This window comes from Hydrogenophaga sp. (genome assembly GCF_050182545.1).
In the GTDB taxonomy this organism is placed as follows: domain Bacteria; phylum Pseudomonadota; class Gammaproteobacteria; order Burkholderiales; family Burkholderiaceae_C; genus Hydrogenophaga.
Genome location: NZ_JBFXCD010000003.1, coordinates 111766 through 167894, shown reverse-complemented (window position 1 = coordinate 167894; position 56129 = coordinate 111766). Strand labels below are relative to the sequence as shown.

At 66.1% G+C, this 56129-nt stretch carries 54 protein-coding genes and 2 tRNA genes (2 of these 56 only partly in view); 21 read left to right on the top strand and 35 right to left on the bottom strand.

The window, feature by feature from the left end; translation table 11 throughout:
- The 3 genes in view from AB7P10_RS04670 to AB7P10_RS04660 are tightly spaced (at most 50 nt apart) and all read left to right on the top strand, a layout consistent with a single transcriptional unit that may run on beyond the window.
- Positions 1-413 carry the 3' portion of a cupredoxin domain-containing protein gene (locus AB7P10_RS04670; RefSeq protein ID WP_086122172.1) on the top strand. The gene continues 79 nt to the left of window position 1, outside the view, so the window shows 413 of its 492 coding nt (coding positions 80-492); its start codon lies beyond the left edge, outside the window; its stop codon occupies positions 411-413.
- A gap of 39 nt (positions 414-452) precedes the next feature.
- On the top strand, positions 453-815 hold the full coding sequence (locus AB7P10_RS04665; RefSeq protein ID WP_086122171.1) for a copper-binding protein: 363 nt from the start codon (positions 453-455) through the stop codon (positions 813-815).
- Between the two features lie 50 nt (positions 816-865).
- Positions 866-1408: a DUF305 domain-containing protein gene (locus AB7P10_RS04660; RefSeq protein ID WP_428292675.1), complete on the top strand. Its 543-nt coding sequence runs from the start codon at positions 866-868 to the stop codon at positions 1406-1408.
- Positions 1409-1417: 9 nt separating this feature from the next.
- On the opposite strand, the gene AB7P10_RS04655 is transcribed toward AB7P10_RS04660, so the two are convergent.
- A protein-coding gene (locus AB7P10_RS04655; protein ID WP_428292674.1) for an IS3 family transposase occupies positions 1418-2553 on the bottom strand; the annotation gives its coding sequence in 2 pieces (ribosomal slippage) (positions 1418-2301 and positions 2301-2553; 1137 coding nt in all).
- A 180-nt stretch (positions 2554-2733) separates the two neighbouring features.
- Positions 2734-3168 carry an Hg(II)-responsive transcriptional regulator gene (gene merR / locus AB7P10_RS04650; RefSeq protein WP_428292673.1) on the bottom strand — a complete coding sequence of 145 codons (435 nt, stop codon included), beginning with the start codon at positions 3166-3168 and terminating at the stop codon, positions 2734-2736.
- A gap of 42 nt (positions 3169-3210) precedes the next feature.
- On the opposite strand from merR, the gene merT reads away from it, so the two are divergent.
- The 4 genes from merT (at position 3211) to AB7P10_RS04630 (ending at position 4530) form a co-directional block, all read left to right on the top strand.
- Positions 3211-3600, top strand: coding sequence for a mercuric ion transporter MerT (merT, locus tag AB7P10_RS04645; RefSeq protein ID WP_425724191.1), 390 nt, complete (start codon positions 3211-3213; stop codon positions 3598-3600).
- Positions 3600-3896: a mercury resistance system periplasmic binding protein MerP gene (gene merP, locus AB7P10_RS04640; protein WP_425724190.1), complete on the top strand. Its 297-nt coding sequence runs from the start codon at positions 3600-3602 to the stop codon at positions 3894-3896. Before merT ends, merP begins: the two co-directional genes overlap by 1 nt.
- Positions 3893-4117, top strand: coding sequence for a GDCCVxC domain-containing (seleno)protein (locus tag AB7P10_RS04635; protein ID WP_425724189.1), 225 nt, complete (start codon positions 3893-3895; stop codon positions 4115-4117). The genes merP and AB7P10_RS04635 overlap by 4 nt, the downstream gene beginning before the upstream one ends.
- Before the next feature lie 128 nt (positions 4118-4245).
- A complete protein-coding gene (locus AB7P10_RS04630) occupies positions 4246-4530 on the top strand; it encodes a CopK family periplasmic copper-binding protein (RefSeq protein WP_428292672.1) in 285 nt (94 codons plus the stop codon).
- Between the two features lie 221 nt (positions 4531-4751).
- Here AB7P10_RS04630 and AB7P10_RS04625 read toward each other — a convergent pair whose 3' ends face one another.
- The 6 genes from AB7P10_RS04625 to AB7P10_RS04600 form a co-directional block, all read right to left on the bottom strand.
- Positions 4752-7082, bottom strand: a complete 2331-nt coding sequence (locus AB7P10_RS04625; RefSeq protein WP_428292671.1) for a heavy metal translocating P-type ATPase — start codon at positions 7080-7082, stop codon at positions 4752-4754.
- 10 nt (positions 7083-7092) lie between these two features.
- Entirely contained in the window at positions 7093-7341 is a 249-nt protein-coding gene (locus AB7P10_RS04620) for a DUF2933 domain-containing protein (protein WP_425724186.1), read from the bottom strand.
- 104 nt (positions 7342-7445) lie between these two features.
- Positions 7446-7997, bottom strand: coding sequence for a hypothetical protein (locus AB7P10_RS04615; protein WP_428292670.1), 552 nt, complete (start codon positions 7995-7997; stop codon positions 7446-7448).
- Positions 7998-8047: 50 nt separating this feature from the next.
- Positions 8048-8461 carry a hypothetical protein gene (locus AB7P10_RS04610; RefSeq protein ID WP_425724184.1) on the bottom strand — a complete coding sequence of 138 codons (414 nt, stop codon included), beginning with the start codon at positions 8459-8461 and terminating at the stop codon, positions 8048-8050.
- Positions 8462-8646: 185 nt separating this feature from the next.
- The gene (gene cueR, locus AB7P10_RS04605; RefSeq protein ID WP_428292669.1) at positions 8647-9189 is read right to left on the bottom strand and encodes a Cu(I)-responsive transcriptional regulator; all 543 of its coding nucleotides are present in this window, start codon (positions 9187-9189) and stop codon (positions 8647-8649) included.
- A 100-nt stretch (positions 9190-9289) separates the two neighbouring features.
- Positions 9290-9481: a heavy-metal-associated domain-containing protein gene (locus tag AB7P10_RS04600; RefSeq protein WP_056265276.1), complete on the bottom strand. Its 192-nt coding sequence runs from the start codon at positions 9479-9481 to the stop codon at positions 9290-9292.
- 137 nt (positions 9482-9618) lie between these two features.
- Between AB7P10_RS04600 and AB7P10_RS04595 the strand changes: the two genes are divergently transcribed.
- Positions 9619-11814, top strand: a complete 2196-nt coding sequence (locus AB7P10_RS04595; protein ID WP_428292668.1) for a heavy metal translocating P-type ATPase — start codon at positions 9619-9621, stop codon at positions 11812-11814.
- 56 nt (positions 11815-11870) lie between these two features.
- Here AB7P10_RS04595 and AB7P10_RS04590 read toward each other — a convergent pair whose 3' ends face one another.
- Entirely contained in the window at positions 11871-12479 is a 609-nt protein-coding gene (locus AB7P10_RS04590; protein WP_428292667.1) for a transmembrane anchor protein, read from the bottom strand.
- A 76-nt stretch (positions 12480-12555) separates the two neighbouring features.
- Between AB7P10_RS04590 and AB7P10_RS04585 the strand changes: the two genes are divergently transcribed.
- Positions 12556-13470, top strand: a complete 915-nt coding sequence (locus AB7P10_RS04585) for a tyrosine-type recombinase/integrase (protein ID WP_428292666.1) — start codon at positions 12556-12558, stop codon at positions 13468-13470.
- Between the two features lie 91 nt (positions 13471-13561).
- Here the strand turns inward: AB7P10_RS04585 and AB7P10_RS04580 are convergent.
- The 6 genes from AB7P10_RS04580 to AB7P10_RS04555 form a co-directional block, all read right to left on the bottom strand.
- A tRNA-His gene (locus tag AB7P10_RS04580) sits at positions 13562-13637 on the bottom strand.
- Between the two features lie 38 nt (positions 13638-13675).
- Complete coding sequence (locus AB7P10_RS04575; RefSeq protein ID WP_428292665.1) at positions 13676-15604, bottom strand: SurA N-terminal domain-containing protein; 1929 nt, start codon at positions 15602-15604, stop codon at positions 13676-13678.
- A gap of 92 nt (positions 15605-15696) precedes the next feature.
- Positions 15697-15772: transfer RNA gene (locus tag AB7P10_RS04570), tRNA-Val, on the bottom strand.
- A gap of 11 nt (positions 15773-15783) precedes the next feature.
- Entirely contained in the window at positions 15784-16056 is a 273-nt protein-coding gene (locus AB7P10_RS04565) for an HU family DNA-binding protein (protein ID WP_066158910.1), read from the bottom strand.
- A gap of 285 nt (positions 16057-16341) precedes the next feature.
- Positions 16342-17436, bottom strand: a complete 1095-nt coding sequence (locus AB7P10_RS04560) for a tartrate dehydrogenase (RefSeq protein ID WP_428292664.1) — start codon at positions 17434-17436, stop codon at positions 16342-16344.
- Complete coding sequence (locus AB7P10_RS04555; RefSeq protein WP_428292663.1) at positions 17433-18329, bottom strand: alpha/beta fold hydrolase; 897 nt, start codon at positions 18327-18329, stop codon at positions 17433-17435. The genes AB7P10_RS04560 and AB7P10_RS04555 overlap by 4 nt, the downstream gene beginning before the upstream one ends.
- A gap of 65 nt (positions 18330-18394) precedes the next feature.
- Here AB7P10_RS04555 and AB7P10_RS04550 point away from each other — a divergent pair, with 65 nt between their 5' ends.
- Positions 18395-19363, top strand: coding sequence for a LysR family transcriptional regulator (locus tag AB7P10_RS04550; RefSeq protein ID WP_428292662.1), 969 nt, complete (start codon positions 18395-18397; stop codon positions 19361-19363).
- Here AB7P10_RS04550 and AB7P10_RS04545 read toward each other — a convergent pair.
- The 3 genes from AB7P10_RS04545 to uvrC are packed head-to-tail and all read right to left on the bottom strand — an operon-like array spanning position 19320 to position 22929.
- Positions 19320-20210 (bottom strand): DMT family transporter, encoded by an 891-nt coding sequence (locus AB7P10_RS04545; protein WP_428292661.1) that lies wholly within the window; start codon positions 20208-20210, stop codon positions 19320-19322. The genes AB7P10_RS04550 and AB7P10_RS04545 overlap by 44 nt on opposite strands.
- Before the next feature lie 10 nt (positions 20211-20220).
- On the bottom strand, positions 20221-20790 hold the full coding sequence (pgsA, locus tag AB7P10_RS04540; protein ID WP_428292660.1) for a CDP-diacylglycerol--glycerol-3-phosphate 3-phosphatidyltransferase: 570 nt from the start codon (positions 20788-20790) through the stop codon (positions 20221-20223).
- Positions 20791-20838: 48 nt separating this feature from the next.
- Positions 20839-22929: an excinuclease ABC subunit UvrC gene (uvrC, locus tag AB7P10_RS04535; protein WP_428292659.1), complete on the bottom strand. Its 2091-nt coding sequence runs from the start codon at positions 22927-22929 to the stop codon at positions 20839-20841.
- 66 nt (positions 22930-22995) lie between these two features.
- Between uvrC and earP the strand changes: the two genes are divergently transcribed.
- The 4 genes from earP (at position 22996) to AB7P10_RS04515 (ending at position 26662) form a co-directional block, all read left to right on the top strand.
- Positions 22996-24093, top strand: a complete 1098-nt coding sequence (gene earP, locus AB7P10_RS04530) for an elongation factor P maturation arginine rhamnosyltransferase EarP (protein ID WP_428292658.1) — start codon at positions 22996-22998, stop codon at positions 24091-24093.
- A gap of 151 nt (positions 24094-24244) precedes the next feature.
- Positions 24245-24799, top strand: a complete 555-nt coding sequence (efp, locus tag AB7P10_RS04525) for an elongation factor P (RefSeq protein WP_428292657.1) — start codon at positions 24245-24247, stop codon at positions 24797-24799.
- A gap of 67 nt (positions 24800-24866) precedes the next feature.
- The gene (locus tag AB7P10_RS04520) at positions 24867-25745 is read left to right on the top strand and encodes an AEC family transporter (protein ID WP_428292656.1); all 879 of its coding nucleotides are present in this window, start codon (positions 24867-24869) and stop codon (positions 25743-25745) included.
- A 47-nt stretch (positions 25746-25792) separates the two neighbouring features.
- Complete coding sequence (locus AB7P10_RS04515) at positions 25793-26662, top strand: TIGR00730 family Rossman fold protein (protein ID WP_428292655.1); 870 nt, start codon at positions 25793-25795, stop codon at positions 26660-26662.
- A gap of 27 nt (positions 26663-26689) precedes the next feature.
- Here the strand turns inward: AB7P10_RS04515 and AB7P10_RS04510 are convergent, their stop codons facing one another.
- The 3 genes from AB7P10_RS04510 to AB7P10_RS04500 are packed head-to-tail and all read right to left on the bottom strand — an operon-like array spanning position 26690 to position 32630.
- Entirely contained in the window at positions 26690-28189 is a 1500-nt protein-coding gene (locus AB7P10_RS04510) for an efflux transporter outer membrane subunit (RefSeq protein WP_428292654.1), read from the bottom strand.
- A complete protein-coding gene (locus AB7P10_RS04505; protein WP_428292653.1) occupies positions 28182-31346 on the bottom strand; it encodes an efflux RND transporter permease subunit in 3165 nt (1054 codons plus the stop codon). The genes AB7P10_RS04510 and AB7P10_RS04505 overlap by 8 nt, the downstream gene beginning before the upstream one ends.
- Before the next feature lie 12 nt (positions 31347-31358).
- Positions 31359-32630, bottom strand: a complete 1272-nt coding sequence (locus tag AB7P10_RS04500) for an efflux RND transporter periplasmic adaptor subunit (protein ID WP_428292652.1) — start codon at positions 32628-32630, stop codon at positions 31359-31361.
- Between the two features lie 156 nt (positions 32631-32786).
- Here AB7P10_RS04500 and AB7P10_RS04495 point away from each other — a divergent pair, with 156 nt between their 5' ends.
- Positions 32787-33488 (top strand): TetR family transcriptional regulator, encoded by a 702-nt coding sequence (locus AB7P10_RS04495; protein ID WP_428292651.1) that lies wholly within the window; start codon positions 32787-32789, stop codon positions 33486-33488.
- On the opposite strand, the gene AB7P10_RS04490 is transcribed toward AB7P10_RS04495, so the two are convergent.
- From AB7P10_RS04490 to AB7P10_RS04430, 13 genes are all read right to left on the bottom strand, one after another.
- A complete protein-coding gene (locus AB7P10_RS04490; RefSeq protein ID WP_428292650.1) occupies positions 33403-33744 on the bottom strand; it encodes a Na+/H+ antiporter subunit G in 342 nt (113 codons plus the stop codon). The genes AB7P10_RS04495 and AB7P10_RS04490 overlap by 86 nt on opposite strands.
- 13 nt (positions 33745-33757) lie before the next feature.
- Complete coding sequence (locus AB7P10_RS04485) at positions 33758-34033, bottom strand: K+/H+ antiporter subunit F (RefSeq protein WP_428292649.1); 276 nt, start codon at positions 34031-34033, stop codon at positions 33758-33760.
- Positions 34030-34575 (bottom strand): Na+/H+ antiporter subunit E, encoded by a 546-nt coding sequence (locus AB7P10_RS04480; protein ID WP_428292648.1) that lies wholly within the window; start codon positions 34573-34575, stop codon positions 34030-34032. Before AB7P10_RS04480 ends, AB7P10_RS04485 begins: the two co-directional genes overlap by 4 nt.
- Entirely contained in the window at positions 34572-36212 is a 1641-nt protein-coding gene (locus tag AB7P10_RS04475; protein ID WP_428292647.1) for a monovalent cation/H+ antiporter subunit D, read from the bottom strand. The genes AB7P10_RS04480 and AB7P10_RS04475 overlap by 4 nt, the downstream gene beginning before the upstream one ends.
- A complete protein-coding gene (locus AB7P10_RS04470) occupies positions 36205-36591 on the bottom strand; it encodes a Na+/H+ antiporter subunit C (RefSeq protein WP_428292646.1) in 387 nt (128 codons plus the stop codon). The genes AB7P10_RS04475 and AB7P10_RS04470 overlap by 8 nt, the downstream gene beginning before the upstream one ends.
- Positions 36588-39422, bottom strand: a complete 2835-nt coding sequence (locus AB7P10_RS04465) for a monovalent cation/H+ antiporter subunit A (protein ID WP_428292645.1) — start codon at positions 39420-39422, stop codon at positions 36588-36590. Before AB7P10_RS04465 ends, AB7P10_RS04470 begins: the two co-directional genes overlap by 4 nt.
- 84 nt (positions 39423-39506) lie before the next feature.
- Entirely contained in the window at positions 39507-40688 is a 1182-nt protein-coding gene (locus AB7P10_RS04460) for an MFS transporter (RefSeq protein WP_428292644.1), read from the bottom strand.
- Positions 40685-42058 carry a DNA recombination protein RmuC gene (locus AB7P10_RS04455; RefSeq protein WP_428292643.1) on the bottom strand — a complete coding sequence of 458 codons (1374 nt, stop codon included), beginning with the start codon at positions 42056-42058 and terminating at the stop codon, positions 40685-40687. Before AB7P10_RS04455 ends, AB7P10_RS04460 begins: the two co-directional genes overlap by 4 nt.
- Positions 42058-43053 carry a 2-hydroxyacid dehydrogenase gene (locus tag AB7P10_RS04450; protein ID WP_428292642.1) on the bottom strand — a complete coding sequence of 332 codons (996 nt, stop codon included), beginning with the start codon at positions 43051-43053 and terminating at the stop codon, positions 42058-42060. The genes AB7P10_RS04455 and AB7P10_RS04450 overlap by 1 nt, the downstream gene beginning before the upstream one ends.
- Positions 43054-43058: 5 nt before the next feature.
- A complete protein-coding gene (locus AB7P10_RS04445; protein WP_428292641.1) occupies positions 43059-43406 on the bottom strand; it encodes an FKBP-type peptidyl-prolyl cis-trans isomerase in 348 nt (115 codons plus the stop codon).
- 34 nt (positions 43407-43440) lie between these two features.
- A complete protein-coding gene (locus AB7P10_RS04440) occupies positions 43441-44163 on the bottom strand; it encodes a nitroreductase (protein WP_428292640.1) in 723 nt (240 codons plus the stop codon).
- Positions 44160-44612, bottom strand: a complete 453-nt coding sequence (locus AB7P10_RS04435; RefSeq protein ID WP_428292639.1) for an acyl-CoA thioesterase — start codon at positions 44610-44612, stop codon at positions 44160-44162. Before AB7P10_RS04435 ends, AB7P10_RS04440 begins: the two co-directional genes overlap by 4 nt.
- Positions 44609-45595 (bottom strand): histone deacetylase family protein, encoded by a 987-nt coding sequence (locus AB7P10_RS04430; RefSeq protein WP_428292638.1) that lies wholly within the window; start codon positions 45593-45595, stop codon positions 44609-44611. The genes AB7P10_RS04435 and AB7P10_RS04430 overlap by 4 nt, the downstream gene beginning before the upstream one ends.
- A gap of 265 nt (positions 45596-45860) precedes the next feature.
- Between AB7P10_RS04430 and AB7P10_RS04425 the strand changes: the two genes are divergently transcribed.
- Positions 45861-46403 carry a phasin family protein gene (locus AB7P10_RS04425; RefSeq protein ID WP_428292637.1) on the top strand — a complete coding sequence of 181 codons (543 nt, stop codon included), beginning with the start codon at positions 45861-45863 and terminating at the stop codon, positions 46401-46403.
- A gap of 429 nt (positions 46404-46832) precedes the next feature.
- Positions 46833-47888 carry an extracellular solute-binding protein gene (locus AB7P10_RS04420; RefSeq protein WP_428292636.1) on the top strand — a complete coding sequence of 352 codons (1056 nt, stop codon included), beginning with the start codon at positions 46833-46835 and terminating at the stop codon, positions 47886-47888.
- 53 nt (positions 47889-47941) lie between these two features.
- Here the strand turns inward: AB7P10_RS04420 and ppk2 are convergent, their stop codons facing one another.
- Positions 47942-48850 (bottom strand): polyphosphate kinase 2, encoded by a 909-nt coding sequence (ppk2, locus tag AB7P10_RS04415; protein ID WP_428292635.1) that lies wholly within the window; start codon positions 48848-48850, stop codon positions 47942-47944.
- Between the two features lie 136 nt (positions 48851-48986).
- On the opposite strand from ppk2, the gene AB7P10_RS04410 reads away from it, so the two are divergent.
- The 4 genes from AB7P10_RS04410 to rpoD all read left to right on the top strand — a co-directional run.
- Positions 48987-49745 carry a 3-hydroxyacyl-CoA dehydrogenase gene (locus AB7P10_RS04410; RefSeq protein WP_428292634.1) on the top strand — a complete coding sequence of 253 codons (759 nt, stop codon included), beginning with the start codon at positions 48987-48989 and terminating at the stop codon, positions 49743-49745.
- 121 nt (positions 49746-49866) lie between these two features.
- Positions 49867-51660, top strand: a complete 1794-nt coding sequence (locus tag AB7P10_RS04405) for a gamma-glutamyltransferase family protein (RefSeq protein WP_428292633.1) — start codon at positions 49867-49869, stop codon at positions 51658-51660.
- Between the two features lie 41 nt (positions 51661-51701).
- Positions 51702-53663 carry a DNA primase gene (dnaG, locus tag AB7P10_RS04400; protein ID WP_428292632.1) on the top strand — a complete coding sequence of 654 codons (1962 nt, stop codon included), beginning with the start codon at positions 51702-51704 and terminating at the stop codon, positions 53661-53663.
- Positions 53664-53982: 319 nt separating this feature from the next.
- Positions 53983-56129 carry the 5' portion of an RNA polymerase sigma factor RpoD gene (rpoD, locus tag AB7P10_RS04395; RefSeq protein ID WP_428292631.1) on the top strand. 172 nt of this gene lie beyond the right edge of the window, so only the first 2147 of its 2319 coding nucleotides appear in the window; it begins with the start codon at positions 53983-53985; its stop codon lies off the right edge, out of view.

Here is a 56129-nt window from a genome sequence, read left to right as displayed (position 1 = left end):
ACGCCAAAGGAGCCACGCCTATGAAGATGGAGCAAAAAGAATGGGGCATCGGCGGCCACTCGAACGCCGTCAAACGCACCGTGGAAATCCGCATGACCGACAACATGCGCTTCACGCCCGATCTCGTTGAGGTCAAGCAAGGCGAGACGATCCGGTTCGTGCACGTCAACAACGGCAAGGTGATGCACGAGTTCGTGCTGGGCACCAAGAAAGAACTCGATGAGCACGCTGCAGCGATGAAGAAGTTCCCTGGTATGGAACACGACGAGCCGTACATGGCACACGTCGGTGCTGGCAAAAAGGGCGAGATCGTCTGGAACTTCAACAAGGTCGGTGAGTTCGACTTCGCCTGCCTGCTGCCGGGCCATTACGAAGCCGGTATGGTCGGCAAGATCAAGGTCGTTGCCAAGTAAACATCACTGCTCAGAACATCTCAACCCAGGATCAACATCATGAACAAACACACGAAAACTGTCGCGCGACTTCTCACCGCTGCCGCACTCTCCCTGTCCTTGCCTTTGATGGCACAAGCGGGTGCAGACCACAGCAAAATGGGAATGGATCACAGCAAGATGACCATGACAGCCACACCCGGCATGACCGACGGCGAAATTCGCAAGATCGACAAAGAGAACGGCAAAGTCACGATCAAGCATGGCGAGATCAAACACATGGACATGCCTCCGATGTCCATGGTGTTCAACGTCAAGGACAAAGCCATGCTGGACAAAGTCCAGGTGGGCGAGAAGATCCAGTTCATCGTCATTCAGGACGCCGGCAAGATGGTCGTCACCGACATCAAAGCGATGAAGTGATTTGACTTTGCTGACCCTCTGGGTCGGTTGGGGTGAAGGGATCGGTTGTCATGACCGATCCTTTTTTTGCATGGGTGACGCCTTTCCTGCTCTGCGAATCCGATCCGACACAGTCTCGCAACCCATGGGCAGGCGTAGGTTGGCGCACAGGCAATCCAAGCATCGTTGTCGATGATGGTGAACCTGCCTCTAGGTACTTTCTAGGAAATCACATGAACCATCAATTTACCCCCAAAAGGTTTGCCACTGTCCCTTTTAAGGCGCTGTGCGCCATCTCGCTGACTGTGCTCATGTCGCTGTCGGCGAATGCCCAGTCCACCCCAGCCGCAGGCCCGGCGACGATGCCTATGGCCGATATGCACAAAGGCGCCACAGGTGCACACGACATGAAAGGTTCCATGATGATGGGCATGGACGAAATGCAGAAGATGACGATGTCGGGTAACACCGACAAGGACTTCGCAATGATGATGAAGATTCATCACCAGCAAGCATTGAACATGGCCGAGATGCAGCTCAAGACCGGCAAGTCACCCGAGATGAAGGCCATGGCAAAACAGATTATCGTGGTGCGCTGCCCCCAGATTTCGTAGCGCTGTGATCTAGAGCCCGGGGGATTGCATCGTAGTGGATGCGGTGGTTTGCGATGTGCCGCCAGCGCGCTGGCGGCACATCGCGGCGAATACGGCCGGCGGCACGTACCCTAAGGTACTGTGTGGCCGGTGGTGGTTGTAGTCCTCGCGCCAGTTGTCGATGACGCTGCGCATGTGGCTCAGGCTGGCAAACCAGTGCTGCGACAGACACTCGTCGCGGAAGCGGCTGTTGAAGCTCTCGATGTAGGCGTTCTGTACCGGCTTGCCCGGCTGGATGAAGCGCAGCTCCACCCCGTTTCTGGCCGCCCAGGCCTGCATCGTGCGTCCCGCGAACTCCGGACCGTTGTCGGTCCGGATCACCTTGGGCAGGCCTCGCTGGGCTGCCACCTGGTCGAGCACGCGCGCAACGTACAGCGCCGGGATTGAGGTGTCCACGGCGATCTGCACGACCTCCTTGCTGCAGTCATCGACCACCGTCAGCGTCTTCACCCGTCGGCCGTTGGCCAGCTCGTCAAACACGAAGTCCATGCTCCACACCTCGTTGGGTTGCTTGGGGCGTACCAAGGGCTGCCTCTCGGGCACGGGCAGCTTCTTGCGCCGGCGCTTGCGCACCATCAGACCTTCCTCGCGGTAGATCCGGTAGGTGCGCTTGACGTTGATGGCCCAGCCGTCGAATCGCAGACGGTTGTGCAGCATGCGGTAGCCGTGGCGGCGGTGCTGGCCGGCGAGCTGCGTCAGGCGCTCGCGCAGCTCCCCATTGCCGTCGTCGCGGGGTAGGTAGCGCAGGGTGCTGGCGCTCATGCCCACCAGCCGCAGCGCTTGGCGTTCGCTTAGGCCCAGCTCCTGCAACTGCCGAACGACCTCCCGACGGGCCGCCACGGCCTTCACTTTCCCTTGAGCACCTCGCGCATCGCGTCGATCTCAAGCATCGAGTTGGCCAGCAGCTTCTTGAGCTTGGTGTTCTCGGCTTCCAACGACTTCAGCCGCTGTGCGTCCGAGACGTTCATGCCGCCGAACTTGGCCTTCCAGGCGTAGTAACTCGGTTCGCTGAAACCGTGTTTCCTGCACAGCTCCTTGACTGGCAGCCCGGCATCGGCTTCGCGCAGGAAGCCAATGATCTGTTCCTCGGTGTATCGCTTCTTCATCGGTCCGATCTCCTTCTCGGGTTGATCGGACTCTAGACCTACGCGCTACAGATATCGGGAGGCAGCGCAGTGGCGCAAAAGAAAGAGATCGCTCAGTTCGACAAGTGGCTTGCCAAGCAGAAGTGATCTGTATGGCAAGGGCACAGCGGCGGTGCTGCTGACATACGCATAGGCGCCGGCTCAGGCACTCAACGAAGCGTCATTCTTCAAGGCTGCAATCAGCGGGCATCGCACCGTGCCCCTGGATGCGCCACACTGGCTAATCAATCCCTCAAGCACTGCTTCCATCCGGCGCAGGTCCTCAAGCCTGCCCTTCACATCCGCGAGCTTGGTCTGAGCTTTGATTCGGGCTTGGACACAACTGGCGCCATCGTCGAGTTGCAGCAGCTCGGCTATCTCGTCCAAGCTGAATCCGAGGCGCTGCGCCGACTTGATGAAATGAAGGCGAGAACGGGCAGCTTCTGCGTAGCGTCGAATCCCGCCAGATGGGCGGAGCGGCTCAGGCATCAATCCCTTTCGTTGGTAGAAGCGGACGGTCTCCACATTGACGTCGGCTGCCTTGGCCAATTCGCCTATCGTCATGTTGGACTCGGAAGGTGTGTGGATATCGCTCATATCGCTTGACTCCGTACTTGGGTACGGAGCTAAGGTTATCTCATGTCAACGCACACCACCACCCAGAACTCACCCGCCTTCAGTCCCGCTACCGAGCACGGAGGCACAGCCCTGCTTGCCGGTGGTCTGGCAGCCCTCATTGCATCGGCCTGCTGCCTGGGCCCACTGGTGTTGATCCTGGTGGGCATCTCGGGCGCCTGGATCAGCCATCTCACGGCCTTGGAGCCCTATCAACCGCTGTTCATGGGTGTATCGCTGGCGGCGCTGTTCTTTGCGGCAAGAAGCATCTGGAGGCCAGCGGCTGCCTGCGAAGCAGGTCAGGTGTGCGCGATCCCCCGCATCAACCGCATCTACAAACTGCTGTTCGGTGTCGTGGTGTTGCTTCTAGCCACCGCGATGGCATTCCCGCTGATCGCACACTGGTTCTATTGATGAAAGGTCTGACTGTGAAACGCATTCTGATTGCTGCCGGATTTGTCCTGAGCCCGTTTGCATGGGCTGCGCAGCAAACTGCCACCCTCTCCGTCCCTGGCATGTCCTGCGCTACTTGCCCGATCACGGTCAAGAAGGCGCTGACGAAACTCGCCGGCGTGGTCGAAGTGAAGTCCAACTTGGATAGAAGGGAGACCACGGTTGTGTACGACGACACCCAGACTTCATTGGACGCCCTGACCCGAGCAACGAAGGACGCCGGCTTTCCGTCCACTATCACGGGAGTCAGGCCTTGACCGAGGTGCTCCTGACGTCGGTGTTGACCTGTCCGCAATGCGGGTACGCCAAATCCGAGACGATGCCCACCGATGCTTGTCAGTGGTTTTATGAGTGTGAAGAATGCCACGCGGTCATCCGACCAGAGTCGGGTGACTGCTGCGTTTTTTGCTCCTACGGAACGGTTCCTTGTCCACCGATTCAGCAAGGAAAATCGCCAGGCTGCGGCAAGCCTGCCTGACTTTTCGCTGACCGAAATGTCATGCATTCGCAAGCTGCCGGTCATGGGTGCCTCGCTACATTGAACCTGTACCTCGTACCACATTGATTCAGCCGAACAGTGTGATTTGTTCTTGAAGGAGACCCTCCATGATTCGCAAGCTCAGCATTCTCGCCCTCTCCCTGGCCGCACTGGCACCGGCCTTCGCAATGGACGCCGCAAGGTCCGAGGCCAAGGAGGTCATCGCACTCCAGAACGGTGAACTTCTCTACGTCTTCAAGGACGGCCTGATGGCAAAAGAAGGCAAGTTTGGAAGAGTGATTCACCTCCGTAAAGGCGAAGTCGTTCAAACCGCTGACGGCAAAAGCATCACGACGATGGGTAACGAAACCGCACGTTTGAATTCCCTGTTGAACAAGGGACACGGGAACTGACCTACCGGCGATTTATCCAGGCGGGGACGATCAAAAGGTCCCTGACCACGCAGCCCTCCCGCCGTGACCGGTGCGAGGGCTTTTTTTTGCGGATCAGCGATCTGGACACAAGTTGCACAACAACCCCTTCGTCTGAGAAAAACGCCACGCAATCGCTGAGGCCTTTGACCGCAGCACAAACCGGTCAAATGAAACTGGGCGCCATACGAAGAACCAACGCTTCATGTCTTGCCACGCCGTAAGCGCAGCGCGTTGCCAATCACCGAGACTGAGCTCAAGCTCATGGCCAGCGCCGCAATCAAAGGCGACAGCAGCCAGCCTGTCAGTGGATACAGCACACCGGCCGCAATAGGGATGCCCAGCGCGTTGTACAAAAAGGCGAACACCAGGTTCTGCTTCATGTTGTCCACAGTCGCTTCGGACAACGCGCGCGCAACCGCAATCCCTCGCAGGTCGCCCTTGATCAGCGTGATTTGCGCACTGTTCATCGCCACGTCGGTCCCGGTACCCATGGCCACACCCACATCGGCCTTGGCCAGTGCTGGGGCATCGTTGATACCGTCACCCGCCATGGCCACCACGCGGCCTTCCTTTTGCAGTTTTTCCACCAGAAGCAGTTTGTCGGCCGGCTTGACCTCACCGTGCACCTCGTCGATGCCCAAGCGTGCTGCAACGGCTCTGGCCGTGGTCAGTCCGTCTCCGGTCGCCATCACGATGCGCAGACCGGATGCCTTGAGCGTCGCCAGCGCTTCCGGCGTGCTGACCTTGACCGGATCGGACACCGCCAACAGGCCCATCAGCTGTCCATCAACGGCCAGATGCATCACGCTGGCGCCCTCCGAGCGCAATGCTTCGGCTTGCGGTATCAAGGCGGCCACCGAGACCCCGATCTGCGCCATCAGCGTGGTGTTTCCCAGAGCCAGCTCACGTCCGCCCACCTGCCCACGCACGCCAATGCCCGAGCTGGATTCAAAGTTCTCGGGTTTATCCAACGACATGCCGCGCTCGCGGGCGGCGCGCACGATGGTCTCAGCCAGTGGGTGTTCACTGCCCTGGTCCAGGCTGGCGGCCAGGCGCAGCACCTCATCGGCATCAAAGCCAGGCGCAGGAACGGCGCGCTCAAACGTCGGACGGCCTTCAGTGAGCGTTCCGGTCTTGTCGATGATGAGGGTGTCGATCTTGCGCATGTTCTCGATGGCTGCTGCGTCTCGGAACAGCACACCGTGTGTGGCGCCCCGACCCGTGGCGACCATGATGGACATGGGCGTGGCCAGGCCCAGCGCGCAGGGACAGGCAATGATCAGCACGGCCACCGCGTTGATCAGGCCAAACACCCAACTCGGCTCGGGACCGAACAGACCCCAGCCGAAGAGGGTCAACAAGGCAATGCCCACAACAGCGAGGACAAAGTAGCCCGCCACCACGTCGGCCATGCGTTGCATCGGCGCTTTGGAACGCTGTGCCTGGGCCACCATCTGCACGATCTGCGACAGCATGGTGGACGCGCCGACACGCTCAGATCGCATCACCAGCGCGCCACTGGTGTTCAGCGTGGCGCCAATCACCTTGTCGCCCACGCGTTTGGTGACGGGCATCGGTTCGCCCGTGAGCATGGATTCATCGATCGCGCTGCCGCCTTCCGTGACCTCGCCGTCCACCGGCACCTTTTCTCCTGGGCGCACGCGCAGCAAGTCGCCAACATGAACATGGGTCAGTGGCACGTCCTCTTCGGTGCCGTCCTCCCGGATGCGCCGGGCGGTTTTTGGCGCCAGACGCAGCAACGACTTGATGGCCGCCGAGGTCTGTGACCGGGCCTTGAGTTCAAGCACCTGCCCGAGCAGCGTGAGCGAGATGATCACGGCAGCGGCCTCGAAGTACACCGCGACACGGCCCATGGAAATGAACGAGTCCGGGAACACCTGGGGCGTGACCGTGGCCACCACGCTGTACACAAAAGCCGCCCCGGTGCCCAGACCGATCAAGGTCCACATGTTGGGACTGCGGTTGACCACAGACTGCCAGCCGCGCGAAAAGAATGGCCAGCCCGCCCACATAACAATGGGAATCGACAGCACCAGTTCGATCCAGGTCTGGGTCGTGGATTCAAACCACTGCAGCCGATGACCAAACATGGCCAAGACAGTGACTAACAAGGTCAGCGGCAGCGTCCACCAGAAGCGGCGCTGGAAATCGCCCAACTCGGGGTTGTCATCGTCCTCAAGCTCCGGCAGCAAGGGCTCGAGCGTCATGCCGCACTTGGGACAGTTCCCCGGATGGCCCTGGCGAATTTCAGGGTGCATCGGACAGGTGTAGATTGCACCGGCCACCGCTGAAGAGGTCTCTGCGGGTGGCTTGGGCGCGAGGTATTGAAGCGGGTTCGCAGCGAACTTGCCTTGGCACTTGGCACTGCAAAAATAGAAGGTGCGGTCCTCGTGGGTCAGCATGTGACCAGACTGCGCCGTGACGGTCATGCCACACACGGGATCCTTCAGGCCCGTTGGTGGGGCCGATTCGGACAGCGCACTGCTGCCGTGATGTTGGTGTGCATTCATGTTGATCCGCCTATTTCCTGTCGTTGTGGGTACGCCCGGAGTCCTGCGGATGGCTGCCATGGCCCCCATGGCCGTTCCCGTGCATCAAGTGCATCAGCGGACAAGCGAGCAGCAGCAGGTAAGGCCAGTAACCCAGAACATGGCCCCAGTGCTCTCGCAGGAGGTAAAAGCCAGCGATCAGGGCGACCGTTACCAGTGCCATTCCTGCCGGGCGGCGCCAGAACGATGGCTCGTTGGATTCATTGTTGGATAGGTTCATTGCATTGCTCCTTCAGAGTTGCCTGCGAAAGGCTTGGGAGAAGGTGCCGCTCCGAGCGATCGATGTGCAGTTCAATCGCACCCGGGTTGAGCGTCAATCGCTTGTCAGTTGCCGGTGGGAGTGGTGACTGCACCCGGCATGCGCTGCATCATCATTTCCATCATGGTCTGCATCATGTCCATGCGCATCTCCATCATCTGATGGTGCTTGGACATGTCCATGGGCATGTCCTTCATGCCCGACATGCCTGGTGTGCCCGCCTTGCCGTGCATTCCGCCCATTGCCTTCATGCTCTTCATCATCTCCATGCCTTCGTGCATGGTTTTCATGTGCTCGTCCATCAAGGCTTGCCGCTCGGCTGGTGTCTTCACATTCATCATCTTGTCGCGCATGGCCTGCATGTCCTTCATGCGGCTTTGCACGGCGGTTGGCGCTGTGGACGCTGCAGCGGCTTGATGTGCGCTGTGGTCGTCGGCTTTGGATACCGAGGTTGCGCCGGTGACTGGTGCGCTCGGATTCGCGCAAGCCGTCAGCAACAAAGCGGTGGAGATCGCAAGGATGGTGCAGGAGGTTTTCATGGTTGTGCTCTTTGAATGAAGAGGGGTACCGCTACAGGCGGCTACAAGGTGGCGGACGCCAAAATGGAAAGGGGCCATACGGGCCGGTAGAGCGCAGGAGCGCTCTTGGCGATAAGCTGCAATATGGCCTATAACGTCAACCGATGGGGTCGCTCAGCAATGGGCAAACCCAGGTGCGCAAGTCTGGTGGAATGCACCTGGACTTGAACTGCGACTGCCGAGGTGTTGGCTGGCCCCCATGACCGGTACAGCACGCCGATCAATCCTGGGTTGCCATCGACGATGGGCTGGTCCACCTTGGTGATGGCCAGCGAGGCTTCATCGCAAAACTTCAAGCATCCGGCATCGTCGGGGTCGGATTGCTCGCCGTGATGGGTTTGGGCGACGGGTACATCCTGTGACATCGCCGCGAAAGAAGAGTGACTACCGCTGTTCGGTTGGTTCAAAAGGCATGCATTGGCCACCCCTGCACCCAACGCAAACAACCACACCGCCAGGATCATCCAGGTGGCATGGCGCAGCGAGTGGCGATACAGGTGCATATCAGTCAGGTGAACAGAGGCAACGATCCAAGGCTAACCCTGGACGCTTGAGAAGCCTTGACGCAGATCAAGAAAGCAGGTCGAGACACGATCTCAAGTCGATCCAGTGTGCGACTGGGCGCTACGTCGGTCGGTTCGTCACCGAACACACCGGCTCGCTGCCATGGCAGTAACGGCTTGTCCCCTCAGTGGGCGTCATGGTGAACGTGAACGCCGCGCATCCAGGCCATGAGGTCGATGGGGCTGGAAGTGCTGGCGCTGGTCACTTCTGCCTGAACCCGGGATTTCTTGAGCTGGGGCTTTTGCTGGGGCTGATGCTGGGCAAGGCTGCCGCGCGAGAGTTTGTCCAGGATGGCGCAGTGAGGCTGGTCATTGCCGTGGCAGGCCTTCACCAGCACCGAGAGACCGTCCATCATCTGCTCGATTTCGCGGCGCTTTTCTTCAAGGTCGGCCAGGTGGCGTTGCGCTACGGCCTTGACTTCGCGGCTCGTGCGCTGTGAATCACTCCACAGGCCGATGAGCTCGGCGATTTGAGCCACCGAAAACCCGAGGTGGCGCGACTGCCGCACAAATCTCAACACCGAGACTTCTCGGTCGCCATAGAGACGGTATCCCGAATCACTGCGCTCAGCCTCAGGCAGCAAACCGATCTGTTCGTAGTGACGAATCATCTTGGCGGAGACGCCTGCGGCGGCGGCGGCTTCGCCGATGTTCATGAGGGTGTTCATGGTGCGCTCCATTGGTTGGGTGAATGCATGCGTTGAAGGATGTAGCTTGTCATGGTGGGAAGGTCAAGGCCCTCACCGAGAGAGCCCTGACGAGCGGGGATCAGAGGGTTGGGTAGCCCGCGTCAGCCAGCGCTTCGACCAAAGCATCGCGGTCTTCGCCGCTTTTCACGGTGATCAGACGCCGCGGCAGATCGACCTGTATCTCGCAGGCTGGATCAACCAGTTTTAGGGTGACGTTCACCTTGGAAGCGCAATGGCCGCAGGTCATGTCAGGGAGGTGGAATTCGTGCATGGATGACTCCGTAGAGGGTTGAGGGAAACCGCACTGTGGGCATTGCCGCGGTGGCAATGTCAAGTTGCATCTGCCGTTGCGCTTGCCACCGTGGGAAGGCCAAACATCCGCTCCACCCCCAACCACCGGAGCCTGTCATGAACACCACCACCTTGTCGCTCATCGAGCACCAGTTCCCCATCGAAGGCATGACCTGCGCCTCGTGCGTCGGCCGTGTCGAAAGAGCCTTGAAGGCCGTTGCTGGCGTGAAGGAGGTCAGCGTCAACCTGACCACCGAACGGGCCACGGTGAACGCGGCCTCTTCCACGCTGGCTGCCAGCCTGGTGGCTGCGGTGCAAAAGGCCGGTTACAGCGTAGGCGAAGAACCCAGCGCAGAGCCGGGTGCCGAGCCCGCAAAACGCAAGGGCGAACCTTGGTGGCCGGTGGCGCTGGCTGCCGCGCTGTCGCTGCCTTTGGTGCTGCCCATGTTCGCCATGCTATTGGGCAGCGATTGGACGATCAATGGCTGGTTGCAGCTGGCACTGGCCACGCCCGTTCAGTTCTGGCTGGGTGCGCGCTTCTACCGCGCAGGTTGGAAGGCGGTACGTGCGGGCGCTGGCAACATGGACCTGCTGGTGGCGTTGGGCACCAGCGCCGGCTACGGCCTGAGCGTGTATCTGCTGTTCAAACACGCCGAACACGGCATGCCGCACCTGTATTTCGAAGCATCGGCTGTGATCATCACGTTGGTGTTGCTGGGCAAATGGCTGGAGTCGCGCGCCAAACGCCAGACCACCGCCGCCATCGCCGCCCTCAACGCCCTCAAGCCCGAGGTGGCGCGGGTGCGCATGCCTTATGGCGATGTGGACGTCGCAATTTCACAGGTGAAGGTGGGTGACATCGTCGTGATCCGCCCGGGTGAGCGCATTCCGGTGGACGGTGTGGTCACCATCGGCTCCAGCCAGGTGGACGAATCGCTGATCACGGGCGAGAGCCTTCCGGTGGCCAAACACGCGGGCGACAAAGTCACCGGCGGTGCCGTCAATGCCGAGGGACTGCTGCTGGTGGAGACCACCGCCGTGGGCGCCGAGTCCACGCTCTCGCGCATCGTGCGCATGGTCGAGTCGGCGCAGGCCAAGAAAGCGCCGATACAGCGCATCGTTGACCGCGTGAGTGCCGTCTTTGTTCCGGTGGTGCTGTTTATCGCCGCACTCACCCTGCTCGGCTGGGGCCTGGCCACCGGCAACTGGGAGCAGGCCGTCCTGAACGCGGTGGCGGTGCTGGTGATCGCGTGTCCTTGTGCCCTGGGCCTGGCGACACCGACCGCCATCATGGCCGGCACCGGGGTGGCCGCTCGCCAAGGCATCCTGATCAAGGACGCCGAAGCGCTGGAAGTGGCGCACCGCATCGACACCGTGGCGTTCGACAAGACGGGCACGCTCACCGAAGGCAAGCCGACGCTGGTCGCAGCGGTGGCCGCTCCTGGTCACGACGACCAGTTGCTGTCCTGGAGTGCTGCCATCCAGGCGGGCAGCGAACACCCGCTGGCACGCGCCGTGATGAACGCCGCCGAAGAGGCCGGCATTGCGCTGCTCTCAACCGCCAAGGTGAGCGCCGTGCCGGGACGCGGGATGTCGGCCGAGGTGCAGGGTCGTGCATTGCGTCTGGGCAGTCCGCGATACATGCAGGAACTGGGCGTGGACACTTCGGCACTGGCCGAGCCTGCGCGCCAGCTTGAAAGCGATGGACGCACGGTCTCATGGCTCGCCGATGTGACGGGGGCCCCCGCGCTGGTGGGCATGCTGGCGTTTGGCGATGCCCCCAAGGCCAGCGCCATCACAGCCATTCAGAGCCTGCAGGCTTTGGGCATTCGCACCGTGATGATCACCGGCGACAACCGGGGCAGCGCGCGGTCGGTGGGGAGTGTGCTGGGCATCGACCACATCGAAGCCGAGGTGTTGCCCGCAGACAAGGCGGCCATCGTGAACCGACTCAAGGAGGGTGGTCACTCGGTTGCCATGGTGGGTGATGGAATCAACGATGCTCCGGCGCTGGCCTCGGCCGACGTGGGCATTGCCATGTCCACTGGCACCGACGTGGCCATGCACGCCGCCGGCATCACCCTGATGCGGGGCGATCCCGCGCTGGTGGCCGACGCGATCGACATCTCGCGCCGAACCTACCGCAAGATCCGCCAGAACCTGTTCTGGGCATTTGCTTACAACGTGATCGGCATCCCGCTGGCAGTGGCAGGCCTGCTCAACCCGGTGGTGGCTGGTGCGGCCATGGCGCTGAGCAGCGTTAGTGTGGTGAGCAACGCGCTGCTGCTGCGGGGTTGGAAACGCCGAGGATGAGTCCTGATGCGCGTGTGCGAGGTGGGCGCTGCGACAAAAGTTGCAGCGCCCTGCATTCACTTCATTCTCGTGATGTCTGTGTAGTCACCGCGCGTGCGCAGGATGACCTTGACGTCGGCCAGACCCCGGTTGCGCCAATACCAGCCGTGGTTGCCCGTGAACGCCGCTTCCAAAACGCCTTCATCGGCCGCAACGCCACGGCCTTTTTCGTAGCTGATCGACTTGCCTGGTGCATCGCCGTGGGTGTCGAAGTTGACCTGTCCACCTTCGACGACCCACGAATATTGCGCTTTGGCACCTTGGACCATCTTCAGCTTGATCTCCGTGCCCTCGCCGGGCGTCAAGGTGACGGGCATTTCGTCGCGCCATTCAATCTTCGGCGCGGCGGCCACTGCAACTGGAGCAGGCGCTGATGGTTGTGCAGCGTTGGCCGGTTCTGCGACTACGGCGGGCGTGCCTGCTGCCTGTGCGGGAGCCGCAGGAGCGGCAGGAGCAGCAGCAGCGTCGGCCGCAGCCTCTGCCGCCAGCTGTTGCTTGATCTCGCCCATCTCAGTCATGCGCAAGACCCGGCCGATGCCGGTGGGGTCGATGCCGTATTCGGCTGGCAGCACGACGGCCCCAAGAAGAACCACCGCTGATACGGCGGCAAGGATGGTGGAACGCACAAGCTGCTTGGACGATGGAAGCTCGGCGCGGGTAGGGGAGACAACCTACCGGTACAAGCCGATCAATGGGCCATGGGTGAATCTCGGCACGGACAAGACCGAAGCCATCCGCAGGGCGTTGGAATTGAACAACGAATCGCCCGACCGTGGCACCGTCAACCACTTGTGGAAGCTGTATCAGGACACCGCCGAATGGAAAGCGCTGTCGGACGCCAGCCGCACGGACTACACGCAGTCGTCCAAGCAGTTACTGAAGACCTTCGGCATAGCTGCCCCTGCTGACATCACGCCTCAGACCTGCGCCCGATACCTGCGGGTGGAGCGCGCGGCCGCGCCGGTCCGGGCAAACCGAGAAATGGCCCTTCTGTCCAACCTGATGAACGTGGCGGTGGAGCGCGGCGACCTGCTGACCAACCCGTGCAAGCAGGTGCGCCGGAACAAAGAGCGGCCCCGCAAGACAGCCCCGGATCCTGAAACCCTGGTCGCCTTCCTCGAATGGGCCAGAAAACGCCCAGGACAGGCCCAGGTGCTCGCAGGAATGGCCGAATTCGCCGCGCTGGCAGGTAACCGCCGGATTGAGTTCCGAACGCTCTCATGGCCCCAGGTAGGCGAAATCGAGGTGCGCCTGATGCGCGGCAAGCAGCGCGACGGGAACGCTGTCGTGGAGGTCGTGGCGATCAGCACCGCTTTGCAGTCCCTGTTTTCCCGCATGCGCGCGCTGGCAAAGGACGACCGCATGGGCTATGTGTTCCCGACCGTCGCCGGCAATGCGTACACCGACAGCGGGTTTAAAGGCATGTGGAACAAGCTCATGTCGGCCGCCATGAAGGAAAAGGCGATCACCACCCGGTTCACCTTCCACGACCTGCGGGCCTACTACGTCACCCAGTACAAGCAGCAGCGCGGAGCCCTGCCCGACCTGCACGCCAACCCGGGCACAACGGCCCGGATTTACGACCGCACGAAGACCGTCAAGCGCTCGGGTCTGTGATGCTGAATTTCCACGGGCAGGGGTCTAAATACCACGGACCTAAGCCAAAATGAAAAAAGGCCAGTTAAGGCCTTGATTCATAAGTAAATTTTGGGGTGGCTGATGGGACTCGAACCCACGACAACAGGAATCACAATCCTGGACTCTACCAACTGAGCTACAGCCACCGCGAGCCGCAGATTATAGCCCGAAGCAAGATGCTCCTTCAGCGTGACGCCGATGCAGAGACAGCGGCTGGCTCGGGCACGAGGATGCGCGCCTTGTAGCGCTCCTTGAGGGTCTCCATGTAGGCCTCGTTCTCCGCCGACGACCACCACTGGCTGTACTGCTGCACTTCCTGGGCCAGCGCCTGCGCGTCGCGCTTGTCGCGTGGCAGCACTTTCTCGACCTTCACCACCGCATACCCCTGATCGGCGAGGTCCACGCCCACCCAGCCCGGCAGTTGTTTCGGGTCGGCGCGCAGCGCGGCGTTGAGCACCGGCTGAGCCGGGCCCTGAGCGTTCTCGCGCGACACCACCACCGCACTGGCCAGACCCTGGGTGCCGGCCGCGCCGGACTTCCAGGCCTGCAACTGCTTTTCGCCTTCGGCACGCGCCAGCTCGGCCGAGCGTTGCGCCACCAAGCGCGCGCGAACCTGCTCGCGCACCTCGGTCAGCGGCAGCGTGCGGGCGGCTTCGTGCTTGACGACCCGCGCCGAGGTCAGTTGCGAGGGGCCGGTCTCGATGGCTTCCGTGTTGCGCTTCTTCTCAATCGCGTCGGGCGTGAACAGCGCGGCCAGCAGCCGCTCGTTGGCGAGAGCCCCGGTGGCACCGGGCAAGGCCTGGCGCTGCACGCCCTGGGCGGTGCGGATCGTCAGCTTGAGGCGGTCAGCGGCCGGCTTGAGGCTGTCAGCCTGTTCGTAGACCGTGTTGCTGAAGGTGTCGGCGGCCTCGGCGAACAGCTTCTGTGCCTGTTGTTTCTTCAGATCAGCCTCGATCTCCGCGCGCATGGACTCGAAGCTGCGCACGGGCGGTGCCTTGATGTCGGTGAGCTGGATGATGTGAAAGCCGAACTCGGTCTCCACCAGGTCGGAGATGGCACCCTTGTCCATGGAGAACACCACGTCCTCGAACGGTTTGACCATCGCGCCACGGCCGAAGAAGTCCAGGTCGCCGCCATTGGCGGCGGAGCTGGGGTCCTGCGACTGCGCCTTGGCCACGTCGGCAAAGCTGGCGGGCTTCTCGCGCACCTGGGCCAGCAGGGCCTGCGCCCGTGCACGCACCGCGTCCTTGTCGGCTGCTGACGCGCCGGCGGGAACAGTAAGCAGAATGTGGCGCGCGCGGCGCTCCTCGGCGCCCGACAGGCGCGACGCGTTCTGGTCGTAGTAGGTCCGCACATCGGCTTCGCTGAGCGCCACGTTGTTCTGCAGCGCGGCAGCATCGAGCACGAGGTATTCCACGTCAACCTGTTCCGGCGCCTGGAACTGCGCGGTGTTGGCGTTGTAGTGGGCCTCGATGTCGGCGTCGGTAAGCGTCACACGGCCCGCGAAGTCCTTGGCGGCAAAACGCGCCACGCGGATCTCGCGGCGCTGGAAGAATGCGTCCAGCGAAACGGAGGCCAGCGCCGTGGGCGCGAAGCCCGAAGCCAGGATGCCTTGCGAGACCTGGCGCTGCGAGAGGTCGGCGCGCACGCGCGCCTCGAACATCTCGGGCGTCATGCCCTGGCGCGCGACGAGCTGTCGGTAGGCCTCGACGTCGAGCGTGCCATCGGCCTTGCGCAGCATGGCGATGGACTCGTTCTGCTGCAGATCGCGTGCCAGCCGTGCGTCGCTGGTGTACAGGTTGAGCTTGCTCGCGGCCACCGCCAGGAGGCGCTGACGCACCAGGCGCTCGAGCGTGGCGTACCGCGCGCCCTCGCTGTCGAGCAGGCGCGCGTCGAGCGTGGGCATGGCCTCGCGCAGCCGCTGCGACTCCAGCTGGTGCGCCTGGTCCCATTCGGCCTGGGTGATGTCCTGGCCGTCCACCGTGGCCACCGCCTCGCTGCTTTCGTTGAAGCGGGTGTAGCCCTCGATGCCGAACAGCACGAACGACGGGATGATCAGGATCATCAGGAAGCCCATGAGGTACTTCTTGTGGGTGCGGATGGAATCGAACATGCCTTGAATCCTGCTACTTCATCAAAAACCGGATGACCGTGTTCCCCGGGCAAACAACAAAAAAGGCGAACCCGGGTTCGCCTTCTTTTTGGTGGTGGGTGCTGACGGGGTCGAACCGCCGACCTACGCCTTGTAAGGGCGCCGCTCTACCGACTGAGCTAAGCACCCGGTGTCTGCATTCAGTTCAGCGCATCCTTGAGTGCCTTGCCCGGGCGGAACTTCGGCACCTTGGCGGCCTTGATTTTAATCTCAGCGCCGGTGCGGGGATTGCGGCCTTTGCGAGCGGGGCGTTTGGTGACGGCGAAAGAACCGAAGCCAACCAGCGACACAGTGCCGCCCTTCTTCAGGGTGGTGCGGATGGCGGTGATAGTGGAATCCAGTGCACGCGTTGCAGCCGCCTTGGAAATGTCGGCGTGCTTGGCAATGTGTTCGACGAGTTCGGTTTTGTTCACAAAAAGCCCCTCTTGATTGAGTTGAATGTTCAGTAAGGACAGGTTCTTTCCGGAGACGGCGCGGGCCGCGGGCAAAAAACCTGAATCGTTCTAGACCGCAGGACGATGCCAACACCGTGGCAAACGCTGGGTGATTAGACCCACTGGGCACAACCCCTGTCAATACATGAGGAGACCCGGCCCGATCCTTGCGGCGCAAGAGGCGAGATTCTAGACGCTTTCATCCAGGCCGGGCCACGCGCTACAAAATGTCGCACCCTTCGCACCGGCGAGGTGCGCGTTCGCTCAGACCCGCAGCGCCTGGGCAATGGCCAGGCCCACGTCACGGGTGCCCGCGCTGCCACCGAGATCGGCCGTGCGCGGCGCGCCGCTGCCGGGCTCCAGCACCGCCTCGATCGCCCGCATCACGGCGTCGTGCGCATCGCGATGACCCAGGAAATCCAGCATCATCGCGCCGCACCAGATCTGGCCGATCGGGTTGGCAATGCCCTTGCCGGCGATGTCGGGCGCCGATCCGTGCACCGGCTCGAACAGCGAAGGGTGCTGGCGCGTCGGATTGAGATTGGCACTCGGTGCAATACCGATCGTGCCGGTGCAGGCCGGCCCGAGGTCGGAGAGGATGTCGCCAAACAGGTTGCTGCCGACCACCACGTCGAAGAAATCGGGCCGTTGCACGAAGTGCGCGGTCAGGATGTCGATGTGGAACTTGTCGACACGCACGTCCGGGTACGCCTTCGCCATCTCCTGCACGCGCTCGTCCCAGTAGGGCATGGTGATGGCAATGCCGTTGGACTTGGTTGCGCTGGTCAGGTGCTTCTTCGGCCGCGAGCGCGCCAGTTCAAAGGCATGGCGCAGCACGCGGTCCACGCCGATGCGCGACATCACGGTCTCCTGCACCACGATCTCGCGCTCGGTGCCAGGGTACATGCGCCCGCCGATGCTGGAGTACTCGCCCTCGGTGTTCTCGCGCACGATGACCATGTCGATCTCGCCGGGCGCGCGCGGGCTGCCGTCGCGCCGCACCACGGGCGCGGTCACGCCAGGCATGAGCTTGGCGGGGCGGATGTTGACGTACTGGTCGAACTCGCGGCGGAACAACAGCAGCGAGCCCCACAGCGAGACGTGGTCAGGCACCTTGTCGGGCCAGCCCACCGCACCGAAGTAGATCGCGTCGTGTCCGCCGATCTGATCCTTCCAGTCGTCCGGCAGCATCTTGCCGTGGCGTTCGAAGTAGTCGCAGCTGGAGAAATCGAAGTGGTCGAACTGCAGGTCGATGCCGAACTTCGTGGCAGCGGCCTCCAGCACGCGGATGCCCTCGGGCATGACTTCGGTGCCGATGCCGTCGCCTGCGACGACGGCGATGCGGTGCTTGTGGCTCATGGGTGCTCCTCAGGGTGGGATGAAAAGAATGACAGGGCTTCGTCGATCAGTTGCCCAGGTGCTTCCTCGGCAATGTAGTGGCCACATGGCAAGCTGTGGCCGGACACGTTCGCCGCGCGCTCGCGCCACAGCGCCAGCACATCGAAGCAGCGCGCCACGGTGCCGTGTTCACCCCACAGCACGCGCAGGGGCTGCATCAGCCGCCTGCCTGCTGCGATGTCGGCGCGGTCGTGTTCCAGGTCGATGGAGGCGCTGGCGCGGTAGTCCTCGCAGACCGACGCGGCGGTGCCGGGCAGGCTCGCACAGCGCTCGTACTCGGCCAGGGCGACCGGGTCGAACGCCGCCAGGCCGGCGTGCCGGCTGCCCATGACGCTGCGCACGTAGCGCGCCGGGTCGGACTCGATCAGGGCCTCGGGCAGCGGCGGCGGCTGGATCAGGAAGAACCAGTGCCAGTAGGCGCGCGCAAAGGCTTCGCTGGTCTGTTCGTACATGGCCAGTGTGGGCGCGATGTCGAGCAGCATCAGCTGCCGCACCACCTGGGGATGGTCTGCCGCGAGCCGGTGTGCCACGCGCGCGCCGCGATCGTGCGCCAGCACGCTGAAACGCTCGAAGCCGTGCGCGGCCATCACCGCCACCGCGTCAAGCGCCATCTCGCGCTTGCTGTGGACGTGGTGCGCCGCATCGGGTGCGGGGCGCGCGGAGTCGCCGTAACCCCGCAGGTCCATCAGCACCACCGTGAAGTGCCGCGCCAGCGCCGGCGCCACACGGTGCCACATGGCCATGCTCTGCGGATGCCCGTGCAGCAACAGCATCGGCGGTCCTTCACCGCCGACACGGGTGTGCAGACGCACGCCGTCGCGGAGTACGGCATGGGAGGTGAATTGGTTCAACATGGGCGCCAGCATAGCCCGCATCGTGGCAATAATCTGGCAATTGATTCGTTCTCGAAAGGAAACAATTGGACCGCCCCGATCTGGAACTCGTGCTCGCCGTGCGGCAACACGGCAGCCTCGTGATGGCCGCCCGCGCATTGAAGGTGGCCCCTTCAGCCGTGACCAAGCGCCTGGCCGCGCTGGAGGCGCGCCTGGGCCTGCGCCTGTTCCAGCGCACCACACGGCGCGTGAGCCCCACCGCGGAAGGCGACACGCTGTGCGAGCGTGCGGCGCAGTTGCTGCGCACCTTCGACGAGGTCGAGGCCGAACTGCGCGAAAGGCAGGCCGAGCCGTCCGGGCCGATCCGCCTCGCGGCCACGTTTGGATTTGGCCGCTTGTGGGTGGGCCCGGCACTGGCGGCATTCCAGGCGCGCCACCCGGGCATCCAGGTGCAGCTGCAGCTCACCGAACAACTGCCCGATCTCGCAGTGGAAGGTTTTGATGGTGCGATCTGGCTCTGGAACGCGCCCCGCGAGCGCGCGGCCGAATGGGTGTCGCGCCGGCTGGCGGGCAACCAGCGCGTGCTGGTGGCCGCGCCGAACTACATCGAGCGGCACGGCGCGCCGCGCACGCTGCAGGACCTGGCCACGCATGCCTGCCTGGTGGTGCGCGAAAACGATGGGGGTCCGGGTCAGCGCTTCGACCACTGGAGGCTGCAGCGCGCGGGCGACGCGCAGGTGACGCATGTGCCCGTGACCGGCCCGCTGTCAAGCAACTCGGGTGAACTGGTGCGCGACTGGTGCATAGCGGGGCACGGCATCATGCTGCGCAGCCTGTGGGACATTGCGCCCCAGCTCGCCAGCGGCGCACTGGTGCGCGTGTTGCCCGCGTTCGCGATGCCCGACGCCGACATCCACTGGCTCGCACCCTACCGGCCCCAGACTCCCAGGCGCATCCGCCTGCTGGTGGACTGTCTGCTCGACGCCTTTCGCAAACAGCCCTGGAAGCCCGTCAGCGCGACGAGCGCACCACCAGGCTCACGCCAAAGGCGGTGAGCGCGGTGCCCGCCAGGGTGACAGCGGTGATCGGTTCAGAAAACAGCACCCAGGCAATCAGCGCGGTGCACGGCGGCACCAGGTACATGAGGCTGGTCACGGAGGCCGCCGCACCGCGCTGGATCAGCATGTACAGCAGCGAGCTGCCGCCCAGCGTGAGCCCCAGCACCGACCAGGCCATGGCGCCGATGAGTTCGCCATTCCAGCTCATCACCTCGGCTTCCAGCAACGTGAGCGGCAGCGTGACCAGCAGTGCGGCGAGCAGTTGCACCGCGTTGGCGGTGCGCACGTCGCATGCCGCCACGAAGCGCTTCTGATACAGCGTGCCCACGGTGATGGCCAGCAGCGCCATCAACGCAAACGACAGGTTGAGCCAGTTGGCCTGGTCCCCCGGCCCACCCGCGCCGAATTTGCGGGAGACCACCAGCACCAGGCCGGCAAAGCCCAGCATGAGGCCCAGCCATTGCCGCTTCGACACCCGCGAGCCGGTGCCCGAGAGCCAGATCGCGGTGAGCACGGGCTGGATGCCGACGATCAACGACGACAGGCCCGAACCCATGCCGGCCTTCACCGCCGCCCAGACGCCACCGAGGTAGCCCGCGTGCATCAGCACACCGGTGACGGCCAGGTGAAACCACTGCGCGCGGCTGGTCGGCCACTTCACGCCCGCCAGCACGATCCAGGGGAGGAAACAGGCAATGGAGAGCGCATAGCGCACGGCGAGGAACTTCATCGGCGGTGCATGCGGCATGCCGTAGCGCGCCACGATGAAACCCGTGCTCCAGATCAGCACGAACACCCAGGGCATGGCACGCAGCCACGCGTTGTCTTGCGTCGGGGAATGCATCGCCTGGACTTCAGCGCGATCTGGCGCGAATTTCGGGAATGGCCTTCTGCAGGTAATACACCATGGACCAGACGGTCAGCACGGCGGATATCCAGATCAGCCAGGTGCCCCAGAGCTGGGTGTCGATCACGCCGAACAGCGTGCCGTTGAACAGCAGGAAGGGAATGGCCACCATCTGTACCGTGGTCTTGACCTTGCCGATCATGTGCACCGCCACGCTCTTGGTCGCGCCGATGATGGCCATCCACTCGCGCAGCGAGGAGATCGCGATCTCGCGGCCGATGATGATGAGCGCCACGAACACGTCGGAACGGTCCAGGTGCACCAGCACCAGCAGGCTGGCACAGACCAGGAACTTGTCAGCCACCGGGTCGAGGAAGGCGCCGAAGGCCGAGGTCTGGTTGAGCTTGCGGGCCAGGTAGCCATCGGCCCAGTCGGTCAGGGCAAAGACGATGAACAGGGCCGTGGCGATGAGGTTCTGCTCGGTCGCGGAAAGGCTCCCCATGTAGAACACCCCCACGATCAGCGGGATGGCCACGATGCGCGCCCATGTGAGCAGGGTGGGGAGGTTGAAGAACATGGCAGCGATTATGCGTCGGGCACCTCGGTCCGGCGCGGTGCGGGCCTTTCAGTGCAGGGCGCGATAGATCGCGTCGGCCAGTTCCGCCGAGATGCCCTCCACCGTGCCGAGGTCTTCCACGCTGGCCGACGCCACGCCGCGCACCCCGCCAAAACGCTGCAGCAGCCGCGCGCGCTTCCTGGGCCCCACGCCCGGGATGTCTTCGAGCTTGCTGCCGCCGGTGCGCACCTTCGCGCGCTGGGCGCGCATGCCGGTAATGGCAAAGCGGTGGGCCTCGTCGCGGATCTGCGCCACGAGCATGAGCGCGGCGGAGTCGTGGCCCAGATACACCTTCTGGCGGCCATCGGCGAACACCAGCTCCTCCAGGCCGACCTTGCGACCCTCGCCTTTTTCCACACCGACGATGAGCGAGAAGTCCAGGCCAAGCTGCTCGAACACCTCGCGCGCCATGCTCACCTGCCCTTTGCCACCGTCCACCAGCACCAGGTCGGGCATCCGCGGGCCAGCCACCGCATTGACCGTGGGCTCGATGGCCGACGCCTCCGCGTCTTCCTGCTCGGCCAGGGCTTCGACAGGCTCAGCCCGAACGGAAGGGGGCTCTGCCTGGTCGGCGGCCAGCGGCACCGGCTCCCCCGGAACCTCGTTGACCTCTTTCATCGCCTCCGCGATCCGCCCGTAACGGCGCAGCAGCACCTGGCGCATGGCGGCGTAGTCGTCGCCCGGGGTGATGCCGTCGATCCGGTAGCGGCGGTACTGGCTGTTCTGCATCTTGTGGCCTTCAAACACCACACACGAGGCCTGGGTGGACTCCCCAGCGGTGTGCGAGATGTCGAAACACTCGATGCGCAAGGCGTCAAGCTGATCGTCCGGCAGGTTCAGCGCATCGGCCAGCGCGCGCGTGCGGGCCTGCTGCGAGCCCTCTTCCGCCAGCAGGCGCGCGAGCGCGATGTCGGCGTTCTTCTGCGCCATCTCCAGCCAGATGCGCCGGTGCTCGCGCGGGTGGTGCACGGCGTTGACTTTCGTGCCGGTCTGTTCGGTCAGCGCGTCCAGCAGCGGCTTGCCCACCGGGTGGCTGGTGACCAGCGTGTGCGGCATGGCGACGCCCAGGTAGTGCTGGGCGATGAAGGCTTCGAGCACCTGCACCGCCACGCGCTCGGCCGGATCCGCCCCGGCGGCGTTGTCACCCCCCTCCACGGCCAGCGCGTGGTCGATCGCGGTGGCGTCTTCCACGTGGGCCGGGAAGTAGGGCCGGTCGCCCAGGTGGCGGCCGCCCCGGACCATGGCCAGGTTCACGCAGGCCCGGCCGCCCTGCACCTTCACCGCAAGCACGTCCACGTCCCGGTCGGAGACGTTGTCCACCGCCTGCTGGTGCAGCACGCGCGAGAGCGCACTGATCTGGTTGCGGATCTCCGCAGCCTGCTCGAACTCCAGCTTGTCGGCGTGGGCCAGCATGCGCTGCTCCAGCGCATCCAGCACGGCCTGGGTCTCACCGCGCATGAAGCGCTCGGCGTCGCGCACGTCCTGCGCATAGGCCTCGCTGTCGATCAGGTCCACACAGGGACCGCTGCAGCGCTTGATCTGGTACAGCAGGCAGGGCCGCGTGCGGTTGGCAAACACCGAGTCCTCGCAGGTCCGCAGGCGAAACACCTTCTGCAACAAGGTGATGGACTCCTTCACGGCCCACGCGCTGGGGTACGGGCCGTAGTAGCTGTGGCGGCGATCGACCACGCCGCGGTAGTAGGCCATGCGCGGAAATGCGAGCGAGGGCGACGGCGCGCGCGCCGAAGGTTTGAACGCCTCGCGCGTGCCGGTGATCTTGAGGTAGGGGTAGCTCTTGTCGTCGCGGAACAGGATGTTGAACTTGGGGTTCAACGTCTTGATGAGGTTGTTCTCCAGCAGCAGCGCCTCGGCTTCGGAGCGCACGACCGTGGTTTCCATGCGCGCGATCCGGCTCACCATGTGGCCGATGCGCGTGCCATCGTGGTTCTTCTGGAAGTAGCTGGCCACACGCTTCTTGAGGTTGCGCGCCTTGCCCACGTAAAGCAACTGGTCCTGCGCGTCGAAATAGCGGTACACACCGGGCAAGCCAGGCAGCGCGGCCACTTCGCTCAGCAGTTGTTCGGAATGCGTGTCAGACATGGGCCGGTATTGTGCGCGGCATCGCACCCCCCTACCGCCAGTGGGCTTGCACCGACAATGGCGGCCATGCGATGGGACATTTTCTGCCGGGTGATCGACAACTTCGGCGACGTGGGGGTGTGCTGGCGTCTGTCCGCAGACCTCGCACGGCGCGGCGAACAGGTGCGGCTGTGGCTCGACGACCCGCGGGCCCTGGCCTGGATGGCGCCCGGCGCGCAGGAGGGGCGGGTTCCCGGCGTCGAGGTGCTGCACTGGACCACGCCGTTGCCCACCGGTCTCCTGGACGGCCAGCCCCCGGCGGACGTGTGGATCGAGGCCTTCGGCTGCGAGCCCCCCGCCGAATGTGTCAGCGCCCTGGCTGCCCGGGTCTCGGCGGGCGCCCCGGCGCCCGTGTGGATCAACCTCGAATACCTCAGCGCCGAGCCGTACGTGGAACGCTCGCACCGCCTGCCCTCCCCGGTCATGAGCGGGCCGGCGCGCGGCCTCACCAAATGGTTCTTCTACCCTGGCTTCACCGAACGCACCGGTGGCCTGTTGCGCGAGGCGGACCTGCTCACCCGGCAGGCGACGTTCGACGCACCGGGCTGGCTGCGCGGCCTGGGCCTGCCTCTGCGCAAGACGGCGCGGCGCGTGAGCCTGTTCTGCTACCAATCTGGCGCCCTGCCCGGCGTGCTGCGACAGGCGGGCGCGTCCGCCGAAGCGAGCGACTGGCTCATCACCCCGGGACGCGCCTGGCAGGCGGTTCAGGCTGCGGTGCAGCACGACGGCCCGCCCGGCCCGGGCTGCGCGCTCCAGGCCCTACCCCTGTTGCCCCAGCCGGACTACGACAAATTGCTCTGGGCCTGCGACCTCAACTTCGTGCGCGGCGAGGACTCGCTGGCGCGCGCCCTGTGGGCTGGTCAGCCCTTCGTCTGGCACATCTATCCGCAGCACGACGACGCCCACCACGCCAAGCTCCACGCTTTCCTGGACGGGTTGCAGGCGCCGGCTTCGCTGCGCGCCTTCCACCTGGCCTGGAACGGCATCGGCACCGGCACTGCCGTGTGGCCCGATGCCGCCACCCTCTCGGAATGGCGGGACTGCGCGCAGGCCGCGCGGCGGCACCTGCTCGCGCAGGCCGACCTGTGCAGCCAGCTCACTGGCTTCGTGCGGGAAAAGCGATAAAATTCAAGGCTTTGCGGAATACGGCCCCGGCACCGCCCCGTGCAACACCGTCCGCCAGCCTTCTGCCTCGCCGCACAGATCGCAGCCATCAGCTCAGCCCCCGGGTGTCCAGCGCACGCCGGGAGCAAGCGGCCCAACCGTTGGAACCCCTATGAAAATCGCTCAAGAACTCCGCGCCGGCAACGTCATCATGCACGGCAAGGACCCGATGATCGTCCTGAAGACCGAATACAGCCGTGGTGGCCGTGGTGCCGCCACCGTGCGCCTCAAGCTCAAGGCCCTGCTCAACAACATGGCCACCGAAGTCGTCTGCAAGGCCGACGACAAGATGGAGCAGATCATCCTGGACAAGAAGGAGTGCACCTACTCCTACTTCGCCGATCCCATGTACGTCTGCATGGACGCCGAGTACAACCAGTACGAAGTGGAAGCCGAGAACATGGGCGACGCCCTGAACTACCTCGAAGACGGCATGACCGTGGAGGTGGTGTTCTACGAAGGCAAGGCCATTTCGGTCGAACTGCCCACCAGCGTCGAGCGCGTGATCACCTGGACCGAGCCCGCCGTCAAGGGCGACACCTCCGGCAAGGTGCTCAAGCCGGCCAAGATCGCCACCGGTTTCGAAGTGGCCGTGCCGCTGTTCGTGGCACAGGACGACAAGATCGAGATCGACACCCGCACCGGCGAATACCGCCGTCGCGTCTGAGGCCGCAGGCCCTGCTCCTCCTTGAAAAGGCTCCCGCAGGAGCCTTTCTCTTTTCCGCGCGCCGCCCATGGAACTGATCGCCCGCATCGCCGAAGTCATCATCCCGGTGTTCCTGATCGTGGCCATCGGCTACGGCTACGCACGTGGCCGCGCGCTGGACATGACCGTGTTCAACCGCATCGCGCTCGACGTGCTCGCGCCCCTGCTGGTGTACTCGGCCCTGGCCTCGAAGAACTTCGTCATCGCCGAGCACGTCACGCTGCTGGCGGGCGGTGCCGTGCTGATCCTCGGCACCGGCCTGCTCGCCTGGCCACTGGCAAGGGCGTTGGGCGCGCAACCGCGCACGCTGGTGCCGGTGGTGATGTTCAACAACTGCGGCAACATGGGCCTGCCGCTGGCGCTGCTGGCCTTCGGCCCGGCGCATTTCGGCGCGGCGGTCGCGCTGTTCTCGGTCAGCAACCTGCTGCACTTCTCGCTGGGCTCGCGCATCACCAGCCGACTGGCGCGCACGCGGGACCTGCTCACCAGTCCGCTGATGATCGGCACCGCGCTCGGCTTCTTCAGCGCCCTGACCGATCTGCGACCACCCGAGGTGCTGCTCTCGGGCATGAAGCTGCTGGGCGACGCGCTGCTGCCCATGATGCTGTTCGCGCTGGGCGTGCGCCTGACGGCACTGACGCGCTCGGGTCTGGCGCTGGGCATGGTCGGCGCGCTTGCCCGCCCACTCATGGGTCTGGCCGTCGGCATCCCGCTGGCCTGGGCGCTGGGACTGGAGGGCGAGGCGCGCGGGCAATTGCTGCTGTTTGCCGCCTTGCCACCAGCCGTCATGCAGTTCATGCTGGCCGAGCGCTACCACCAGGAGCCTGACAAGGTAGGCGCCATGATCATGCTGGGCAATGCCCTGGCGGTGGTCTTCGTGCCATTGGCCCTGGCGCTCGCCCTTTGAGGCACGCGCCCCGTTTCCGTTCACCGACCACACAAGGAGTCCAACCCATGGGAGCCGCACAGAACCTGAAAGAACGCCGCCTGGCCGACGCATGGGCCGAGCTGCAGACGCAAGCCAACGAAGGCTTGCCCCTGCAGGCCGACGCCTACCGACTGGCCTTTGCCGACCCGGAGTTCCTCCTGCGACGCGAAACGCGCGGCATTCGCCTGCAGCTTGAGATGCTCAAGCCCGATCTGGCGCAGCGCGACGCCGGTATCGAGAACACCATCGTCGTCTTCGGCAGCGCGCGCTTTCGCGAGGCCAGCGAGGCACAGGAGCAGTTGGTGCGCGCCGAGCGCAGCGGTGACGCGCGCGAGATCGCCCGCGCGCGGGCCCTCGTGCGCAACGCGCACTACTACGACCACGCCCGCGAATTCGCCCGCACCGTGGCGCGCTACAGCGCACGCTGCGACAAGGCGGAACAGCTCTTCATCTGCACCGGCGGCGGCCCCGGCATCATGGAAGCGGCCAGCCGCGGCGCGCACGACGAGGGCGCGCCCAACGTGGGGCTGAACATCGCGCTGCCACACGAGCAGGCGGCCAATCCCTACGTCTCACCCGAGCTGAGCTTCAAGTTCCACTACTTCGCGCTGCGCAAGATGCACTTCATGATGCGCGCGAAGGCACTGCTGGCGTTTCCGGGTGGCTTCGGAACGCTCGACGAGTTGTTCGAGGTGATCACGCTGGTGCAATGCAAGAAGTCCAAGCCGGTACCGATCCTGCTGTTCGGCTCCGACTACTGGAAGCGCCTGGTCAACCTCGATGTGCTGGTCGAGGAAGGCACGATCTCACCCGAGGACCTCGAGCTGTTCCAGTATGTGGACGATGCGCAGACTGCGTGGGAACACATCCTGAAGTTCTATGACCTGAAGGGATGACCCCCGCCGCGCAGCGGCGCAGGGGGATTACTCCTCCTTCCAGCCGCCGCCCAGCGCCTTGTACAACGCCACCTGGTTCTGCTGCTGCGCCAGGCGTGTCTGCGCCAGTGCCTGCTGCGTCGAGAACAGCGAACGCTGTGCGTCCAGCACATCCAGGAAGCTGGCCACACCATTGCGGTAGCGCAGCTCTGCCAGGCGAAAACGCTCGGCTTCGGCGGCTTCTTGCTGTTGCTGGGCCGCGAGCTGATCGCCCAGCGTCGCGCTGCCCGCCAGTGCATCGGCCACTTCGCGGAATGCTGTCTGGATCGCCTTCTCGTACTGCGCCACCGCGATGTCGCGCGCGGCTTCGGAGGCATCGAGGTTGGCGCGGTTGCGCCCGGCGTCGAAGATCGGCAGCAGGGCCTGCGGCGCGAGCGTGAAACCCCACGAACCGTCCCTGAACAGGCCCGAGAGGCTGCTGCTGGCGGTGCCCGCGCTTGCCGTGAGCGAAATGCGCGGGAAGAAGGCGGCGCGTGCCGCGCCGATGTTGGCGTTGGCGGCGATGAGTTGCTGTTCGGCCTGGCGGATGTCGGCGCGGCGCGTGAGCAGATCCGAGGGCAGGCCTGCGGGCACATCACGCAACTGCTTTCCGGCGGCGGGATCAGCGACCAGCGGCAGCAAGGCCGCTGGCGGCGCCTGGCCCACCAGCAGCGTGAGCGCGTTCAGGTCCAGCGCGCGCAGGCGCCGCTGCTGGGCCTGCGCCGCGCGCGCGGCGGCCGTGAGCGACTCGGCCTGGCGCAGGTCCAGCGCGGAGGTGGCGCCGTTGTCGAAGCGCAGCTTGCTCAGGCGCAGCGAGTCCTCGCGCGTGGCCAGGGTGCGCTCGGTCAACGCCAGCAACTCGTCGTTGGCCTGCAGGCTCAGCCAGCTGCTGGCCACGGCCGCCACCAGGCTGGTCTGCGCGGCGCGCCGCGCCTCCTCGCTCGCCAGGTACTGGGCCAGCGCCGCTTCCTTCAGGCTGCTCAGGCGGCCGAAGAAGTCGATCTCCCAGCTGCTCAGGGCCACGCCGAAGCTGTAGGTGCTGGCGATGCCTCCGTTGCCATCGGGCTGCCGGTTGCCCGTGGCCGCGAGGTTGACGGTAGGGAACTGGTCGGCGCGGCGGATCTGGTACTGCGCGCGCACCTGCTCGATGTTGAGCGTGGCCACGCGCAGGTCCCGGTTGTTGGCCAGCGCCAGCGCAATCAGGTCGCGCAGCCGCGCGTCGCCCACGAACCTGCGCCACGCGATGTCGGCCCCCGACGGCACACCCGCCGCCGCGGCAGGCGCGAGCGCGGGGTACTGCGCCTCTACCGGCGCCGTGGGACGCTCGTAGGTGGGAATAAACGAGCAAGCCGACAAGGCGGCCGCGGCCAACGCGCTCAGCGCAAGCTGCGACGAGCGCCGAGGTGCAAATGCCAGTGCATCGGCGGAACTGGCTTCGCCAGACCGCGCGATGCGCCCCCTGGAGGGGGTGACGCCGAAAGCGGCGCGGGGGTGAGTTTGTTCAGACATCGACGTTGACTCCGGGACCATGGTGGGCAGCGGCCTGCGCCGCGTCGCGCTGGTGCTGTCGATCGCTTCCCTTGAACAGCGTGCGCACCACGACGAAAAAGATCGGCACGAACACCACTGCAAGCACAGTGCCGGTGAGCATGCCGCCGATCACGCCGGTACCGATGGCGCGCTGGCTCGCCGAGCCGGCGCCCGAGGCCAGCGCCAGCGGCAGCACGCCCAGCGAGAACGCCATCGAGGTCATGATGATGGGACGGAACCGGATATGCGCCGCCGCCAGCGCGGCCTCGATCACGCTCTTGCCCTGGGCCTGCAGGTCCTTGGCGAACTCGATGATCAGGATGGCGTTCTTCGCCGACAGGCCGATGATGGTGATCAGCCCGACCTGGAAGTACACGTCGTTCGAGTAGTTGCGCAACAGCGTCGCCAGCAGCACGCCCAGCACACCCAGCGGCACCACCAGGATGACCGACAGCGGAATCGTCCAGCTCTCGTAGAGCGCGGCCAGGCACAGGAACACCGCCAGGATGGCGAAGGCGTAGAGGATGATGGCCTGCGAACCGGCCAGCTTTTCCTCACGCGTCTGGCCGGTCCACTCGTAGCCGATGCCTTGCGGCAGCTGGGCCGCCAGACGCTCCATCTCGGCGATCGCCGCACCCGTACTGGAGCCAGGGGCGGCGCTGCCGCTGATGCGCATCGAGGGGTAGCCGTTGTAGCGCACGGTCTGCATCGGGCCGGTGATCCAGCGCGTGCTGGCAAAGGCGGACAGCGGCACCGCCTGCGCCTTGTTGTTCAACACGTTCAGGCGCAGCAGATCGTCCGGCTGCATGCGCGCCGGCGCATCGGCCTGCACCACCACGCGCTGCAGGCGCCCGGCATTGGGGAAGTCGTTCACATAGCTGGACCCGAGTGCGGTGCCGATGGCGGCGTTGATCGCGTCAAAGCCGACCCCCAGGGCATTGGCCTTGTCGCGGTCGATGTCGATCTGCAGCTGGGGCGCGTCCTCCAGCCCGTCGGGCCGCACCTGGGTGATCACCTTGCTTTGCGACGCCATGCCCAGCAGCTGGTTGCGCGCGCTGAGCAGGGCCTCGCGGCCCAGGCCGGCACGGTCCTGCAGGCGGAAACTGAAACCCGAGGAAGCCCCCAGCTCGGGAATCGGTGGCGGGCTCAGCGGATAGATGAACGCGTCTCGAATGCCGGAGAGCGCGCCAAAGGCGCGGCCCGCCACCGCCTCGGCCGAGCTGCCCGGCGCGGTGCGCTGGTCCCAGTCCTTGAGCGTCACAAAGGCCAGCGCCGCGTTCTGGCCCTGCCCCGAGAAGCTGAATCCCAGCACGCCGACCATGCTCTGCACCTCGGGCTGCTTGAGGATGTAGTCCTCGACCCGCTTGATCACCTCCAGCGTGCGCGCCTGTGTCGCGCCCGGCGGCAGTTGCACGTTGACCAGCATGGTGCCCTGGTCCTCACCTGGCAGGAAGGACGTGGGCAGGCGCATGTAGACGACCACGGCTGCCGCGACGATGGCCAGGTAGACGATCAACGTGCGCCCCGCACGCGGCAGCAGCGCCGCCACGCCACCTTCGTAGCGCTTCGCGGTGCGCGAGAAGCCGCGGTTGAACCAGCCGAAGAAGCCTTTCTTTTCGTGGTGGTGTCCCGCCTCGACCGGCTTGAGCAGCGTGGCGCACAGGGCCGGCGTGAGGGACAGCGCCATGAAGGCGGAGAAGGCGATCGACACGCCCATGACCGCCGCGAACTGGCGGTAGATGTTGCCCACGCTGCCGGCAAAGAAGGCCAGCGGGACGAACACCGAGATCAGCACCACCGTCACGCCGATGATGGCGCCGGAGATCTGCGTCATCGCCTTGCGCGTGGCCTGCAGCGGCGGCAGGCCCTCCTCGCTCATGATGCGTTCGACGTTCTCCACCACCACGATGGCGTCGTCCACCACGATGCCGATCACCAGCACCATGCCGAACATGGTCAGCACGTTGATGGAAAAGCCCATGGCCAGCAGCACGGCGAAGGTGCCCAGCAGCGCCACGGGCACCACGATGGTCGGAATGACGGTGTAGCGGAAGTTCTGCAGGAACAGGAACATCACCAGGAACACCAGCAGCATGGCTTCGCCCAGCGTCTCGGCCACCTGCTGGATGGAGATCTTCACGAAGCGCGAACTGTCGTAGGGAATGGACCAGGACATGCCGGCCGGGAAGAAGGCCTCGAGCTGCGTCATCTTGGCGCGCACGGCGTCGGCCGTGGCCAGTGCGTTGCCACTCGGCGAGAGTTGCACGCCAATGCCGACCGCGGGCTGGCCGTTGAGCCGCGCCGACGTGGCGTAGGCCTGCGCGCCCAGCTCGATGCGCGCCACGTCCTTGAGGCGCACGGTGGCGCCGTCGGCGGTCGCGCGCAGCACGATGTTGCCGAACTGCTCGACACTGCCGAGCTGGCCGTTGACCACCACGGTGGCCGCGATGGTCTGGCCACCCACGTTGGGCAGGGCACCGATTTCACCGGCCGAGACCTGCGCGTTCTGCGCGCGGATCGCGGCGGTCACGTCGGCCGCGCTCAGGTTGAAGCCGAGCAGCCTGGCCGGGTCGATCCAGACGCGCATGGCGCGTTCGGTACCGAACAGCTGGGCCTGACCCACGCCGGGCACGCGCTGCAGCTCTGGCACCACGCTGCGCGAGGCGTAGTCGCCCAGCGCGACAGGATTCCACGCCGGGTCGTCGCTTGAGAGCATGGTGAACAGCAGGAAGTTGCTGCGCGACTTGTCCACCCGCACGCCTTGCTGCGTCACCGCCGAGGGCAGGCGGGGCGAGGCGCGCGAGAGCCGGTTCTGCACGTCCACTTGCGCCAGGTCGGCGTTGGTGCCGGTCTCGAAGCTCAGCGTGATGCTGCCGGTGCCGTTGGCCTGCGCCACCGACTCCATGTAGATCAGGCCGGGCGAGCCGTTCATCTCCTGCTCGATGACCGATAGCACGCTGTCTTCGAGCGTGGCGGCCGACGCGCCCGGGTAGGTGGCATTGATGACGATGGACGGCGGCGCCACCGGCGGGTACTGCGCGATCGGCAACTGCGTGATGGACACCGCGCCCATCACCATGATGAAGAGCGCGATCACCCACGCGAAGATGGGTCGCTCGATGAAGAATTTCGCCATGTCGGGCGCTCCTTACTTCGCAGCCTCGGGCGCCGGTGCCGGCGTCGCGGGGGCCGCCGGGGCGCTGCCGGGCGGCTGCCAGGGCACGGCCTTCACCGGCGTGCCCGGCGGCATCATCTGCAGTTTCTGGAAGCCGTCGACCATCACCTGCTCGCCGGCTTTCAGCCCGTCGACGATGACCCAGCGACCGCCCTGCTCGCCGCCCACCTTCACCGTGCGCGAGGCCACCTTGCCATCCGCGCCCACCACCGAGACCTTGTCGCCCTGGGCCGAGCGCGTCACCGCCTGCTGGGGCAGCGTGATGGCATTGCCCGCCGTGGCCTGCTCCAGGCGCACGCGCACGTACAGGCCCGGCAACAGCGTGCCCTTGGGGTTGGGCACTTCGGCGCGCAAGGTGACCTGGCCCGTGGCGGCGTCGACGGAGAGGTCGGTGAACAACAGCCGCCCGGGCTGTTCGTACACGCTGCCGTCCTCCATCACCACCTGCACACGCGCGGCCTGCGCACCGGCGCCCTTGAGCTGGCCGCTCTCCATGGCCTTGCGCAACTTGTAAACCTCGCTCGCGGACTGCGTGAAGTTCACGTACATCGGGTTGATCTGCTGGATCACCGCCAGCGGTGTCGCCTCGCCCTGCCCCACCAGCGCGCCCTCGGTCACCAGCGCTCGGCCGATGCGGCCGGAAATCGGCGCGTTCACCCGCGCGTAACCGAGGTTGATGGTCGCGGTCTGCACCGCTGCCTTGCCGGCGGCCACATCGGCCTCGGCCTGCTTCTGCGCCGCGACGGCGCTGGCGTACTCCTGCTGGCTGATGGCGTTTTCCTTCACCAGCGGCGCGTAACGCTCGGCCAGTGCCGCGGCCTGCGACAGGTTGGCCTGCGAGCGCGCCAGGCTGGCTTGCGCGCTCTGCAGCGCGGCCGCGTAGGGTGCGGCATCGATACGAAACAGCGCCTGACCGGCCTTGACGTCGCTGCCCTCGCGGAACAGCCGTTCCTGCAGGATGCCGGCGGCGCGCGCTCGCACCTGCGCCACACGAGAGGCTTCCAGACGGCCTGGCAATTCGGTGAGCAGGCCCACGTCGCCCGGCGTGACCGTGATCACGCCGACCTCGGGCGCGGGCATCCCGCCACCTTGCGCACCGCCTGCTGGAGGTGCGGACTTGCCGCAGGCGGCCAGCACCGCGGCCAGAGCAAGGACAGACACGCCGCGCGCCACGCGGCACGCTGACAACGAGACAAGGCGGGCGCGCCGCTCGGACGCGGACTTGACGGGGCTCAAGGCAGGCATGGGAGACCTCGGATATGAAGGGGGGGGTATGGGGCGCGCGCTCGCCGATGGCGCCTGGCCGGCCCGCTGTCGCAAAGCGGCAAAGTATACATACATACAAGAATGTATGTATAGTCCTGCAAGGCCTCGGGGCCGTTCATTCTGGAGACATACATCATGGTTCGACGCACCAAAGCCGATGCGCTGGCAACGCGCAACAGCCTGCTGGATGCCGCCGAGCATCTGTTCCAGGCGCACGGCGTTTCGCGCACCTCACTCAACGACATCGCGGTCGAGGCCGGCACCACGCGCGGCGCCATCTACTGGCACTTCAAGGACAAGGCCGATCTGTTCAACGCCATGATGGAACGCGTCACGCTGCCGATGGAAGCCACGCTGGCGGGCACGGCGCGCACGGCCAGCACCACCGTCAACCCCCTGCTGTCGCTGCGCGAATCGATGATGAGTGCGCTGCGGCAGACCGCCACCGACGAACAGACACGGCGCGTGTTCGAGGTGGCCACGCACAAGGTGGAGTACGTCAGCGAAATGCAGGCCGTTCGTGAGCGACACCTGCAGGTGCGCAACGAGTGCATGGCCATGACCGAAGAAGCGCTGCGCGAGGCCGTGCGGCGCGAGAACATCGCGCTGGCCATGCCGGTGGCCACGGCGGCCCTCGGCCTGCACGTGATCATCGACGGCCTGATCCAGAATTGGCTGCTCGACCCCGAGGCCTTCGACCTCATGAGCAGCGGGCGCCACACCGTGGACGCCTACCTGTCCGGCCTGGGCTTCACCCTTCCCGCCGCTCGGGCACCGCGCCGGGCGGCACCGGCGCGCGCGAGGGCAGTTGCAGGTGCAAGGCCGCCTGGGCCATGAGGTTGGCCGACACCGGCGCGGTGACGAACACGAACAGTGTGATCAGCAACTCGGCCACCCCCGCGCGGCCTTGCGTTGCCGCCACCAGCATGGAAGCGATGAGCACACCGCCCACGCCCAGCGTGGATGCTTTGGTCGGCGCGTGCAGTCGCATGTAGAAGTCCGGCAGGCGCAGCAGACCGATCGCGCCCACCAGCATGAAGAAGGCCGCGATCACGATCAGGGCAGCGGCCAGCCATTCGACAACGGGATGCATGGGAAGAGCTCCTTTATTCCACCACGTCGCCGCGGCTGAGGTAGCGCGCCAGCGCCACGGTGGAGGCAAAGCCCAGCATGGCCACCAGCAGCGCGGCCTCGAACAGCAGGCCGGTTTGCCAGCGCATGCCCAGCAGCACGATCAGGGCCACGGTGTTCAGGTACAGCGTGTCGATCGCGAGCAGGCGGTCGGTGACTTCGGGGCCGCGCAGTAGGCGCCAGCCGCACAGCAGCGTGGCCAGCGCGACCGCCACCGTGCCGATGTTCAAGGCCAGGTCGAGGACGTTCATGACGGGTTCCTTTCCACGGGTGTCTGGCCGAAGATGGCCAACAGCGGGGCTTCGTAACGCGCCTTCATGTCGTCGATCATGGTTTGCGCGTCGTCGCAGTCGAGCGCATGCACCAGAATCAGGTGGCGCTGCTCGTCGATCACGCACGACACCGTGCCCGGCGTGGTCGTGATGATGGAGGCGAACAGCGCGTTTACCCGCGCGTGATCGCAGGCCAGTGGCACCGGCAGCCAGGCCGGCCGGGGCCGGCTCATCGGTCCGAGCACCAGCCTGGCCACTGCGATGTTGGACATCACGATGTCGCGCAACACCACCACCATCAGGCGCAGCACCGGCGCCCAGTGAATGCGGCTGACCGGCGCGAGAAACGGTCGCAGCAGCCGCGGCACGATCAGGCCGATCAGCAGCGCCGAGAGCAGGTGCACGGGCGCCAGGCTGTGCGAGAGCGCCAGCCAGCTCGCCGCCAGCAGCAGCGAGAGCACCGGGTGGCTGAACCATCCGTCCTTGTGTGCAACGGCATCGGTTTGCGGTTCCGTGGTCATGGATGCTCCTTCGGGGTGGGTGCCGGCACCGCACCGTCGTACGGCCGGGTGGTGGGCTGGCTCGCGGCGTCCGGGCCCAGCACGGCGCGCACGTACGCGGCCTGATCGGCCAGCTGGGCCGCGGCGGCATCGGTGTAGCGCTTCACGGGCGAGGCCAGCACGGCCATCGCCACCGTGACCAGCATGAAGGCCCAGACCGCCGAGAGCAGCTTCACGCTGGAGCCGGAGGCGGCGCCCACGGCCTCGTGCGTCTCGACGTGCCAGAACACGATGACCCCGGCACGCGCCAGCCCCACGATGGAGAGAAAACCGACCACGAGCACCACCGACCAGACCCAGGCCTGGGCGGGCAGGCCCGAGGCGCTCTCGAGCACCATGAGCTTGCCCAGGAAGCCGGGCAGCGGTGGCAGGCCAGCCACGGAGGCGGCGCCAAAGATCATCATCAGGCCCAGCAGCACCGGTTCGCGCACGGCCACCGCGGGGCGCAACCGGTCCAGCGCCTCGCCGCGCTGCGACGCCATCAGCTCGACCAGCAGGAACAGGCCGGCGATCACCACCGTGCTGTGCAGCGTGTAGTACAGCGCCGCCGACAGCGTGGCCGGCGTGAACAGGCCCACACCGGCCAGGATGGTGCCGACCGAGGACACCGTGAGGTAGGCGACCATGCGGCCCATGCTGTGCGCGGCAAGCGCGCCCAGCACGCCCAGCACACTGGTGGTGAGCGCCAGCGGCAGCAGCCAGCCCTGCGCAGCCAGCGCGGCCTCGCCCGCCTGCGGGCCGAACACCACCCAGTGCACGCGGATGATGCTGTACACGCCGACCTTGGTCATGATGGCGAAGAGCGCGGCCACCGGCGCGCTCGCGGCCGCATAGGTCGCGGGCAGCCAGAAGTACAGCGGCACCAGCGCGGCCTTGAGGCCGAACACGGCGAGCAGCACCAGGGCGGCCGCGCGCGCGATCAGCGCCGCGTCGCCCGTGAGCCCGCCCAGGCGCAGCGCCACATCGGCCATGTTGAGCGTGCCGGTGACGGCGTACACCATCGCCAGACCGATGAGGAACAGGCCGGAGGCGGTGAGGTTGAGCACCACGTAGTGCACACCCATGCGGAAGCGCTCGCGCCCCTGGCCGTGCAGCAGCAACGCATAGGATGCGATCAGCAACACCTCGAAGAACACGAACAGGTTGAACAGGTCACCGGTGAGGAAGGCACCGCACAGCCCCATGAGCTGGAACTGGAACAGGGCGTGGAAATGGCGACCGCGCATGTCCCAGCCGCCGGTGGCGTACCAGAGCGCGGGCACGGCCACCGCGTAGGTCAGCAGGACCATCAGGGCCGAGAGCCGATCCAGCACCAGCACGATGCCGAAGGGCGCGGGCCACTCGCCGAGCTGGTAGACGAGCAGCTCGCCCCCGGCCGCGCGCTGCACCAGTTGCACCGCCATGAACAGCCCCAGCAGGACCGAGGCCATGGCCAGGTTGCGGCGCCAGCGCACACGCGCGCTGCCATGGCCACCGCCCTGCTCCGCCAGGCCCGAGGGATCTCCCAGCAACAACATGCCCACGGCGGTGAACGCCGGCAGCAACACCGACAGCACGGGCGCGTGCAGTTGCCAGAACGAGGCGATGGCGTCAAACATCGGTGGCACCTCCCGCCTGAGGCGCGGCGGGCCTGCGGCCCTGCACCGCCCGGGGTTCGTGCCCGTCTACGTGGTCGCTCCCGCTTTCGTGGTTGCTGCGCAGCGCCAGCTCGATGACGAAGCCCGTGGTGGCGAAACCGATCACGATGGCGGTGAGCACCAGCGCCTGCGGCAGCGGGTCGGCCACCGTGGTGTTGCCCGCCAGGATGGGCTGCGCATTGGTCCACAGCCGGCCCATCACGAAGATGAACACGTTGACGGCATAGCCGAACAACGACAGGCCGAGCACCACCGGGAAGGTGCGGCCGCGCAGCATGAGGTAGATGGCGCAGGCGGTCACGATGCCGATGCCGGTGGCCAGCAGGAATTCCATGCTCATGTGAGGCTCCTGGACGAAGAGGAGGGCGCGGGGTCAACCTCGCGCGAGACGGTGCCCAGCACCGAAATGGTCAGCAGGGTCGCGCCGACCACGGTGAGGTAGACCCCCAGATCGAACAGCGCGGCCGAGGCCAGGGGCAGATCACCCAGCACCGGCACATGCGGGTGTCCGTGTGCGCTGGTGAGAAACGGGCGGCCCCAGAAGAACGCGCCCACGCCCGTCAGGCCGGCGATGCCCAGGCCAGCGCCGACCCAGCGCACAAAACGGCGCCCGGCCTGCGCGCGCAGCAGCGCCTCGGCCCGCCCCTGCCCCATCGACATGAACTGCAGCACCAGGGCCACTGCGGTGATCAGGCCGGCGATGAAGCCCCCACCCGGCATGTTGTGGCCGCGCATGAAGATGTAGACCGTGAACACCAGCGCCAGCGGCAGCACGACCGACGCGGCGACGCGCAGCAGCAGCGGCTGCTGGGCAAAGGTCCAGGTGCGGCCTTGCGGGTCGGTCGTGGCGCGCCGCGTGCGCAAGCCGTCCATCAGGGCCAGCACGCCCACGGCCGCGATGCCGAGCACGGTGATCTCACCAAAGGTGTCGTAGCCGCGGAAGTCGACCAGGATCACGTTGACCACGTTGCTGCCGCCGCCCACGGGCATGGACTTCTCCAGGAAGTACCAGCTGATGGAATCGTGGTCGCGCGTGAGCAGCACCCAGGCGACCCAGGCGATGGCGCCGCCACCGGCCAGCGCGAGCGCGGCGTGGCCGGTGCGGCGCGCGGGGCTGCTCTCGCGCGGTGAGTGCTGGGGCAGCAGGGCCAGCCCCATGAGCAGCAGCACGGTCGACACCACCTCGACCGACAGCTGGGTGAGGGCCAGATCGGGCGCGGACAGGCTCACGAAGGCCAGCGCGGTGACCAGCCCCACCAGGCCCACCAGCACCACGGCCTGGAAACGCTGGTGGTGGCTGAAGGCCAGCGCGATGCAGGTCGCCAGCAGCAGCAACCAGATCGCGATCGCCAGCGGCGAGGCCGGCAGCAGTTCGCGCGCGCCCACGCCGATGCCACTGCCCAGCAAGGGGCCGGCGCCGAACACGATGGCCGCGCCCAGCAGCCAGGCCACGTAGCGCTGCAGGGCACCGTTCTCCAGCAACACCGACAGCCGGCCGGCGAATCCGAACAGCCTGTCGATCGAACCTTCGAACATCTGCCGACCGGTGGCCCGGCCGAACCACGCCTCCGAGCTGATGCGGTGCAGCCACTTGCCGCGCGCGAGCCACAGGTACATCGCCGCGCCACCCACCAGGGCGACCGCGCTCATCAACAGCGGCAGGTTGAAACCGTGCCAGATCGCGAGGTGGTACTCGGGCAGCGCCTTGCCGGCCAGCGCGCCGGCCGCGACATGCACCAGCGGACCGAAGGTGAGCGCGGGCAGCAGCCCGACCACGATGCACATCGCCACCAGCAGCATCGAAGGCAGCTTCATGCCCAGCGGCGGCTCGTGCGGATGCGGGTTGGGCACGTCACCCACCGGGCCGTTGAACCAGGTGTCGTGCACCAGGCGCAAGGCATACGCCGCACTGAAGATGCTGCCCAGCGTCACCAGCACCGGCACCAGCCACGCCCACAGGCCCGAGGTGCCCACCACCGCCTCGGTGAGGAACATCTCCTTGGACAGGAAGCCATTGGTCAGCGGCACGCCCGCCATGGACGCTGCGGCCACCATGGACAGCGTGGCCGTCCAGGGCATGAAGCGGTACAGACCGCCGAGCTGGCGCATGTCACGCGAATGGGTCTCGTGGTCAACGATGCCCGCGATCATGAACAGCGACGCCTTGAAGGTGGCGTGGTTGAGCACATGGAACACCGCGGCCACGGCGGCCAGCGGCGAGCCCAGGCCCACCAGGAAGGTGATCAGGCCGAGGTGGCTCACGGTGGAATACGCCAGCAGGCCCTTGAGGTCGTGCTTGAAGATCGCCACGAAGGCCGCGAACACCATCGTCACCAGGCCGGCGGTCACCACAATGCCCTCGAACCAGCCCGAGCCCGCGAGGATGGGGTAGAGGCGCATCAGCAGGAACACGCCCGCCTTCACCATGGTGGCCGAGTGCAGGTAAGCCGACACCGGCGTGGGCGCGGCCATGGCGTCGGGCAACCAGAAGTGGAACGGGAACTGCGCGCTCTTGGTGAAGCAGCCCAGCAGGATCAGCAGCAGTGCCGGCAGGAACAGGGGGTCGGCCTGGATGCGCGCCACCTGCCCGAGCATGGCGCTGATCTCGTACGTCCCCGCGATCTGCCCCAGGAGCACGAACCCGCCGAGCATGGCCAGACCGCCGCCGCCGGTGACGGCCAGCGCTTGGCGCGCGCCGGCGCGTGCATCGGGCCGGTGGCTCCAGTAGCCCACCAGCAGGAACGACGACAGGCTGGTGAGCTCCCAGAACACGATCAGCAGCAGCAGGTTGTCCGACAGCACGATGCCGAGCATGGCCGCCATGAACAGCATCATCTCGGCATAGAACTTGGCCACCGAGTCTTTCGCGCTCAGGTACCAGTGCGCGTAGATGACGATGAGCAGGCCGATGAACAGGATCAGGCCGGCGAACATCAGCGACAGGCCGTCGAGCCTGAACACCAGGTCCAGCCCGATCTCGGGCACCCAGGGCCAGCGGTTCATGACCACATCGCCCGCCATGACCGCGGGCGCGTGAGACACCAGCACGGCCAGGCTGGCCATGGTGACCAGACCGGCGGCGAGCGCGGCCAGGCCGCGGGAGCGGGTCCCCAGCCACCAGGTGGTCAGGGTCCCCAGCAGCAGGGGGAGTAGAACGATGATCAACAGCACGGCGGACTTTCGAATGGCCCCCGATACTAATGGCAGCCCGCCTGCATTCCGCTGACACCCGCGCCAGCGCGCACGCCACTGCGCCTAGAAGCGCGTGCGAACAGGCGCGGCGGGGGTGGTATCGCCCAGCTTGCGCGTCAGGGGCGAGCCCAGGCCCACGACCGCGCCCACCAGCCAGAACACCGCGCCCACGCCGATGACCGCGCCCACGGAGCCGAACAGCAGCGGCATCACCACGCTCGATCCGTTGATGGCCATGGCGCGCAGGCCCAGGGCCTCGCCATGCCGGTGCGGTGGCGTCATCTGGTGCAGGGTGCTCATGATCATGGGCTGGACCGAACCCAGCGCGAACCCCAGCAGCACCGACAGCGCGCCCATGGCCCAGGCCGCGTGCACCAGGGGATAGATCGCGAACAGCAGCGCGGTCGCGCACATGGCGGCGCCGATCACTACCGACTCGCGCAGGCGCGCCGCCAGCCACGGCATGAGCAGGCGAATGGCCGTGGCGGCCAGCGCGAAAGCACCGAGGATGGAGCCGATGACCGTGGCGCTCAGCCCGCGCTCATGACCCAGGACCGGCACCAGGAAGGTGTGCACGTCCCAGCAGGAGGAGAGCATCCAGTTGATCATCATCAGCCGGCGAAACGGCTTGTCGCGCAACAGGTTCCAGGACGATCCGCTGGACTGGCGCAGCGCCGGGGCCACCGGCTCGTGCTCGACCGCGCGGCGCACCCAGAACCAGGCCATGGAAGGCAACACCGCCAGCAGCAGGAAAGCGGCGCGAAAGCCGAAGCTGTCGATCATCACACCTGCGGCGAAGGGACCGAGGAAGTTGGAAATGGACGGGCCCACGGCCATCCAGCTGAACACCTGCTTGAGTTCCGTCGGCCCGTGCGCCAGGCGTCCCACGTGGCGTTGCAGCGCGATCATGGCGAGCCCGGTGGCCGCGCCGCAGGTGAATGCGGTGAGGCACAGCACGCCAAAGACGGGAAAGGCCACGGCCAGCACCGCACCCGCCGTGGCGGTGCCGACCGCGAGCGCCACCGGTTTCTTCAGGCCGCGCCGGTCAGCATAGCGCCCGGCAGGCAATGCCATGAACACGGGCGCCAGCGCGAACAGGGCCAGCAGCATGCCCACGGCCGCCGGGCTGTGGCCCTCGCGCAATGCCATCAGCGGGGCCGCCATGCGAAAGCCGGTCATGCAGGCATGCAGACTGATCTGCGCCGCGATCAGGCGGGCGAGGTCCAGGCGCAGCGCGGGGTTCAAGCGTCTCCGTTGTCGGCGGGGTCCAGCGGCAGCAGCGCGCTGGCCTGGTCCTGCGGCAGGGCTTCCACTGCCTTGAGCGCGCGCCCCATGGCGCGGCTGCGCGTCTCGGCGCTGTCGAGCGTGTTGAGCACGGTCTGGGTCTGGCTCTTCACGCGCGCGAGCACGTCACCGAACTTGCCGAACTCGGTCTTGACCGCCCCCAGCACCTGCCAGACCTCGCTGGAGCGCTTTTCCAGTGCGAGGGTGCGAAAACCCATTTGCAGCGAGTTGAGCATGGCCATGAGCGTGGTCGGTCCCGCCAGCGTCACGCGGTGCTCGCGCTGCAACACCTCCATCAATCCGGGGCGGCGCAGCACCTCGGCATAGAGGCCTTCGGTGGGCAGGAAGAGGATGGCGAAATCGGTGGTGTGCGGCGGCTCGAGGTACTTGTCGGCCATGGACTTCGCTTCCAGGCGGATACGCTGCTCCAGCGCCCTGCCCGCGGCCTCGGCACCATCGACATCGGCGCGCTGCTGCGCATCAAGCAGGCGCTCATAGTCCTCGTTCGGGAACTTGGCGTCGATCGGCAGCCAGCAAGGCGCGCCGTCGTCACCCCGGCCCGGCAGCTTGATGGCGAAATCAACCGTGAAGCGGCTGCCCGGCTTGGTCATCACCTGCACCGCGTACTGGTCGGGCGCGAACACCTGTTCCAGCAGGGCCGCGAGCTGCGCCTCGCCGAACATGCCGCGCGTCTTGACGTTGGTCAGCAGGTGCTTGAGGTCGCCCACGCCCTGCGCCAGCGTCTGCATCTCGCCCAGGCCCTTGTGCACCTGTTCCAGCCGGTCGGCCACCTGCTTGAAGCTCTCGCCCAGGCGGGCCTGCAGCGTGCTCTGCAGCTTTTCGTCCACCGTGGCGCGCATCTCGTCGAGCTTGGCGGCGTTGCCCTGCTGCAGCTGCTGCAACTGCGCGTCCAGCGTGGTGCGGATCTCGGCCAGGCGGCGCGCATTGCCCTCCCCCATGTCCTGCAACTGGCGCGTGAGCGTGTCGCCGAGGGTGCCGCGCAACTGCACGAGTTGTTGCGCGAAGGCGTCGAGCTGCGCATTCTGCGTGCGCGTGGTCTCGGCCGCTTGCGCGGTGATCGACTCCTGAAAGCGGCTCAGGCTCTGTTGTTGCTCCTGGCGCGCGGCGCGCGCGTTGTCACCCACTTCACGGCGCAATTCGCCTTCGACGTGCTCCACGCGCAGCGCGATCTGCTGCATCTGCGCCATCACCGCCTGGCGGTGCGCCAGCTCGTCGGCATCGGGCACAGGCCGGCGCCGCAGCAACAGGATCTGCAGCAGCACACCGGCAGCGGCGAGCAGCAGCAGGGCAAGGAGCAACCAGGTGTTCATCAGGCGCGCGCGTTCTTCCCGATGATCCCGGCGTTGAGCGGCGTGCGCGGCTGGCCGGTGGTGAGGTAGTCGATCACGTTGTCCGCCGCGAGCATGGCCATGGCTCGGCGCGTCTGGATGGTGGCGCTGGCAATGTGGGGCGTGAGCACGACGTTGGGCACGGTGAGCAGGTCGGCGTGCACCTTGGGCTCGCCCTCGAACACGTCCAGCCCGGCGGCGGCAATGCGGCGTTCCTTCAGGGCGATGGCCAGCGCCGCGTCGTCCACGATGCCGCCGCGCGCGATGTTCACCAGCGTGGCGGTTGGCTTCATCTGCGCGATCTCGGCCGCACCGATGGCATGGTGACTTTCCTTGCTGTAGGGCAGCACCAGGATGAGGTGATCGGCCTCGCGCAGCAGCGTGGCCTTGTCCACGTAAGCGGCCTTGCACTCGGCCTCGGTGGCCGCGTCCAGCCGCGAACGATTGTGGTAGATCACCTTCATGCCGAAGCCGTGCGCGCCGCGGCGCGCAATCGCCTGGCCGATGCGGCCCATGCCCAGGATGCCCAGCGTGCTGCCGTGCACCTCGGCGCCGGCGAACATGTCGAGCGCCCAGCGGTTCCACTGTCCCGCGCGCAGGAAATGCTCGCTTTCGGTGAGGCGGCGCGCGGTGGCCATGAACAGCGCGAAACCGAAATCGGCCGTGGTCTCTGTGAGCACGTCGGGCGTGTTGGTGGCGAGCACGCCGGCCGCGCTCAGTGCGGGCAGGTCGAAGTTGTTGTAGCCCACGGCGATGTTGGCCACGATGCGCAACTGCGGACAGGCCGAGACGATGGCGCCGTCGATGCGTTCGCTGCCGGTGGTGAGCACCCCGGTCTTGCCTTGAAGCCGCTCGATGAGCTGCGCAGGCGCGAGCACCCCGTCGCTGTCGTTGTGGTCGACATCGAAATGCCGACGCAGGTGCTCCACCACGTCGGGGAAAATCTTGCGCGAGACGAGGATGGCGGGTCGGGCCATGGCGCTCAGACCGCCAGCAGGTCGACTTCGAACAGCAGCGTGGCGTTGGGCGGAATCACGCCGCCGGCACCACGGGCGCCGTAGCCCAACGCGGCCGGTATGACAAGGCGGCGCGTGCCACCCACGGCCATGCCCTGCACACCCTCGTCCCAACCCTTGATGACGTGGCCCGCGCCGAGCGGGAATTCGAACGGCTGGCCGCGGTCCTTGCTGGAATCGAACTTGGCGCCCTGCACGCCGTCGTTGTAGAGCCAGCCGGTGTAGTGCACTTGCACCGGACGTCCGGCCTGTGCCACGTCGCCGTTGCCGACCACGGTGTCTTCATACTGCAGGCCGCTGGGGGTGGTGATCATGGTGTGTCCTTGGTGTGATGAATGAAATCCGCAATTATTCCAGCCAGGTCGTGAACGACCCGACCGGTTCGCGCGGCGTGTGAAAACCGTTGACCAGCGCGTCCGGGTCCGCATAGCCCAGCGCCATGCCGCACACCAGCATTTCGTTGTCGCCCGCACCAATGTGCGGAAGGATGATCTTCGCGAAGCCGTTCCAGGCCGCCTGGGGGCAGGTGTGCAGGCCGTGGGCGCGCGCGGCCACCATGATGGTCTGCAGGAACATGCCGTAGTCCACCAGCGAGCCGCGGCCCATGACGCGGTCAAGCGTGAACATCAGGCCCACGGGCGCATCGAACAGGCGGAAGTTGCGCTGGTGCTGCGCATGCATCTTGTCCTTGTCGCCCTTGGTGATGCCCAGCAGGCCGTACAGGCTCCAGCCGTTCTCGCGCCGGCGGTCGATGTAGGGACTGACCCATTTTTCCGGGTAGTAGTCGTACTCTTCGCGGTACTCGGCCGCCAGCGACGGATCGGCGCGCAGCGCATCGTGCGCGGCGCACACTTTCTGAACAAGTCCGTCACGGCTCGCGCCTTGCAGCACGTACGCCTTCCAGGGCTGGGTGTTGGTGCCCGAGGGCGCCCGGCTGGCCAGTTCCAGCAGGTGCTCGATCGTGGCGCGCGGCACCGGGTCCGGCAGAAAGGCGCGCACCGACATGCGGCTGGTGATCGCGGCGTCAACGCTGGCAGCGTCGATGACACGGGCGGTGGGGTTGTGACTCATCGCAAGGTCTCCAGGGTCAATCTGAGTGGCTCGGGCAGCGCAACCGGCCGGCGTGTCTCACGGTCGACGTACACGTGCACGAAGTGGCCGCAGGCCGCCGCCCGGTCTTCACCGTCGGCGAACAGCCCCACCTCGTAACGCACGCTGGAGCTGCCCATGTGCGCCACCCGCAAGCCTGCCCACACGGTCTGCGGGAAGGCCAGGGGCGCGAAATAGTTGCATTGCGTCTCGATCACCAGGCCGATCACCGCACCTGTGTGAATGTCGAGTGCGCCCTGTTCGATCAGGTGCGCGTTGACCGCTGTGTCAAACCAGCTGTAATAGACCACGTTGTTCACATGACCATACACGTCGTTGTCGCTCCAGCGCGTGCCGATGGGGCGGAACACGCGGTAGGCGCTGCGGGGCAAGGGCTGCGGGCGCGCGGCCGGGCTGCTGGCGTTGTTCATGCGGCGGCATTGTGCCAGTGGCCCGTGCCCGCGCCTGTCGCCAGCGCAGGGAACAGCGAACGCCAGCGCTCGCGGTACTGCAGTGCCACGCCATAGGTGTTGACCTGCACCTGCACGGTGGTCTCAAGGTCGTGGCCATAGCCGCCGCCCATGGTGAAGGCCAGCGGAATGCGCCGGCGCCAGGCCCAGTCCATCACGCGGCGGTCGCGCGCTTCGAGGCCGTCGAAGCTGAGCTTGAGGCGGCCAAGCCGGTCGCCTTCATGCGGGTCGGCACCCGCCAGATAGAGCACGAGCCCCGGCTCGAAACGCTGTTCAAGGGCTTCCAGCGCGCGCTCCAGGGCTTCAAGGTATTGCGCATCGCCGCAGCCATCGGGCAGCTCCACATCGATGTCGCTCGGCTCCTTGCGAAAGGGGAAGTTTTTCGCCCCGTGCAGCGACAGGGTGAACACGGTGTCGTCCTGCGCGAAGATGTGGGCCGTGCCGTTGCCCTGGTGCACATCGAGGTCGATGATCGCCACGCGCAACGGGCCATGGGCACGCCGTGTGCGCGCGTGTTCGGCCTGCATCAGGCGCGCGGCCACCGCAAGGTCGTTGAACACGCAGAAGCCGCTGCCCTTGCCCGCATAGGCGTGGTGGGTGCCCCCGGCCAGATTGGCGGACACCCCCTCGCCCGCCAGGGCGCCGCGACAGGCCAGCAAGGTAGCCCCCACCGAACGCCGTGCCCGTTCCGCCATGGCCGGGCTCCAGGGGAACCCGATCTCGCGCTGCGCCGCGGCGCTCAGGCTGCCCTGGGCCACGGCCTGGATGTAGTCCGGGGTGTGCACCAGCGCCAGCTCACCGTGGCTGGCCGGCAGGGCCTCGCGCAGCTGCACTTGCGGCAATTCCGCCCGCAACCGCTCCCTCAGGCGGGCGTACTTGCCCATGGGAAAGCGGTGGCCGCTGGGCAGGGGCAGGACGAAGTGGTCGGCGTAGTAGGCGTGCACGAGGCGATGCCCACAGAGGGCCTGGCGAGATAGCGGACCATTGTGTCCGGATCGCGAATCCGTGGGGGCGCGCACGACTTTTAGAACCAGCCCCCTAGAATGCTGCATCGCAGCAAAAAACGCTTGCGCAGCCCTGGGTTATCCCTATAATTCGGGTCATGTTGCAGCGCAGCAAAGCGAACGAAAACAACAGCGTCCAGACAGCGCGGTGTTCTCAGCAGCCTTCAACTAAGCCCTGTTTTTTTACAAGTTTAGGAGTTTGAACATGTTGACCGCCGAACAAATGATTGCCGCCCAGAAAGCCAACATCGAGACCATCTTCGGTCTGACCCAGAAAGCCTTCGAAGGCGTGGAAAAGCTGGTGGACCTGAACGTGCAAGCCACCAAGGCTGCCCTGTCCGAGTCCGCCAACAGCGCCCAGGCCCTGATGAGCGTGAAAGACGCCCAGGAACTGCTGGCCCTGCAAGCCAACCTGATGCAGCCCCTGGCCGAGAAGACCGTGGCCTACAGCCGCCACCTGTACGACATCGCCTCCGGCACCGGTGCCGAATTCGGCAAGGCCGCTGAAGCACAAGCCAGCGACACCCAGAAGAAATTCCTGGCTGTCGTGGACAACGCCGCCAAGAACGCTCCCGCCGGTTCCGAAACCGCCGTGGCCGTGATGAAGAGCGCCGTTTCCGCCGCCAACAATGCCATGGAGTCGGTGCAGAAGGCCGTCAAGCAAGCCACCGAAATGGCCGAGTCCAACTTCAACACCGTGACGTCCTCCGCCGTGAGCGCCACGAAGGCCGCCGCCAAGAAGCGCTGAACAGCACCGCGATCGTGCCGTTGATCGGCCCGCTTGACACACGTCGAATGGGCCACACTAGTATCAAGTCACGTCGCGCTGACCCCCATCAAGGCAGCGCTTGAATCTCAAGTCTGTTTTTCTGGTTGTCTCCTCGGGTCCTTTTCGAAATTCGATTTCATCGGACCCCTTAAGCCCTCACTGCAAGGTGAGGGCTTTTTTTATGCCCTTGCGAAATCGCGGCCAGCCCGAACGGAGACAGAGGCAATTCCGCACCTCGCAGCACCCATCTCCCCGCGCACAAGGCCTGAGACAATCGCGCAAAACCTATTAAGAACGATTCGTGTTTGTGCTAGCATCATCCGGCTGTTTCCCTATCGGCAACGCAGAGTGCCGTCGGCAACATCCCCTCACGCGATCAGCGCTTTCCACCTACCGAAAGATCTTCACATGCACAACAGCTTCAAGTTCACCCTGGCGGCCTCGGCCCTGGTCGCTGCACTGGGCGCGCAAACCACCGCTCACGCCCAGGACAAGGTGCTCAACCTCTATTCGGCGCGCCATTACCAGACCGACGAGGCGATGTACGAAGCCTTCACCCGGACCACGGGCATCAAGATCAACCGCGTCGACGCGGACGATGCCGGCATCATTGCGCGGCTGCGTGCCGAGGGAGCGGCCTCCCCCGCCGACGTGATCATGCTGGTGGACGCCGCCCGGATGGCTTCGGCCGACAGCCAGGGGCTGTTCCAGCCCATCAAGTCGGCCAAGCTGGATGCAGCCATTCCCGCCAACCTGCGCGCCGACGCCAGCGCCGACGGCGTGACCTGGACCGGCTTTTCGACACGCGCCCGCGTGATCGTGTACGACCCGATGCGCGTGAAGCCCGCCGAGGTGGCCACCTACGAGCAACTGGCCGACCCGAAACTCAAAGGCATGGTCTGCACGCGAACGGGCTCCCACCCCTACAACCTGTCGCTGTTCTCCACGGTGGTCGAGCGCCTGGGTGACCAGAAAGGCGAGGCCTGGCTCAAGGGCCTGGTGGACAACATGGCCCGTGCGCCCAAGGGCGGCGACACCGACCAGATCAAGGCTGTCGCCTCGGGCGAGTGTGGCGTGGCGCTGACCAATTCCTACTATGTGGCACGGTTGATCAAGTCCTCCAAGCCTGAAGACCGTGCCGTGATGGAAAAGGTGCGCGTGATGTTCCCCAACCAGGGCACCAGCGGCACGCACGTGAACATCGCCGGCGCCGCTGTGGCCAAACACGCCAAGAACCGCGACAACGCCATCCAGTTCATGGAGTTCCTGGCCAGTCCGTTCGCGCAGGACTACTTCGCCAACGGCAACAACGAATTCCCGGCGGCCAAGGGCGTGAAAGTCGACAATCCCGCGATCAAGGCCATGGGTGGCGACAACTTCAAGGCAGAGACCGTCCCGCTGGGCGCGGTGGCCAGGAACATGACCAAGGTCCAGCAAATGCTGGACCGCGTCGGGTACAAGTAGCCCCTCCACCGCGCCGCGCCTGCGGCGCGTCACCCCCTCAAGGGGGCGGTCCTTCAGTACACCTGCGGCACGTAGATCTCGCCGGGCACCTGGTGGCGGCGGTAGCCTTCGTGGCGCACGCGCTCGGGCAGCGTGATCGTGGGACGCTCCACCTCGCCGTAGGGCATCTGCTGCAGCAGATGGTGGATGCAGTTCAGGCGCGCCTTCTTCTTGTCGTCCGCCTGCACCACCCACCAGGGCGACTCGGGGATGTGGGTGCGCTCCAGCATCACCTCCTTGGCCTGGGTGTACAGCTCCCAGCGGCGGCGGCTCTCCAGGTCCATGGGGCTGAGCTTCCACTGCTTGAGCGGATCGTGGATACGCCCCAGGAAGCGCAGGTGCTGCTCTTCGTCGGAGATCGAGAACCAGTACTTGATGAGCTGGATGCCCGAGCGCACCAGCATCTTCTCGAACTCGGGCACCGAGCGGAAGAACTCCTCGTACTGCTCGTCGGTGCAGAAGCCCATGACGCGTTCGACGCCCGCGCGGTTGTACCAGCTGCGGTCGAACAGCACCATCTCGCCGGCCGCCGGCAGGTGCGCGGCATACCGCTGGAAGTACCACTGCGTGCGCTCACGGTCGTTGGGCGCGGGCAGCGCGGCCACACGGCACACGCGCGGGTTCAGGCGCTGGGTGATGCGCTTGATCGCCCCGCCCTTGCCGGCCGCGTCGCGGCCCTCGAAAACAATCACCACCTTGTGCCCGGTGGCCACGACCCAGTCCTGCAGCTTGACCAGTTCGGCCTGCAGGCGGAACAGTTCGCGGAAGTAGGTGCGGCGCGCGGCCTTCTGCTGCGCGTCGTTGTCCACACCGCCCAGCGCATCCAGATGCCGGTCCTCGAACTCCATCTCCAGTTCTTCGTCGTAGCCGTCCATGAGGTCGGTGTGGATGCGGCGCATCAGCTCGTCGTGGCTGTCGAACATGGGGACTCCGTGAATGAGGCAAAGCATTCAGGCTAGGCCGCATCCATGACAACGGCGTGACACCGCCATGTCGCATAATCACTGGTCAATTGACGTTTACGTCAACGTCACATCAACCTCCACAGGAGCACACACCATGGACATCCAGGGCAAGGTTTTCATCGTCACCGGCGGCGCGTCGGGGCTGGGCGAAGGCACGGCGCGCATGCTGGCGGCCAACGGCGGGAAGGTCGTCATTGCCGACATGCAGGCGGACAAGGGCGAGGCTGTATCGAAGGCGATCGGCGGTGCTTTCGTGAAATGCGATGTGAGCAGCGAGGCCGATGGCCAGGCCGTGGTGGCCAAGGCGGTGTCGATGGGCAAGCTCATGGGCCTGATCAACTGCGCCGGCATCGCGCCGGCCGAGAAGACCGTGGGCAAGAACGGCGCGCACAACCTGGGCGTCTACACCAAGACCATCATGGTCAACCTGGTCGGCAGCTTCAACATGATCCGCCTGGCCGCCGAAGCCATGTGCAAAAACGAGCCAGAAGCCACCGGCGAGCGCGGCGTGCTGATCTCCACCGCCAGCGTGGCGGCTTATGACGGTCAGATCGGCCAGGCCGCCTACAGCGCGTCCAAGGGCGGCATCGTCGGCATGACGCTGCCGATCGCGCGCGACCTGGCGCGCAACGGCATCCGCAACATGACCATCGCCCCCGGCATCTTCGGCACCCCCATGCTGTTCGGCATGCCCAAGGAGGTGCAGGACGCGCTGGCCGCCGGCGTGCCCTTCCCCAGCCGCCTGGGCACGCCCGACGACTACGCCAAACTGGCGAAACACATCATCGAAAACGACATGCTCAACGGCGAGGTGATTCGCCTTGACGGTGCGATCCGGCTGGCACCGAAGTAAGCTCAGCCCGCGCCGCGCGCCTGCGGCGTGTCACCCCTCAAGGGGCAACACCTGAGGCCCGGCAGCACCGGTTGCGAGGTGTTCTGGCAGGGCTTCCCCGCTTGGACTGGAAGGGACATCAATGAAGCGTCTCGCATCTGTCGCCGCACTGGCACTGCTGGCCGCCTGCGCTGCACCGCCCTCGGTGCAGCAGCCCGAAGGTGCGTCCGGCCTCGCCGCCAAACCGGGCTGGAGCTTCCAGCGCCAGGCCGTCGCCGCGGCCAACCCACTGGCCACCGAGGCCGGCGCTCAGATCCTGCGCGCCGGGGGCAGCGCGGTGGATGCGGCGATCACGGTCCAGATGGTGCTCACCCTGGTCGAGCCGCAGTCCAGCGGCATCGGGGGCGGCGCCTTCCTGCTGCACCACGACGGCCAGCGCCTGCAGGCCTTCGATGGCCGCGAGACCGCGCCCGCCGCGGTTAGCGAGTCGCTGTTTCTCGATGCAACCGGCAAGCCCCTGCCCTTCGACACGGCGGTGGCCAGCGGCCGCTCGGTGGGCACGCCGGGCACGGTGGCCATGCTCGCAGCGGCCCATCGGCAACACGGCAAGCTGCCCTGGGCCCGGTTGTTCGAGCCGGCCATCTCCCTGGCCGAACAGGGCTTTGCCGTCAGCCCCCGCCTGCACACGCTGTTGCGGGCCGAGACAGCCCTGCGCCAGGACCCCGTGGCCGCTGCCTATTTCTACAGGCCCGATGGCCAGCCCCACCCAGTGGGCCACCGCCTGCGCAACCCCGAACTGGCCCAGGTGCTGCGCGGCATCGCCGCAGACGGGCAGAAGGCCTTCTACGAAGGACCCGTGGCGCGCGCCATGGTCGACAAGGTGGCCCGGCACCCCAGCCTGCCGGGCACGCTGGGACTGGACGACCTCAGGCGCTACGCCCCACGCGAGCGCGAGGCCCTCTGTCACGACCTCGCCACGGCCCTCAAGGCGCTGCGCGTGTGTGGATTTCCACCGCCGAGCTCCGGCGCCATTGCCATCGGGCAGCTCCTGGGGCTGTTGGCGCGCACGCCGCAGGGCGCCGCGCCGCTGGCCAACGGGCTGCCCACGGCCGACTGGCTGCACAGCTACGCCGAGGCCTCGCGGCTGGCCTTCGCAGACCGTGCCCTCTACCTGGCCGATCCCGACTTCGTGAACCCGCCCGCCGGCCGCTGGGACAGCCTGCTCGACGCACGCTACCTGGACGAGCGCGCGCGCCTGATCACCACCGCGCGCATGCCGCAGGCGCCAGCGGGCCGGCCCGGCGGTGCACAAACAGCCTGGGCGGCCATGCCGGAACAGCCCGAACACGGCACGAGCCACATCAGCATCGTCGACGCCTTCGGCAACGCGCTGGCCATGACCACCACCATCGAAGCCGCCTTCGGCGCGCGCCTGATGGTCACGACCGACCCGAAGCGCCCGGGCGGCTTCCTGCTCAACAACGAACTCACCGACTTCAGCTTTGCGCCGCGCGACGCGCAAGGCCGCGCCATCGCCAACCGGGTCGAGCCCGGCAAGCGACCGCGCTCGTCGATGTCGCCCACGCTGGTGCTCGACCCGGCCAGCGGCGAGGTGATCATGAGCACCGGGAGCCCCGGCGGGGCGCTCATCATCCACTTCACCGCCAAGACACTGCACGGGGCACTGCACTGGGGTTTGACGCCGCAGGCCGCCATCGACCTGCCCAACTTCGGCACCCTGGGCGGACCGTTGCTGCTGGAGCAGCAGCGTTTCCTGACCAGCACGGTGCAGACCCTGCGCGAGCGCGGACACACGGTCGTGGAAACCGCCCTGCCCAGCGGCTTGCAGGCGCTCTTGCGCGGCCGCCAGGGTGAGCAGCGCACCTGGCTGGGCGGGGCCGATCCGCGCCGCGAAGGCATCGTCGCGGGCGACTGAGCCGCCGTCCGCGCGCCGGGGCCATCGGTCAGAATACCCCGGTGGCCATCCCCCAGACCTTCATCCAGGAACTGCTCAACCGCGTGGACGTGGTCGACGTGGTGGGCCGCTATGTGCAGCTCAAGAAAGGTGGCGCCAACCTGATGGGGCTGTGCCCGTTCCACGGAGAAAAGTCGCCATCGTTCAGCGTCAGTCCCACGAAACAGTTCTACCACTGCTTCGGCTGCGGGGCCAACGGCAACGCCATCGGTTTCCTGATGGAACACGCCGGCATGAGCTTCATCGAGGCGGTGAAAGACCTGGCCCAGCAGGCCGGCATGCAGATGCCCGAAGACGAGGCTTCGCCGCAGGACCGCGAGCGCGCCGCGCAGCAGCGCCAGAAGCAGGCCACGCTGACGGAGGTGCTGGAGAAGGCCGCGCAGGCCTATGCGAAGCAGCTCAAGGTTTCGCCACGCGCGGTGGACTACCTCAAGGGTCGGGGTCTTTCGGGGCAGATCGCCAAGACCTTCGGCCTGGGCTACGCACCCGAGGGCTGGCGTGCGCTGGCCAGCGTGTTCCCCGACTACCAGGAACCGCTGCTGGTCGAGTCGGGCATGGTGATCGAACACGAGGACGAAAAAGGCGCCGACGGCCAGGCAAAACGGTATGACCGGTTTCGCGACCGCATCATGTTCCCGATCCGCAACGTCAAGGGCGAGTGCATCGGCTTTGGCGGGCGCGTGCTCGACAAGGGCGAACCCAAGTACCTCAACTCGCCCGAAACCCCCGTGTTCAGCAAGGGCCGTGAGCTCTACGGCCTCTTCGAGGCCCGCACCGCGATCCGCGTTGCCGGCTACGCACTGGTCACCGAAGGCTATATGGACGTCGTCGCGCTCGCCCAGCTCGGCTTTGCCAACGCCGTGGCCACGCTGGGCACGGCCTGCACGCCCGAGCATGTGCAGAAGCTGTTCCGCTTCACCGACAGCGTGGTCTTCAGCTTCGATGGCGACGGCGCCGGGCGGCGCGCGGCGCGCAAGGCACTGGACGCCGCCCTGCCCCTGGCCACCGACACGCGCAATGTGAAGTTCCTCTTCCTGCCGGCCGAACACGACCCCGACAGCTACATCCGCGCCCATGGCGAAGCCGCCTTTGCACAGTGCGTGAAGGAGGCCACACCGCTCTCGCGCTTCCTGGTCGAGGCCGCCAGTGCCGACTGCGACCTCTCCACGGCGGAAGGTCGCGCGCGCATGGCCAGCCAGGCGCGCCCGCTGTGGAGCGCGCTGCCGGACGGGGCCCTCAAGCGCCAGCTCATCGGCGAACTCTCCAGTGGCATCGGGATTGGCAGCACAGACCTTCTGCAGCTCTGGCAACAGGCGGGTGGTGATGCGCGCGCGCCGCGCACCGCAGGGCATGCGTCCTCCCATGCGCCGCACGAACCGGGTTACGACGGTGGCGCCACTTACGCCCAGGCGGGCAGCGCGCATGGCGGCAGTGGCTACCGCGGCGACGGTGGCAGCCATGGCAACAAGGGGTACGGCAAGTGGCGCAAAACCACGCCACCGCCGCCGCGCATGCTGGGCACGCGCCGCACCGGCGGCAGCCGGGCCGACCGCGCAGTAGGCCTCTTGCTCACCAACGCCCCGGCCTGGGACAGCCTCTCGGCCGACGACCACGCCCTGCTTGCCCACCTGGATGCGCCGCACGGGGCGCTGTTCAGCTGGCTCGAGGCCCAGTTGCACGAACACGGCCATCAGCCCTGGGCCGCGCTGCGCGAAGCCCTGCGCGGGCACGAGCACGAAGCCTTTGCCTGCGCGCAGGCGGAGCTGGTCACGCTGGGCGCCGACCCGGCCACCGAACTCTCCGAACTGGCCGACGTGATGAACCGGCTGCGCCGCGACGGCCTGGAGGAACAGGCTCGCCAGCTGGCCGAGCGCGTCGCTGCCGGCGACGGCGGCGCCATGGACGACTACAGGCGCGTGCGCGAGCAGTTGCAGGCGCTCATCGCGGCCAGCGCCACAAACTGACAGAAATGCCGCGCCAGCGGTATAATCCAAGGCTTTGCACCGCAAGCGCGACAGCAGCACCTCCGGCACCGGCCCGGCCCCCACGCATCGGGGCTGAATGGAACAACCTCCTGGCCACCTCAGCGACCCGCCCGGTCCTGACGGAACCCCGCAAGGACTGCACACCAAATGTTCGCCCCGACAGCTTGCAGGCCTGCCCTTTCCGGCGAAAGGCAGGCGTTGTGCCCAACAAAATCACCGGGGTTGGTCGTCATCGGCGGCCTTCAGGCGGTTTTTGTGTGTTCTGCCGGTTCCAGTTCGACATTTTTTTGAGGTCCCCATGCCCGCGAAGAAATCCAGTACGCCTGCCGCCTCCCGCACCAAGACCGCTCCGAAGGCCAGCGCCCGTGCCGCCTCCCCGGCTTCGCCCCCGAAGAAAGCCACCGCAGTGACCCAGAAGACCCCCGCCAAAGCCGCCCCCGCGAAGAAGTCCGCCACCAAGGCGGAAACCGAACTGCTTGAAGTGCCCGCAGCCAAGAAGAAGGCTGCGCCGGCCAAGACCGACGCGGCCGACAAGCCCGCCGCGAAGCGCGGCCGCAAGCCCAAGGCCGACACCAAGGCCAAGGGCAAGGCCAGCGCCGATCTGGACGACACCGACCTGAGCGACATTGAAGACGACCTGGCCGGCGACACCGAAGCCGAGGTGGTCGACACCACTGCGCAGGCGACCGAGAAGGTCAAGCCGCTGCGCATGAAGATCAGCAAGGCGAAAGAGCGCGCGCTGATGAAGGAATTCGGCCTGGACGAAACCGTCCTGTCCGAAGAGGAGGCGCGCAACCGCCGCGAACGCCTCAAGACCCTGATCAAGCTGGGCAAGACGCGCGGCTACCTCACGCACGGCGAGATCAACGACCACCTGCCCGACAAGCTGGTCGAGGCCGAAACGCTGGAAGTCGTGGTCTCGCTGCTCAACGACATGGGCGTGGCCGTCTACGAACAGACGCCCGACGCCGAAACCCTGCTGCTCAACAACACCGGCCCCACCGCCGCCACCGAAGAGGAAGCCGAGGAAGAAGCGGAAGCCGCCCTGTCCACCGTGGACAGCGAATTCGGCCGCACCACCGACCCGGTGCGCATGTACATGCGCGAAATGGGCACGGTCGAACTGCTCACGCGCGAAGGCGAAATCGAGATCGCCAAGCGCATCGAGGGCGGCCTCAACGACATGATGGCCGCCATCAGCGAAAGCCCCGCCACCATCGCCGAGATCCTGGTGATGGCCGAGGACATCCGCGAAGGCAAGGTCGTCATCTCCACCGTGGTGGACGGCTTTGCCGACGCCGACGAGGCCGACGACTACGTGGCCGAGGAAGACTTCGACGACTACGACGAGGCCGACGACGACGACGGCAAGGGCGGCTCCAAGGCGCTGACCCGCAAGCTCGAAGAACTCAAGCGCGAGGCGCTCGACCGCTTCGACGCCATGCGCGCGCTGTTCGAGAAACTGCACAAGACCTACGACAAGGAAGGCTACGGCACGCCGGCCTACCTGAAGACGCAGAAGTCCATCACCGAGACGCTGATGTCGATCCGCTTCACCGCCAAGGCGATCGAGAAGCTCTGCGGCACCATGCGCAGCCAGGTCGACGACGTGCGCAAGAAGGAACGCGAACTGCGCCGCATCATCGTGGACAAGTGCGGCATGCCGCAGGAAACCTTCATCAAGGACTTTCCGCCCAACCTGCTCAACCTCAAGTGGGTCGAGAAGCAGGCCGCCGCCGGCAAGCCCTGGAGCGTCGTGCTTGAGCGCAACATCCCGCCGGTGCAGGAGCTGCAGCAGGGCCTGATCAACATCCAGAGCAGCGTGGTCGTGCCGCTGGCGCATCTCAAGGACATCCACAAGAGGATGAACCAGGGCGAATCCACCTCGCGCGACGCCAAGAAGGAAATGATCGAGGCCAACCTGCGCCTTGTGATCTCCATTGCCAAGAAGTACACCAACCGTGGCCTGCAGTTCCTCGACCTGATCCAGGAAGGCAACATCGGCTTGATGAAGGCGGTGGACAAGTTCGAATACCGCCGCGGCTACAAGTTCTCGACCTACGCCACCTGGTGGATCCGCCAGGCCATCACCCGCTCGATCGCCGACCAGGCGCGCACGATTCGCATCCCGGTGCACATGATCGAGACCATCAACAAGATGAACCGCATCAGCCGCCAGCACCTGCAGGAATTCGGCTTCGAACCCGACGCGTCCATCCTGGCCGAAAAGATGGAGATGCCCGAGGACAAGATCCGCAAGATCATGAAGATCGCGAAAGAGCCGATCTCGATGGAAACCCCCATCGGCGACGACGACGATTCGCACCTGGGCGACTTCATCGAGGACCAGGCCAACACCGCGCCCATCGAAGCCGCGATGCAGGCCGGCCTGCGCGAAGTGGTCAAGGAAATCCTCGACAGCCTCACCCCACGCGAAGCCAAGGT

Coding starts and splice junctions, on each gene's coding strand:
- AB7P10_RS04405 (WP_428292633.1), top strand. CDS start 49,867: ATGAAGCGTCTCGCATCTGTCGCCGCACTGGCACTGCTGGCCGCCTGC.
- AB7P10_RS04435 (WP_428292639.1), bottom strand. CDS start 44,612: ATGAACAACGCCAGCAGCCCGGCCGCGCGCCCGCAGCCCTTGCCCCGC.
- merP (WP_425724190.1), top strand. CDS start 3,600: ATGAAAGGTCTGACTGTGAAACGCATTCTGATTGCTGCCGGATTTGTC.
- AB7P10_RS04545 (WP_428292661.1), bottom strand. CDS start 20,210: ATGCATTCCCCGACGCAAGACAACGCGTGGCTGCGTGCCATGCCCTGG.
- AB7P10_RS04630 (WP_428292672.1), top strand. CDS start 4,246: ATGATTCGCAAGCTCAGCATTCTCGCCCTCTCCCTGGCCGCACTGGCA.
- earP (WP_428292658.1), top strand. CDS start 22,996: ATGCGATGGGACATTTTCTGCCGGGTGATCGACAACTTCGGCGACGTG.
- AB7P10_RS04475 (WP_428292647.1), bottom strand. CDS start 36,212: ATGTTTGACGCCATCGCCTCGTTCTGGCAACTGCACGCGCCCGTGCTG.
- AB7P10_RS04595 (WP_428292668.1), top strand. CDS start 9,619: ATGAACACCACCACCTTGTCGCTCATCGAGCACCAGTTCCCCATCGAA.
- AB7P10_RS04470 (WP_428292646.1), bottom strand. CDS start 36,591: ATGAGCATGGAATTCCTGCTGGCCACCGGCATCGGCATCGTGACCGCC.
- AB7P10_RS04665 (WP_086122171.1), top strand. CDS start 453: ATGAACAAACACACGAAAACTGTCGCGCGACTTCTCACCGCTGCCGCA.
- AB7P10_RS04625 (WP_428292671.1), bottom strand. CDS start 7,082: ATGAATGCACACCAACATCACGGCAGCAGTGCGCTGTCCGAATCGGCC.
- AB7P10_RS04520 (WP_428292656.1), top strand. CDS start 24,867: ATGGAACTGATCGCCCGCATCGCCGAAGTCATCATCCCGGTGTTCCTG.
- pgsA (WP_428292660.1), bottom strand. CDS start 20,790: ATGTTCTTCAACCTCCCCACCCTGCTCACATGGGCGCGCATCGTGGCC.
- AB7P10_RS04560 (WP_428292664.1), bottom strand. CDS start 17,436: ATGAGCCACAAGCACCGCATCGCCGTCGTCGCAGGCGACGGCATCGGC.
- AB7P10_RS04450 (WP_428292642.1), bottom strand. CDS start 43,053: ATGGCCCGACCCGCCATCCTCGTCTCGCGCAAGATTTTCCCCGACGTG.
- efp (WP_428292657.1), top strand. CDS start 24,245: ATGAAAATCGCTCAAGAACTCCGCGCCGGCAACGTCATCATGCACGGC.
- AB7P10_RS04505 (WP_428292653.1), bottom strand. CDS start 31,346: ATGGCGAAATTCTTCATCGAGCGACCCATCTTCGCGTGGGTGATCGCG.
- AB7P10_RS04420 (WP_428292636.1), top strand. CDS start 46,833: ATGCACAACAGCTTCAAGTTCACCCTGGCGGCCTCGGCCCTGGTCGCT.
- AB7P10_RS04455 (WP_428292643.1), bottom strand. CDS start 42,058: ATGAACACCTGGTTGCTCCTTGCCCTGCTGCTGCTCGCCGCTGCCGGT.
- ppk2 (WP_428292635.1), bottom strand. CDS start 48,850: ATGTTCGACAGCCACGACGAGCTGATGCGCCGCATCCACACCGACCTC.
- AB7P10_RS04575 (WP_428292665.1), bottom strand. CDS start 15,604: ATGTTCGATTCCATCCGCACCCACAAGAAGTACCTCATGGGCTTCCTG.
- AB7P10_RS04440 (WP_428292640.1), bottom strand. CDS start 44,163: ATGAGTCACAACCCCACCGCCCGTGTCATCGACGCTGCCAGCGTTGAC.
- AB7P10_RS04485 (WP_428292649.1), bottom strand. CDS start 34,033: ATGAACGTCCTCGACCTGGCCTTGAACATCGGCACGGTGGCGGTCGCG.
- uvrC (WP_428292659.1), bottom strand. CDS start 22,929: ATGTCTGACACGCATTCCGAACAACTGCTGAGCGAAGTGGCCGCGCTG.
- AB7P10_RS04490 (WP_428292650.1), bottom strand. CDS start 33,744: ATGCATCCCGTTGTCGAATGGCTGGCCGCTGCCCTGATCGTGATCGCG.
- AB7P10_RS04610 (WP_425724184.1), bottom strand. CDS start 8,461: ATGCACCTGTATCGCCACTCGCTGCGCCATGCCACCTGGATGATCCTG.
- AB7P10_RS04555 (WP_428292663.1), bottom strand. CDS start 18,329: ATGTTGAACCAATTCACCTCCCATGCCGTACTCCGCGACGGCGTGCGT.
- AB7P10_RS04515 (WP_428292655.1), top strand. CDS start 25,793: ATGGGAGCCGCACAGAACCTGAAAGAACGCCGCCTGGCCGACGCATGG.
- AB7P10_RS04600 (WP_056265276.1), bottom strand. CDS start 9,481: ATGCACGAATTCCACCTCCCTGACATGACCTGCGGCCATTGCGCTTCC.
- AB7P10_RS04620 (WP_425724186.1), bottom strand. CDS start 7,341: ATGAACCTATCCAACAATGAATCCAACGAGCCATCGTTCTGGCGCCGC.
- AB7P10_RS04480 (WP_428292648.1), bottom strand. CDS start 34,575: ATGACCACGGAACCGCAAACCGATGCCGTTGCACACAAGGACGGATGG.
- AB7P10_RS04660 (WP_428292675.1), top strand. CDS start 866: ATGACCGATCCTTTTTTTGCATGGGTGACGCCTTTCCTGCTCTGCGAA.
- AB7P10_RS04510 (WP_428292654.1), bottom strand. CDS start 28,189: ATGTCTGAACAAACTCACCCCCGCGCCGCTTTCGGCGTCACCCCCTCC.
- AB7P10_RS04615 (WP_428292670.1), bottom strand. CDS start 7,997: ATGGCCCCTTTCCATTTTGGCGTCCGCCACCTTGTAGCCGCCTGTAGC.
- AB7P10_RS04410 (WP_428292634.1), top strand. CDS start 48,987: ATGGACATCCAGGGCAAGGTTTTCATCGTCACCGGCGGCGCGTCGGGG.
- cueR (WP_428292669.1), bottom strand. CDS start 9,189: ATGAACACCCTCATGAACATCGGCGAAGCCGCCGCCGCCGCAGGCGTC.
- AB7P10_RS04425 (WP_428292637.1), top strand. CDS start 45,861: ATGTTGACCGCCGAACAAATGATTGCCGCCCAGAAAGCCAACATCGAG.
- merR (WP_428292673.1), bottom strand. CDS start 3,168: ATGAGCGATATCCACACACCTTCCGAGTCCAACATGACGATAGGCGAA.
- AB7P10_RS04495 (WP_428292651.1), top strand. CDS start 32,787: ATGGTTCGACGCACCAAAGCCGATGCGCTGGCAACGCGCAACAGCCTG.
- AB7P10_RS04500 (WP_428292652.1), bottom strand. CDS start 32,630: ATGCCTGCCTTGAGCCCCGTCAAGTCCGCGTCCGAGCGGCGCGCCCGC.
- merT (WP_425724191.1), top strand. CDS start 3,211: ATGTCAACGCACACCACCACCCAGAACTCACCCGCCTTCAGTCCCGCT.
- AB7P10_RS04445 (WP_428292641.1), bottom strand. CDS start 43,406: ATGATCACCACCCCCAGCGGCCTGCAGTATGAAGACACCGTGGTCGGC.